The organism is Amycolatopsis sp. NPDC006125, from assembly GCF_040614195.1.
Classification (GTDB): Bacteria; Actinomycetota; Actinomycetes; order Mycobacteriales; family Pseudonocardiaceae; genus Amycolatopsis_E; species Amycolatopsis_E tucumanensis.
Map to the genome: position 1 here is coordinate 1 of NZ_JBEXTZ010000066.1, position 50,449 is coordinate 50,449.

49 protein-coding genes and 1 pseudogene are annotated in these 50,449 nt (G+C 72.7%); 32 read left to right on the forward strand and 18 right to left on the reverse strand.

The features are described from left to right. The 3 genes from ABZ193_RS28505 to ABZ193_RS28515 all read right to left on the reverse strand — a co-directional run. Window positions 1–858 (reverse strand): ATP-binding protein (locus ABZ193_RS28505; RefSeq protein ID WP_354712156.1); only part of this gene is annotated, 858 nt, incomplete at its 3' end. Window positions 859–1,061: 203 nt separating this feature from the next. After that, on the reverse strand, window positions 1,062–1,808 hold the full coding sequence (locus tag ABZ193_RS28510; protein ID WP_237337132.1) for a carboxypeptidase regulatory-like domain-containing protein: 747 nt from the start codon (window positions 1,806–1,808) through the stop codon (window positions 1,062–1,064). After that, window positions 1,805–4,339 carry an MFS transporter gene (locus tag ABZ193_RS28515; RefSeq protein WP_237337131.1) on the reverse strand — a complete coding sequence of 845 codons (2,535 nt, stop codon included), beginning with the start codon at window positions 4,337–4,339 and terminating at the stop codon, window positions 1,805–1,807. Before ABZ193_RS28515 ends, ABZ193_RS28510 begins: the two co-directional genes overlap by 4 nt. A 196-nt stretch (window positions 4,340–4,535) precedes the next feature. Between ABZ193_RS28515 and ABZ193_RS28520 the strand changes: the two genes are divergently transcribed. Further along, window positions 4,536–5,411, forward strand: coding sequence for an amidohydrolase family protein (locus ABZ193_RS28520; protein ID WP_237337130.1), 876 nt, complete (start codon window positions 4,536–4,538; stop codon window positions 5,409–5,411). Continuing rightward, complete coding sequence (locus ABZ193_RS28525; RefSeq protein ID WP_354712157.1) at window positions 5,408–6,934, forward strand: AMP-binding protein; 1,527 nt, start codon at window positions 5,408–5,410, stop codon at window positions 6,932–6,934. The genes ABZ193_RS28520 and ABZ193_RS28525 overlap by 4 nt, the downstream gene beginning before the upstream one ends. 4 nt (window positions 6,935–6,938) lie before the next feature. Here the strand turns inward: ABZ193_RS28525 and ABZ193_RS28530 are convergent, their stop codons facing one another. Continuing rightward, window positions 6,939–7,496, reverse strand: a complete 558-nt coding sequence (locus ABZ193_RS28530) for a carboxymuconolactone decarboxylase family protein (protein ID WP_354712158.1) — start codon at window positions 7,494–7,496, stop codon at window positions 6,939–6,941. A 75-nt stretch (window positions 7,497–7,571) separates the two neighbouring features. Between ABZ193_RS28530 and ABZ193_RS28535 the strand changes: the two genes are divergently transcribed. The 5 genes from ABZ193_RS28535 to ABZ193_RS28555 all read left to right on the forward strand — a co-directional run bounded on the left by ABZ193_RS28535 (window position 7,572) and on the right by ABZ193_RS28555 (window position 11,028). After that, a complete protein-coding gene (locus ABZ193_RS28535) occupies window positions 7,572–7,910 on the forward strand; it encodes a helix-turn-helix domain-containing protein (protein ID WP_354712159.1) in 339 nt (112 codons plus the stop codon). 87 nt (window positions 7,911–7,997) lie between these two features. Beyond that, complete coding sequence (locus ABZ193_RS28540; protein ID WP_354712160.1) at window positions 7,998–9,044, forward strand: aromatic ring-hydroxylating dioxygenase subunit alpha; 1,047 nt, start codon at window positions 7,998–8,000, stop codon at window positions 9,042–9,044. Continuing rightward, window positions 9,041–9,259, forward strand: coding sequence for a hypothetical protein (locus tag ABZ193_RS28545; protein ID WP_020422152.1), 219 nt, complete (start codon window positions 9,041–9,043; stop codon window positions 9,257–9,259). Before ABZ193_RS28540 ends, ABZ193_RS28545 begins: the two co-directional genes overlap by 4 nt. Further along, a complete protein-coding gene (locus ABZ193_RS28550; RefSeq protein ID WP_354712161.1) occupies window positions 9,256–10,218 on the forward strand; it encodes a PDR/VanB family oxidoreductase in 963 nt (320 codons plus the stop codon). Before ABZ193_RS28545 ends, ABZ193_RS28550 begins: the two co-directional genes overlap by 4 nt. A gap of 24 nt (window positions 10,219–10,242) precedes the next feature. Beyond that, window positions 10,243–11,028 (forward strand): IclR family transcriptional regulator, encoded by a 786-nt coding sequence (locus ABZ193_RS28555; protein ID WP_354712162.1) that lies wholly within the window; start codon window positions 10,243–10,245, stop codon window positions 11,026–11,028. A gap of 665 nt (window positions 11,029–11,693) precedes the next feature. On the opposite strand, the gene ABZ193_RS28560 is transcribed toward ABZ193_RS28555, so the two are convergent. Continuing rightward, window positions 11,694–12,317: a phospholipase gene (locus ABZ193_RS28560; protein ID WP_354712163.1), complete on the reverse strand. Its 624-nt coding sequence runs from the start codon at window positions 12,315–12,317 to the stop codon at window positions 11,694–11,696. Window positions 12,318–12,369: 52 nt separating this feature from the next. Between ABZ193_RS28560 and ABZ193_RS28565 the strand changes: the two genes are divergently transcribed. After that, entirely contained in the window at window positions 12,370–13,167 is a 798-nt protein-coding gene (locus tag ABZ193_RS28565) for an isocitrate lyase/phosphoenolpyruvate mutase family protein (RefSeq protein ID WP_354712164.1), read from the forward strand. On the opposite strand, the gene ABZ193_RS28570 is transcribed toward ABZ193_RS28565, so the two are convergent. After that, window positions 13,106–14,311: an MFS transporter gene (locus tag ABZ193_RS28570; RefSeq protein ID WP_354712165.1), complete on the reverse strand. Its 1,206-nt coding sequence runs from the start codon at window positions 14,309–14,311 to the stop codon at window positions 13,106–13,108. The two genes, ABZ193_RS28565 and ABZ193_RS28570, sit on opposite strands and share 62 nt — an antisense overlap. 70 nt (window positions 14,312–14,381) lie before the next feature. Between ABZ193_RS28570 and ABZ193_RS28575 the strand changes: the two genes are divergently transcribed. Then, on the forward strand, window positions 14,382–15,275 hold the full coding sequence (locus tag ABZ193_RS28575) for a LysR family transcriptional regulator (RefSeq protein ID WP_020422146.1): 894 nt from the start codon (window positions 14,382–14,384) through the stop codon (window positions 15,273–15,275). A gap of 163 nt (window positions 15,276–15,438) precedes the next feature. Here the strand turns inward: ABZ193_RS28575 and ABZ193_RS28580 are convergent, their stop codons facing one another. Beyond that, window positions 15,439–15,813, reverse strand: a complete 375-nt coding sequence (locus ABZ193_RS28580) for a hypothetical protein (protein WP_354712166.1) — start codon at window positions 15,811–15,813, stop codon at window positions 15,439–15,441. Between the two features lie 44 nt (window positions 15,814–15,857). Here ABZ193_RS28580 and ABZ193_RS28585 point away from each other — a divergent pair, with 44 nt between their 5' ends. Next, the gene (locus tag ABZ193_RS28585) at window positions 15,858–16,322 is read left to right on the forward strand and encodes a MarR family winged helix-turn-helix transcriptional regulator (protein ID WP_354712167.1); all 465 of its coding nucleotides are present in this window, start codon (window positions 15,858–15,860) and stop codon (window positions 16,320–16,322) included. A 9-nt stretch (window positions 16,323–16,331) separates the two neighbouring features. On the opposite strand, the gene ABZ193_RS28590 is transcribed toward ABZ193_RS28585, so the two are convergent. Genes ABZ193_RS28590 through ABZ193_RS28600 form a run of 3 tightly spaced genes read right to left on the reverse strand, consistent with a single transcriptional unit; the run spans window position 16,332 to window position 19,488 of the window. Continuing rightward, window positions 16,332–16,607, reverse strand: coding sequence for a hypothetical protein (locus ABZ193_RS28590; protein WP_237337119.1), 276 nt, complete (start codon window positions 16,605–16,607; stop codon window positions 16,332–16,334). A gap of 57 nt (window positions 16,608–16,664) precedes the next feature. Continuing rightward, entirely contained in the window at window positions 16,665–17,933 is a 1,269-nt protein-coding gene (locus tag ABZ193_RS28595) for an amidohydrolase (protein WP_354712168.1), read from the reverse strand. A 10-nt stretch (window positions 17,934–17,943) separates the two neighbouring features. Further along, on the reverse strand, window positions 17,944–19,488 hold the full coding sequence (locus ABZ193_RS28600) for an AbgT family transporter (protein WP_354712169.1): 1,545 nt from the start codon (window positions 19,486–19,488) through the stop codon (window positions 17,944–17,946). A 176-nt stretch (window positions 19,489–19,664) separates the two neighbouring features. Between ABZ193_RS28600 and ABZ193_RS28605 the strand changes: the two genes are divergently transcribed. After that, window positions 19,665–20,492, forward strand: a complete 828-nt coding sequence (locus tag ABZ193_RS28605; protein ID WP_354712170.1) for an NIPSNAP family protein — start codon at window positions 19,665–19,667, stop codon at window positions 20,490–20,492. Window positions 20,493–20,620: 128 nt separating this feature from the next. Here ABZ193_RS28605 and ABZ193_RS28610 read toward each other — a convergent pair whose 3' ends face one another. The 4 genes from ABZ193_RS28610 to ABZ193_RS28625 are packed head-to-tail and all read right to left on the reverse strand — an operon-like array spanning window position 20,621 to window position 24,664. Continuing rightward, window positions 20,621–22,555, reverse strand: a complete 1,935-nt coding sequence (locus ABZ193_RS28610) for an aconitate hydratase (protein WP_354712171.1) — start codon at window positions 22,553–22,555, stop codon at window positions 20,621–20,623. 2 nt (window positions 22,556–22,557) lie between these two features. Continuing rightward, a complete protein-coding gene (locus ABZ193_RS28615; protein WP_354712172.1) occupies window positions 22,558–23,862 on the reverse strand; it encodes an NAD(P)/FAD-dependent oxidoreductase in 1,305 nt (434 codons plus the stop codon). Beyond that, a complete protein-coding gene (locus ABZ193_RS28620; RefSeq protein WP_354712173.1) occupies window positions 23,855–24,085 on the reverse strand; it encodes a hypothetical protein in 231 nt (76 codons plus the stop codon). The genes ABZ193_RS28615 and ABZ193_RS28620 overlap by 8 nt, the downstream gene beginning before the upstream one ends. Window positions 24,086–24,103: 18 nt before the next feature. Further along, complete coding sequence (locus ABZ193_RS28625) at window positions 24,104–24,664, reverse strand: hypothetical protein (RefSeq protein WP_354712174.1); 561 nt, start codon at window positions 24,662–24,664, stop codon at window positions 24,104–24,106. Window positions 24,665–24,737: 73 nt separating this feature from the next. On the opposite strand from ABZ193_RS28625, the gene ABZ193_RS28630 reads away from it, so the two are divergent. Together ABZ193_RS28630 and ABZ193_RS28635 are read left to right on the forward strand one after the other, a co-directional pair. Next, window positions 24,738–24,953 (forward strand): hypothetical protein, encoded by a 216-nt coding sequence (locus ABZ193_RS28630; protein WP_354712175.1) that lies wholly within the window; start codon window positions 24,738–24,740, stop codon window positions 24,951–24,953. Window positions 24,954–25,054: 101 nt separating this feature from the next. Further along, the gene (locus ABZ193_RS28635) at window positions 25,055–25,546 is read left to right on the forward strand and encodes a glutathione peroxidase (RefSeq protein WP_237337112.1); all 492 of its coding nucleotides are present in this window, start codon (window positions 25,055–25,057) and stop codon (window positions 25,544–25,546) included. A 72-nt stretch (window positions 25,547–25,618) separates the two neighbouring features. On the opposite strand, the gene ABZ193_RS28640 is transcribed toward ABZ193_RS28635, so the two are convergent. Continuing rightward, window positions 25,619–26,158 (reverse strand): MarR family transcriptional regulator, encoded by a 540-nt coding sequence (locus tag ABZ193_RS28640; RefSeq protein WP_020422132.1) that lies wholly within the window; start codon window positions 26,156–26,158, stop codon window positions 25,619–25,621. 135 nt (window positions 26,159–26,293) lie between these two features. On the opposite strand from ABZ193_RS28640, the gene ABZ193_RS28645 reads away from it, so the two are divergent. The 5 genes from ABZ193_RS28645 to ABZ193_RS28665 all read left to right on the forward strand — a co-directional run bounded on the left by ABZ193_RS28645 (window position 26,294) and on the right by ABZ193_RS28665 (window position 31,966). Next, window positions 26,294–27,256, forward strand: a complete 963-nt coding sequence (locus ABZ193_RS28645) for an MBL fold metallo-hydrolase (protein WP_237337111.1) — start codon at window positions 26,294–26,296, stop codon at window positions 27,254–27,256. Window positions 27,257–27,259: 3 nt separating this feature from the next. Further along, on the forward strand, window positions 27,260–28,870 hold the full coding sequence (locus ABZ193_RS28650) for an FAD-dependent monooxygenase (protein ID WP_354712176.1): 1,611 nt from the start codon (window positions 27,260–27,262) through the stop codon (window positions 28,868–28,870). A gap of 11 nt (window positions 28,871–28,881) precedes the next feature. Continuing rightward, the gene (locus ABZ193_RS28655; protein ID WP_354712177.1) at window positions 28,882–29,733 is read left to right on the forward strand and encodes an SDR family oxidoreductase; all 852 of its coding nucleotides are present in this window, start codon (window positions 28,882–28,884) and stop codon (window positions 29,731–29,733) included. A gap of 110 nt (window positions 29,734–29,843) precedes the next feature. Next, entirely contained in the window at window positions 29,844–30,119 is a 276-nt protein-coding gene (locus ABZ193_RS28660; protein ID WP_020422129.1) for a helix-turn-helix domain-containing protein, read from the forward strand. Then, window positions 30,116–31,966 carry a Na+/H+ antiporter gene (locus tag ABZ193_RS28665; protein ID WP_354712178.1) on the forward strand — a complete coding sequence of 617 codons (1,851 nt, stop codon included), beginning with the start codon at window positions 30,116–30,118 and terminating at the stop codon, window positions 31,964–31,966. Before ABZ193_RS28660 ends, ABZ193_RS28665 begins: the two co-directional genes overlap by 4 nt. Window positions 31,967–31,997: 31 nt before the next feature. Here ABZ193_RS28665 and ABZ193_RS28670 read toward each other — a convergent pair whose 3' ends face one another. Further along, window positions 31,998–33,458: a benzaldehyde dehydrogenase gene (locus ABZ193_RS28670; RefSeq protein ID WP_020422127.1), complete on the reverse strand. Its 1,461-nt coding sequence runs from the start codon at window positions 33,456–33,458 to the stop codon at window positions 31,998–32,000. A gap of 120 nt (window positions 33,459–33,578) precedes the next feature. Here ABZ193_RS28670 and ABZ193_RS28675 point away from each other — a divergent pair, with 120 nt between their 5' ends. After that, a complete protein-coding gene (locus ABZ193_RS28675) occupies window positions 33,579–34,637 on the forward strand; it encodes a beta-eliminating lyase-related protein (protein ID WP_354712179.1) in 1,059 nt (352 codons plus the stop codon). A 137-nt stretch (window positions 34,638–34,774) separates the two neighbouring features. Here the strand turns inward: ABZ193_RS28675 and ABZ193_RS28680 are convergent, their stop codons facing one another. Together ABZ193_RS28680 and ABZ193_RS28685 are read right to left on the reverse strand one after the other, a co-directional pair. Then, window positions 34,775–34,957 (reverse strand): hypothetical protein, encoded by a 183-nt coding sequence (locus ABZ193_RS28680; RefSeq protein ID WP_354712180.1) that lies wholly within the window; start codon window positions 34,955–34,957, stop codon window positions 34,775–34,777. Further along, window positions 34,933–35,553, reverse strand: a complete 621-nt coding sequence (locus ABZ193_RS28685) for a helix-turn-helix domain-containing protein (protein WP_354712181.1) — start codon at window positions 35,551–35,553, stop codon at window positions 34,933–34,935. Before ABZ193_RS28685 ends, ABZ193_RS28680 begins: the two co-directional genes overlap by 25 nt. Window positions 35,554–35,610: 57 nt before the next feature. Here ABZ193_RS28685 and ABZ193_RS28690 point away from each other — a divergent pair, with 57 nt between their 5' ends. From ABZ193_RS28690 to ruvX, 13 genes and pseudogenes are all read left to right on the forward strand, one after another. Further along, on the forward strand, window positions 35,611–36,111 hold the full coding sequence (locus ABZ193_RS28690; RefSeq protein WP_354712182.1) for a pyridoxamine 5'-phosphate oxidase family protein: 501 nt from the start codon (window positions 35,611–35,613) through the stop codon (window positions 36,109–36,111). A 1-nt stretch (window position 36,112) separates the two neighbouring features. Then, a complete protein-coding gene (locus ABZ193_RS28695; protein WP_354712183.1) occupies window positions 36,113–36,760 on the forward strand; it encodes an alpha/beta hydrolase in 648 nt (215 codons plus the stop codon). A 31-nt stretch (window positions 36,761–36,791) separates the two neighbouring features. Then, window positions 36,792–38,237 carry an Rv2578c family radical SAM protein gene (locus tag ABZ193_RS28700; protein ID WP_354712184.1) on the forward strand — a complete coding sequence of 482 codons (1,446 nt, stop codon included), beginning with the start codon at window positions 36,792–36,794 and terminating at the stop codon, window positions 38,235–38,237. 105 nt (window positions 38,238–38,342) lie between these two features. Next, a complete protein-coding gene (gene aspS / locus ABZ193_RS28705; protein WP_020422119.1) occupies window positions 38,343–40,112 on the forward strand; it encodes an aspartate--tRNA ligase in 1,770 nt (589 codons plus the stop codon). 5 nt (window positions 40,113–40,117) lie between these two features. Then, the gene (locus ABZ193_RS28710) at window positions 40,118–41,071 is read left to right on the forward strand and encodes a DUF389 domain-containing protein (RefSeq protein ID WP_020422118.1); all 954 of its coding nucleotides are present in this window, start codon (window positions 40,118–40,120) and stop codon (window positions 41,069–41,071) included. Between the two features lie 32 nt (window positions 41,072–41,103). Further along, complete coding sequence (locus ABZ193_RS28715; RefSeq protein WP_354712185.1) at window positions 41,104–42,300, forward strand: phosphotransferase; 1,197 nt, start codon at window positions 41,104–41,106, stop codon at window positions 42,298–42,300. 988 nt (window positions 42,301–43,288) lie between these two features. After that, window positions 43,289–44,086, forward strand: a complete 798-nt coding sequence (locus tag ABZ193_RS28720) for an SGNH/GDSL hydrolase family protein (RefSeq protein WP_354712187.1) — start codon at window positions 43,289–43,291, stop codon at window positions 44,084–44,086. A 34-nt stretch (window positions 44,087–44,120) separates the two neighbouring features. Then, the gene (locus ABZ193_RS28725; RefSeq protein WP_020422115.1) at window positions 44,121–45,485 is read left to right on the forward strand and encodes a replication-associated recombination protein A; all 1,365 of its coding nucleotides are present in this window, start codon (window positions 44,121–44,123) and stop codon (window positions 45,483–45,485) included. A 26-nt stretch (window positions 45,486–45,511) separates the two neighbouring features. Then, window positions 45,512–46,384, forward strand: coding sequence for an NAD(P)-dependent oxidoreductase (locus ABZ193_RS28730; RefSeq protein ID WP_354712186.1), 873 nt, complete (start codon window positions 45,512–45,514; stop codon window positions 46,382–46,384). Window positions 46,385–46,440: 56 nt separating this feature from the next. Next, a complete protein-coding gene (locus ABZ193_RS28735) occupies window positions 46,441–46,839 on the forward strand; it encodes a DUF948 domain-containing protein (RefSeq protein WP_020422113.1) in 399 nt (132 codons plus the stop codon). Then, complete coding sequence (locus ABZ193_RS28740) at window positions 46,836–47,135, forward strand: hypothetical protein (protein ID WP_020422112.1); 300 nt, start codon at window positions 46,836–46,838, stop codon at window positions 47,133–47,135. The genes ABZ193_RS28735 and ABZ193_RS28740 overlap by 4 nt, the downstream gene beginning before the upstream one ends. A gap of 81 nt (window positions 47,136–47,216) precedes the next feature. Further along, window positions 47,217–49,877: an alanine--tRNA ligase gene (gene alaS, locus ABZ193_RS28745; RefSeq protein WP_020422111.1), complete on the forward strand. Its 2,661-nt coding sequence runs from the start codon at window positions 47,217–47,219 to the stop codon at window positions 49,875–49,877. After that, window positions 49,874–50,350: pseudogene (gene ruvX, locus ABZ193_RS28750) on the forward strand (Holliday junction resolvase RuvX); the annotation flags it as partial. The gene alaS and the pseudogene ruvX, both read left to right, overlap by 4 nt. Between the last annotated feature and the right edge of the window lie 99 nt (window positions 50,351–50,449).

Sequence of the window (50,449 nt, forward strand, 5' to 3'; positions counted from 1 at the left end):
CTGCGTGCCGGACCAGTTGGCCTCCGGCAGATCGGCGACCAGACCCGCGGGCAGCAGCACCGACGCGGTGGTGCCGTGCGGGACGCGGCGGTCGAGCCGGGTGCGCATGCCGTGGCGGGCGGACAGCCGCCGCACCACCGCCAGGCCCATGTGCCGCACCGAGGAGTCGTCCAGCACCGGCTCGCCGGAGAGCCGGTCGTTGAGTTCCTGCAGCCGGTCCGGCGGCAGCCCGATGCCCTCGTCCTCGATCCGCACCAGCACGCTGCCCGCCTCGGTCAGGTGGGCGCTGACCCGCACCGGGGTGTTCGGCGGCGAGGACTTCGTCGCGTTGTCCAGCAGTTCGGCGATCAGCCGGCTGAGGTCCTCGCTCGCGAAGCCGACCACGCCCAGCGACACGATCCGCCCGATGTTGACGCGGGCGTACTGGTCGATCGACGACATCGCGCCGCGCACGACGTCGACCAGCGAGGTCGTCTCGGTCGCGGTGTCGGTGGCGTCGCGGCCGGCCAGCACGCGCAGGTTCTCCGCGTTGCGGCGCAGCCGGGTCGCCAGGTGGTCCAGCCGGTACAGCTCGCCGAGCCGCTCGGTGTCCTCCTCCCTGGCCTCCATCTCCTCCAGCTGGGAGAGCAGGGAGTCGACCAGGTTGAGGTCGCGCAGCGCCACGTTCGCGCAGAGCGCGGCGAGCGCCTCTTCGTTGGCCCGCTCGCGCTCCGCCTGGGACGGGGACTGCACGATCACCGGCGGCCGCCGCGGTGGCGGCTGCGCGGGTGGGGGGCCGAAGAGCTGCGAGGCCGCTTCCCTCGAGCGGTCCAGCAGCGCGCGTGAGCGGTTGAGCAGTTCTCGAGCCCGCGTCGCCATGTCGTCCTAACTGCCTGGGTTCGTCACGTGCGGCGGCTCAACCGTCGCGGGGACCCCTTCCCCCGCGTGTGGCCGAACCCGCGCCGGTGAACGCTATGCAACCACTCCGACCCCGCCCGTGTCCACCACTCTCCGCGATCTTGACGCACCGTGCCCGGGTGGTCGACGGAAGGTGGTTCGCCTTGTCCCGCCGGGGGAAACGCTCAGGTGAGCCGCACGTCCAGCCGGGTGTCGCCGCCGCCGACGCGCGCCGCTTTCCTTACCGGTGCGTAACTCGTAGCGACGACGGTGTAGGTGCCGGGTTCGAGGTCGTGGAAGGCGTAGTGCCCGTCCTCGCCTGCGAACGTGCGCCGGGCGAGGACGCCCGATTCGTCCAGCAGGCTCACCGTGATCCGCGGCCACGGCCGCGGCAGGTCGCGCACGTTGACCGTGCCGTGGATGACCGCGGCCTCCGCCAGCTCCAGGTCCTGTCGCACGCTCGCGTCGGTCATGTGCACCGCCACCGCGGACGGCCGGTACCCCGGCGCGTTCACGGCGAGCGTGTAGGTCCCGGCGGGCAGGGCGCCGAAGGAGTATTCGCCGCCCTGGCCGGAGATGTAGGACCCGACGACCTCGCCGCGGGCGTCGGCCAGCGTCACGGTCGCGTCCGCGACCGGCGCCCCGGTGGCCGCGGAGCGGACCACGCCGCCGAGCCCGGTCGCGCTGTCCAGCACGAGGTCCAGGACGGCCGCGGTGTCGCCGACGGTCAGGGTGACCGCCTCCGGCCGGTACGCCGGCGCCGAGGCGATCAGGACGTGGACGCCGCGGCCGGGCGCGGGCAGGCGGTAGCCGCCGTCCGGCCCGGTGGCGCCGCGCGCGATCTGCTGCCCGCCGGAGTCGACGAGCGTGACCGCCGCGCCGGGCACGGGTGCGTCCCGGGTGTCGCGCACCCGTCCGGTCACCTCGGTCATGAGCGGGCCTGCTCGGGACGGCCGGCGTGCAGGTCGACGTCGACGGTCGCCGATTCGCCGCCGCTCAGGTCCACCTGCCGCACCACGGGCTCGAACAGGCTGGTCACCACGGTGTAGTCGCCGGGCGCGAGGTCGTCCACCGCGTAGCCGCCGTGCTCGTCCGTCACCGCGGCCGCGGCGAGTTCGCCCGCGGCGGTGCTGACGGTGACGCGCGCGCCGGGGACCGGGCGGCCGTCCGGCCCGGTGACGGTGCCACGCAGCGCCCCGGCGGCCTGGACCAGCAGGTCGGCCACGGCCGGTTCGGTGCCGGTCACCACGACGGTCGCCGCTGCCGGGCGGTGGCCGTCCAGGTGCGCGGTCACCGTCATCTCCCCGGCGGGCAGGCCGGCGAGCTGGAACGTGCCGTCGTCGAGGGTGCGCGTCTGCCCGACGACCTGGCCGCCGCCGTCGGTGGCGACCACCGCGGTGTCGCCGGCTCCTGCGCCGCCGGGGGCGCGGCGCACGATCCCGGTCACGGTCCCGCCGCCGGACACGACGAAGTCGCGCACGGCGCCGGACCCGTTGAGGGCGACCGCGGCCGCCTCCGGCTGGAACCCGGGCGCGGTGACGATCAGCGTGTAGGTGCCGGGGCGCAGGCCGGACACCGCGTAGCCGCCGTCCGCGCCGGCCCTGGTGCGGCCTGCCTGCCTGCCGTCGGCGCCGGTCACGGTCACCACGCCGCCGGCGAGCGCGTTGCCGCCCGCGGTGCGCAGACGGCCCGCGATGCGGCCGGGGCCCGTGGCGACGGTGTCCTGCTCGCTCACGTCGACCAGGTCGCCCACCGCGGCGGCGAGCTCGGAGCCGACGGTCTCGTGCGGCTGCCCCGGCGCGGGCTTGCGGGCCGGGCCGGTGAACCACGACGCGAGCGCGGCGACCACGGAGGCGATGATCGCGAACCAGAACGCCGCGGTCAATCCGTCCGCGAACGGCCCGGAGATCAGCTGCGGGAAGAAGCTGCGGCCGGTCAGGTAGGCGGCCTGGTCCGGCGGCAGGGTGTGCAGGACGCCGCCGAGGAGCTGCTCGATCGGGTTGTAGCCGAGGAACGCGGCGAACAGCACGCCGACCGGCGGCAGCGACGCGATCTGGTTCGCGTCGGCGGCGGGCACGCCGTTGGCGGTCAGGCCCTGCGCCATCGCCGACGGCAGGTGGTCGGCGAGCCCGGCGATCATCAGGCTGAAGAAGAAGCCGATGGACAGCACCATCGCCGAGTTCTGGAAGGTCGCGGTCATCCCGGCGCCCGCGCCGCGCGCGTTGTTCGGCAGGCTGTTCATCACCTCGGCCCGGTTGGGCGAGGTGAACAGGCCCATGCCGAGCCCGTTGAGGAGCAGGATCGCGGCGAAGGCCCAGTAGCCGAAGTCGACCGGCAGGACTTCCAGCAGGACGAAGCTGACGGCGGTGATCAGCATGCCGCCGGTGGACAGCAACCGCCCGCCGATGCGGTCGGAGATGATGCCGGACACCGGCGCGGAGACGAGGAAGCCGATCGTCAGCGGCAGCATGTAGATGCCGGCCCACAACGGGGTCTTCTCGAAGCTGTAGCCGTGCTGCGGCAGCCAGATGCCCTGCAGCCAGATGATCAGCACGAACTGCAGGCCGCCGCGGCCCAGCGAGGCGAGCAGGTTCGCCAGGTTGCCGAAGGTGAACGCGCGGATCCGGAACAGCCCGAGGTTGAACAGCGGGTTCGCGACCCTGGTCTCGATGACGCAGAAGACGACCAGGACCACGACGCCGCCGATGAGGCAGGACAACACGAACGGACTGGTCCACCCCATGGTGTGCCCGCCGTAGGGCTGGATGCCGTAGGTGATGCCGACGAGCACGGCGATGAGGCCGACCGCGAAGGTCAGGTTGCCCCACCAGTCCATCTTCGCGCGGTGGCGCTCACTGGTGTCCTTGAGCTTGAGGTAGGCCCAGATCGTGCCGAAGACGCCGAACGGGACGGAGACGAGGAAGACCAGCCGCCACTCGACCGGGCCGAGCAGGCCGCCGATCACCAACCCGAGGAAGGACCCGGCGATCGCGGCGACGCCGTTGATGCCCAGCGCCATGCCGCGCTGCCGCCTGGGGAAGGCGTCGGTGAGGATCGCGCTGGAGTTGGCCATCAGGAACGCGCCACCGATGCCCTGGACGATGCGCCAGGCGATCATCCAGATCGCCGCCGCGCCGCCGTTCATCCACGTGATCGCCAGGAAGATGGACGACACCGCGAAGACGGCGAACCCCAGGTTGTACATGCGGACGCGGCCGTACATGTCGCCCAGCCGGCCGAAACCGACCACCAGCACCGCGGTGACGACGAGGAAGCCCATCATCATCCACAGCAGGTAGCTGGTGTTCGACGGCTCCAGGGGGTTGATGTCGATGCCGCGGAAGATGTCCGGCAGCGCGATGAGCACGATCGAGGAGTTGATCGTGGCCATGAGCATGCCCAGTGTCGTGTTGGACAGCGCGATCCACTTGTAGCGGGGACCGAGCGCAGGCTGCACTTCCATCACTCCAACCAGCGAAAATTAGTTGACCTATGCTAACTGATTTCGCCGGATCGGATGACCAAGCTCTCACGGTGTGAGCGGTGATCCGGATCGCATTCGGCTGCGAAATTCCGGAGGATGTGCAACGAAGCGGACACTTCCGGCGAGCAGAAGCGGCATTGACAGCGCCGGATGCATATCAGTAGACCTGACAAGTATGGATCCCAGCCAGCTCGAGGCGATCGACGTGCACGTCCACGTCGAGACCGACGACCACGGGCACCTGTCCCTGCCCGACGACTTCGTCGAGGCGTCCTCGGCCTACTTCGGCGCCGACGCCCGGCGCCCCACCATCGACGAGATCGCGGACTACTACCGCGAGCGCCGCATCGGGGCGGTGCTGTTCACCGTCGACATCGAGGCGTTCACCGGGCACCCCGCGCTGTCCAACGAGGAGATCGCCGAGGCGGCGGCCAAGCACCCGGACGTGCTCATCCCGTTCGCCAGCATCGACCCTGCCAAGGGCAGAGCGGGCGCCCGGCAGCTGGAGCGGCTGATCGCCGACCACGGCGTGCGCGGCCTGAAGTTCCACCCGAGCCTGCAGGACTTCGCGCCCAACGACCGCAGCGCGTACCCGCTGCTGGAGATCGCGCAGGAGCACGGCCTGCCCGCGCTGTTCCACACCGGCCAGACCGGCATCGGCGCGAACATGCGCGGCGGCGGGGGAGTGCGGCTCGGCCTGTCCAACCCGATGCTGCTCGACGACGTGGCCATCGACTTCCCGGACCTGACGATCATCATGGCCCACCCGTCGTTCCCGTGGCAGGACGAGGCGCTCGCGGTGGCCACGCACAAGCCGAACGTGTACATCGACCTCTCCGGCTGGTCGCCCAAGTACTTCCCGCCGCAGCTGGTCCGCTACGCCAACACCCTGCTGCAGGACAAGGTGCTGTTCGGCTCGGACTACCCGCTCATCACGCCGGACCGGTGGCTGGCCGACTTCGCGCGGCTCGACATGAAGGACCACGTGCGCCCGAAGATCCTCAAGGACAACGCCGTCCGCGTGCTCGGCCTGGCGCAGGAGCGGGGATGATCCACCGCAGCCCGCTGCCGGACGTCGAGATCCCGGACGTCACGCTCACCGAGTTCGTGATCGGCGGCGCGGCCCGGTTCGGCGACGCGACCGCGCTCGTCGACGGCCGCACCGGCGAAAGCCTGACCTACGCCGAACTGCGCTCGGCGGTCACGGCCGGGGCGGCGGGCCTCGCGGCGCACGGCGTCGGGCCCGGGGACGTCATCGCGCTGATGAGCCACAACCAGCCGTCGTTCGTGGTCGCCCTGCACGCGGCGATCGCGGCCGGGGCCGCGGTCACCCCGATCAACCCGGCGCTGACGCCGGGGGAGATCGCCAAGCAGCTGCGGCTGGCCGGCGCGCGCCTGCTGATCGCCGCGGAGCCGGTGGTGGACAAGGCGCTGGAGGTCGCGGGCGAGGTGTTCGTGCTGGGTGAGCACCCGCGTGCCCGCTCGTTCACGTCGCTGTTCACGGACGGCCCCGCGCCGGAGCTGGACCTGGATCCGGCCACGACCGTCGCGGTCCTGCCGTTCTCCAGCGGCACCACCGGGATCCCGAAGGGGGTGCGGCTGACGCACCGCAACCTCGTGGCGAACCTGGCGCAGACGCGGGCGGGGTGGCGGATCGGCCCGGACGACGTGCAGGCCGCCGTGCTGCCGTTCTTCCACATCTACGGCTTCACGATCATCCTCAACTCCGGGCTGCTCGGCGGCGCGAAAGTGGTGACGCTGCCGCGGTTCGAGCTGGACGAGTACCTGCGGACACTGGCCGCGCACCGGGTGACGCGCGCCTACTTCGCGCCGCCGATGGTGCTGGCGCTGGCCACCGCCCCGCACGTGGAGGACCACGACCTGTCCAGCCTGCGGTTCGCGCTGTGCGGGGCCGCGCCGCTGGACGTGGAGGTGACCGAGCGCGCGGAACGGCGGCTGGGCTGCCTGATCCGGCAGGGCTACGGCATGACCGAGGCCGGCCCCGGCACGCACCAGGTGTTCGACGACGACTTCGCGGAGACCCCGCCGGGCAGCGTGGGACGGCTGTCGCCGAACACCGAGGCGCGGATCGTGGCGCCCGGCACGGACTCGGACGTCGCCCCCGGCGAGACCGGCGAGCTGCTGATCCGGGGCCCGCAGGTGATGGACGGCTACCTGGACGACCCGGCCGCCACCGCCGCGACCATCACCGGCGGCTGGCTGCACACCGGCGACCTGGTGCGCGTCGACGACGACGGCGTGTTCTGGGTCGTCGACCGGCTCAAGGAGCTGATCAAGTACAAGGGCTACCAGGTCGCGCCCGCCGAGCTGGAGGCCGTGCTGCTGACTCACCCGGCCGTGCTGGACGCCGCGGTGGTCGGCGTGCCGCACATCGAGGGCGGCGAGGCGCCGAAGGCGTTCGTGGTCACCGGGGACACCGTCGGCGCGGACGAGCTGATGGCGTTCGTCGCCGAGCGCGTCGCGCCGTACAAGAAGGTGCGCGAGGTCGAGTTCGTCGAGCGGATCCCGAAGTCCCCGACGGGCAAGATCCTCCGGCGGCTGCTCCGGACTTGACGGCTCAAGGCTTGATCTGATCCGGGAAGCGCGCCGCCCAGGGTTCGGGTGGCAGGGCGAGGGCGTTGGCGAGCCCGCTGATCGTCCGGTACCAGCCGGCCAGCACCAGGAACTCCAGTAGCTGGGTGTCGGGCAGGTGCGCGGCCAGCTCGGCCCACCTGGCCGGCGAAACCGTCGCGGTGTCGTGCAGGTCGTCCACCGTCCCCACGAGCGCCCGCTGCCGCGGTGACCAGACCGGGGCATCGGCGCCGTCGTGCACCGTCGCGGCCAGCTCGTCCGCCGTGAGCTCGGGGAACACCACCGCGTGCACGCCCCACTCGTACTCGCACCCGGAGCGCGCGCAGGCCCGGGCGATGACCAGCTCCCGGTCGGCGGCGGGGAGTTCCCCGTGGGCGAGCAGGCCGGCGCCGAGCGCCCGCATCCGCGATGCGAGCTCCGGGTGCCGGTGCAGCACGCGGAAGAGCACCAGCGGATCGTGCGCGACGTGCGGCGCCATCCAGCGCCGCAGCGCGTCCTCGATGTCCGGCGGATAGGGCGGGGTCAGTGGCGCGATCCGGGTCACGGGACCTCCTGCGAGTGCTGCTTCGATTTTCGAACCACTATGCTGCTTCGAGAATCGAAGCGCAAGGAGTGAGCCATGGCGGACCAGTCCGTTCCCCGGCCGGGATCCCCAGTCCGCGGCTCGTCCACCGGACGACCCGTGATGGCGGCGCTCGACCTGCTCGGGCGGCGCTGGACGCTGCGCGTGGTCTGGGAGCTCCACCGGGCGCCCGCCGGCTTCCGCGAGCTCCAGCGGCGCTGCGACCGGATGTCCTCCAGCGTCCTGACCACCCGGCTGGCCGAGCTGGCCGACGTCGCCCTCGTCGAGGAGGGCGCCGACGGCTACCGGCTGACCCGGCTCGGCCGCGAACTCGTCGAATCGCTCCTGCCGCTGGACACCTGGGCCCGCCGGTGGGAGAAATCGCTCCGCCGGTGAGCTTTCACCTGCTGAAAACACGGCTGGTCCCGGCCCGGTCCCGGCAGCGAAAGTGTGGTCATCGCATCTACACCGAAGGAGCTGCAGATGACTGCGTTCGTGCGCGACCAGTGGTACGTCGCCGCCTACGGGAGCGAGGTCGGGCGGGAGCTGCTGGCGAGGACGATCCTGGGCGAGCCCATCGTCTTCTACCGCACCGAAGCCGGGGAAGTCGTCGCGCTCGCCGACCGCTGCGTGCACCGCCGCTACCCGCTGTCGGAGAGCCGCCTGGACGGGGACCGCATCGTCTGCGGCTACCACGGCTTCACCTACGAACCCTCCGGCAGCTGCGTGTTCGTGCCCGGCCAGTCCCGGATCCCGCGCACCGCGCGCGTGCCGTCCTACCCGGTCGTCGAGCAGGATTCGTTCGTGTGGGTGTGGATCGGCGACCCCGCCCGCGCCGACACCACGCTCATCCCGCGCGCGCCGTGGCTCGCCGACCCCGCCTACACCACCGTGTGCGGCATGGAACCGCTCGCCGCGCGCTACGACCTGCTCGTGGACAACCTGATGGACCTGTCCCACGAGACCTACCTGCATGGCGGCTACATCGGCACGCCGGAGGTGGCGAACACCCCGATCACCACGGCGGTCGACGAGGACCGGCGGATCATCTACGTCAGCCGCCACATGGACGACGCGGCCTGCCCGCCGTTCTACGCGAAGTCGACCGGCATTCAGGGCCGCATCACGCGCTGGCAGGACATCGAGTACCACCCGCCGTGCCTGTACCTGCTGCACAGCCGCATCGCGCCGGTCGGCGTGCTGCCCAACGCCGACGGCACCGACCCGGAGGGGTTCCACGTCGAGGTCGTCTACGCGATCACCCCGGAGACCGAGCACTCGACCCACGACTTCTGGGCCGTGGCACGGGACTTCGCGCTCGGCGACCAGGAGGTGTCCGACTTCCTCGCGCAGAGCAACCGGACCGTGGTGCTGCAGGACGTGGAGGCGCTCGACATCCTGGAGCGGGTGATCCAGGCCGAGCCGCAGGGCTACCAGGAGCTGTCGGTCAACATCGACACCGGTGGCCTCGCCGCGCGGCGCATCCTGAAGAAGATGGCGGGCGAACCGGAGAAGGCCGCCACGCGATGACCGAGCGGACCGCGATGCTGCACGGCGACACCGTGTACCGCATCCACTGGAAACTGGGCACCGACGTCCTCGTCGGCGTCTGCCACTGCGGCGCCGAGCACGAGTCGGAGGACCCGGTCGAGCTGTGGGAGTGGCTGCTGGCCCATCCCGACGGCCACGACGACCCGGCGCCCGCCGGCGACCCGGTGCTCGCCGGAGCGGGGAGTGCGCGATGACGGCGGTGCTGACCGAAGTGGAACTCGACGTTCTCCTGCAGCGCAAGGAAGAACTCGCCGCGGGCGTGGTGCGGCTGACCCTGCGGCACCCCGCAGGCGAGCCCCTGCCGGAGTGGGAGCCGGGGGCGCACCTGGACCTCGTGCTCGGCGAGGGGCTGGTGCGGCAGTACTCGCTGTGCGGCGATCCGGCGGACCGGAGCGTGCTGCAGGTCGCGGTGCTGCGCGAGCCGGACGGGCGTGGCGGATCGGCCTGGGTGCACGACCGGCTGTCCACAGGGGACACCGTGCGGATCCGCGGGCCGCGCAACCACTTCCGGCTCGTGGACTCGCCGCGGTACCTGTTCGTCGCGGGCGGGATCGGGATCACGCCGATCGTGCCGATGATCGCGCGGGCCGAGGCGTCCGGCGCGGACTGGCGGCTGGTGTACGGCGGGCGGTCGCGGGCGTCGATGGCGTTCCGCGAGGAGCTGGTGGCGCGCTACGGCGACCGGGTGGAGATCCGGCCGCAGGACGAGACCGGGCTGCTGGACCTGGACGCGCTGCTGGGCTCGCCGCGCGACGACGTGGCGGTGTACTGCTGCGGGCCGGAGCCGTTGCTGGCGGCGGTCGAGCAGCGCTGCGCCGCGTGGCCGCCGGGCTCGCTGCACGTGGAGCGGTTCTCCCCGAAGGCGGGCGCGGACGCGGGGGAGCGGACCACGTTCGAGGTGGAGCTTGCCGCGTCCGGCCGGACGGTGACCGTGCCCCCGGACAAGTCGATCCTGGCGGCGGTCGAGGAGGCCGGGGTGAGCGTGCTGTCGTCGTGTCAGGAGGGCACCTGCGGGACGTGCGAGACGCCGGTGCTCGACGGGGTGCCGGACCACCGGGACTCGCTGCTCACGGAGTCCGAGCGCGCCGCGAACGACACGATGATGATTTGCGTGTCGCGTTCGTGCGGGCCGCGGCTCGTGCTGGATCTGTAGGCCGGCGCGGGGCAGGATGATCGGATGGACGGCGAAGTCCGGACGGTGACCGGCAAGGTGCTCGCGCTGCTCGGCGCGTTCACCCCGCAATGCCCCGAGCTGACGCTGTCGGAGCTGGCGCGCCGGGCCGGGCTGTCGCTGGCGACCGCGCACCGGCGGGTCGCGGAGCTGGTCGCGTGGGGCGCGCTGGAGCGCGGCGCGGACGGCCGGTACCGCGTCGGGCTGCGGCTGTGGGAGGTCGCTTCGCTGGCGCCGCGCGGGCTGGCCCTGCGCGAGGCGGCGATGCCGTTCCTGGAGGACCTGTACGAGGTGACGCACGAGAACGTGCAGCTCGCCGTGCGGGAGGGCCTGGAACTCGTGTTCGTGGAGCGGATTTCCGGCCGCAAGGCGGTTCCGGTGTGGACGCGGGTGGGCGGCCGGTTCGCCCTGCACGCGACGGGCGTCGGGCTGGCGCTGCTCGCGCACGCGCCGGTGGAGGTGCAGGAGGAGGTGCTGGCCGCGCCGTTGCAGGCGTATACGCCGAAGACGGTGACGAGCCCGGCCCGGTTGCGCGAGATGCTCGCCGCGGTGCGCCAGACCGGCTACGCCGTCAGCGACGGCCAGGTGACCACGGACGCGGTCTCGGTGGCGGCGCCCGTGCGGGACGGTTCCGGCGCGGTGATCGCGGCCGTGTCGCTGGTGGTGCACGCCGATGGTGCCCAGCCGGCGGCGCTGGCGCCACTGGTGCAGGCGGCGGCGCGGGGTATTGGCCGGGCGTGTGGTTCTCCGGGTGGGGCGCGGGTGTTTCCGCGGGAGCCGATTGCGCGGTGAGGCATCGCCGCCCGCGTGTCGCGCGGTGAGGTATCGCTGCGCGGTTTGGGATGGTTCGGGTGCGGTGACGGCGGCCGTGTCGTTGGTGGTGCACGCCGATGGTGCCCAGCCGGCGGCGCTGGCGCCACTGGTCCAGGCGGCGGCGCGGGGGATCGGCCGGGCGTGTGGTTCTCCGGGTGGGGCGCGGGTGTTTCCGCGGGAGCCGATTGCGCGGTGAGGTCTCGCCGCCCGTGTGTCGCCACCGAGCCGCCGTACCGGACCGATCTTGGCCTGGAACCGCGATCGTCCCTTGGGTGCCGCGGTGTGTCCCGCCCGCCTGGCTGGGATCGTTCCTTGGGTGCCGCGGTGTGTCCCGCCCGTCTGGCTGGGATCGTTCCTTGGGTGCCGCGGTGTGTCCCGCCCGTCTGGCTGGGATCGTTCCTTGGGTGCCGCGGTGTGTCCCGCCCGTCTGGCTGGGATCGTTCCTTGGGTGCCGCGGTGTCTCCCGCCCGTCTGGCTGCGGTCGTCCCCTGGGTGCCGCGGTCTGTCCCGCCCGTCTGGCTGGGATCGTCCCCGGGCGCCGTGGTCTGTCCCGCCCCCCTGGCTGCGGTCGTCCCCTGAGCGCCGCGGCCTGTCCCGGCCGCCTGGGCGCGAGTGACCCGAGAGATCACCGCGGCGGGCGGACCTCAGCTCGTCAGCAGCTTCCGCACCTCCGCGATCTCGTCGTCGTTCACCAGGTGCTCGCGGTCGTCGTACACGCGCAGCGTCACCGCGGCCCCCATCCGCTCCAGCAGTCTCGCCGTGGACTCCGCTCGCTCCAGCGGCACCCACTCGTCGTAGCGGCTCGTGCCCGCGAACACCGGCGTGCCCGCCAGCGACCCCGCCGGCGCGCGCTCCTCCGGCCCCAGGTACCCGCCGGTCAGCAGCGCCGCCCCGGCGTACCGCCGCGGCGAGCGCACCAGCAGTTCCGACAACAGGCACGCCCCCTGCGAGAACCCGACCAGGAACACGTCCTCCGCCCCGATCCCGGCCTCCGCGATGCGCGCCAAGAACGCCGCCATCGCGTCCAGCGCGTGGTCCGCCCACGGCTGGTTCACCGCGAGCGGCTGCATGAACCCCGCCGGGTACCACGTCTGCCCCGCCGCCCGTGGCAGCACGTATGCGATGTCCGGCACCGCGACCCGGTCGAGGATCGCGAGCATGTAGTCCGGCGTCTGACCCCGCCCGTGCACGACGAGCGCGGCGCGCCGGGCCCGGTCTAGGGGCGCGCCCGCGAAGACCGGGTCCGGTTCCAGGTGGGGGTTGCTCACAGCACGGATCGTATCGGCCACCACCGACAATTCCCGGCGTTAGCGTTCCGGCATGACCTTCGCCGAGCTGCACCGGACCGGGAAACCCCTGCTGCTGCCCAACGCCTGGGACTACGCGTCCGCGGCCGTCCTCGTCGCCGAAGGCTTCGCGGCCATCGGCACCACCAGCCTGGGCGTCGCCGCCGCGGCGGGCCTGCCCGACGGGACCGGGGCGACCAAGGACGAGACCGTCGCCCTCGCCCGCAGGCTGACCCGGCTGCCCTGCTACGTCACCGTCGACATCGAAGGCGGCTTCTCGGACGACCCCGGCGAGGTCGCCGCCCTCGGCGCGGAACTCGACGCGCTCGGCGTGGCCGGGGTGAACATCGAGGACGGCCGCGACGGCGGGCGCCTCGCCGAGCCGGCGCACCAGCAGCGGCTGATCGCCGCACTCAAGGACGCCGCGCCCGGCCTGTTCGTCAACGCCCGCACCGACACGCACTGGCTCGGCACCGGCGAGGACCCGGTCGCCCGTGTCCGCGCCTACCGGGACGCCGGGGCCGACGGGGTGTTCGTGCCCGGACTGACGGACGAGACGACGATCGCCGCGGTGGTCGCGGCGGTCGACGCCCCGGTGAACGTCCTGGCGGGCCCGCCCCTGCGGCGGCTCGCCGAGCTCGGTGTCCGGCGGGTCAGCTGCGGCTCGCTGCTGTTCCGGGCCGCGCTGGAGGCCGTCGTCCGCACGGTCGACGCGGTCGCGACGGACGGTGCCATCCCGCCGGTTCCGTCCTATGCGGACGTGCAGGCGCTCAGCTCGCCCGGAACAGCCGCCGCACCACGGTGGCCAGGATCGCCAGCAGCGCCACGGTGAACCCGGCCAGCGCGATCCGCGCGTCCACCACCTGCGTGGCCACCCCGAGCGCGAGCACCGGCACCGCGAGCCCGGCGTAGGCGGCCAGGAACAGCCCGGACAGCGCCTCGCCGCGGTTCTCCGCCGGGGCCAGGCCGAGCACGATCCCGACGCTGGCCTTGAAGCCGGCGCCCGCTCCGGCGCCCGCGAGCGCCGCGCCGAGCAGGAACAGCGCGAGGCTGGGCAGCCACACCGCGACCGTCACCAGCACCAGGCCCGTCGTGAGCAGGCCGAGCCCGGTGGCGAGCAACCGCCGCAGCGCCGTCCGCGCCAGCACGATCTGCGCGACCGCGGCGGCCCCGAACACCGCGAACACGCTCGCCCCGGCCAGCGCGTGCGAGTGCTGGTGCAGCGTGTTCGCCAGGAACCCCGGTGCGAGCGAGGTGAACATGCCGAACACGGCGAACTCCGCGAGCGCGGCCGCCCCGGCCGCCAGGTAGCGGGCGCGGGCGTGCGGCGGCACCGACACCCGCTGCGGGTGGTAGCGCACGCGCGTGGCGGTCACGGTCTCCGGCGCCAGCGTCACCGCGAGCGCGCCGATCAGCATCAGCACCTGGAACACCAGGTACGGCACGTGCAGCGGGTCGCCGGCGTACTCGGCCAGCAGCCCGGCGACGAGCGGGCCGAGGCCGATGCCGCCGAGGTTCGCCGCGGTCGCCACGACGTCCGCCCGGGTCCGCGAAGTGCCCGGCCGCGCCGCGAGGTGCAGTTCGGTCAGGTGCGCGGTGGCGGTCGCGGTGAGCAGGCCGATGCTGATGCCGGACAGGAACCGCGCCGCGAGCAGCGCGGGCACCGCCGACCAGGCCAGGAACACGACCCCGGCGAGCACGTTGACCAGGACCGCGGGCACCAGCACGCGCCGACGGCCCACCCAGTCGGACACGTGCCCGGCGACGAACAGGCTGGCGATCACGCCCAGCGCGTACGCGGCGAAGACGAGGGTGACGGTGAACGGGCCGAACCCGTCCTTGGCCTGGTAGAGCACGTAGAGCGGGGCCGGGGCGGCGGAGAACCCCATGGTCACCGCGAAGGTGTAGGCGACGAGCCAGAAGCCCGCGCCGTGACGGCGGGACGTGGTGCGCGGGGGAAGGGTCTCGATGATCACGACCCCAGAGTGCGCCCGTTTGCTCATCTCGTCCAACGAATGTTTTCGCTGGCAGCTATCTCGGTGTTAGATGGATGTCGTGGAACTGCGTCAGCTGTCGTACTTCGTGGCGGTCGCCGAGGAGCTGAGCTTCACGCGCGCGTCGCAGCGGTTGCGGGTCGTGCAGTCGGCGGTGTCGACGGCGATCCGGGCGCTGGAGCGGGAGGTCGGGGCCGAGCTGTTCGACCGGGACAGCCGGCGGGTCGCGCTGACCGCCGCCGGCGCCGCGATGCTGCCCGAGGCGCGGACCGCCCTGGCAGCGGCGCGCGCGGCGGCGCAGGCCGCGGCGGGAGCCAGCGGCGAAGTCCGGGGTGCGGTCACGATGGGCACCCTCCTGTCGACCGGGCGGGTCAACGTGCCGCGGCTGCTGGGCCGGTTCTCGCGACGGCACCCGCACGCGGCCGTGCGGTTGCAGTACTCGCCGTCGGGCTCGGCGGGACACGTGCGGGCGGTGCTCGACGGGCGGATGGACCTGGCACTGGCGTCACTGGCGGGCAAGGTGCCGGCGGGGCTGGCGCACGAGATCGTGACGGAGGAGGACCTGAGCCTGCTGGCCGGGCCGGACCACCCGCTGGCGAGCCGGAGCGGGGTGACGCTCGCCGAGCTGGCGGAGGAGTCCTTCGTGGACTTCCCGGTGGGGTGGGGGAACCGGACGCTGGTGGACCGCGCCTTCGCCGGGGCCGGGCTGAGCAGGCAGGTGCCGCTGGAGGTGTCGGACTACGGCACCGCGCGGGCCCTGATCTGCCAGGGACTCGGGATCGGCTTCCTGCCCTCGGGTGCCGCGGGGGACATGGCGGGCGTGGTGCAGGTGCCGCTGGCCGAGCCGCTGCGGTGGTCGGTGTCGCTGATCCACGCGACGGCGCGACCGCTGTCCCCCGCGGCGGCGGCTTTGCTGCGGGAGGTGCACGCGGAGTTGGAGACCTAACGCGCAGCGTCCGGATTGTGGGCCGCCGTCACTGGGTTTCGGCCATGGCAGGTGCCGCTGGCCGAGCCGCTGCGGTGGTCGGTGTCGCTGATTCACGCGACGGCGCGACCGCTGTCCCCGCGGCGGCGGCCCTGTTGCGGGAGGTGCACGCGGAGCTGGAGACCTAACGCGCACCCTCGAGATTGGCCGCCATAGTCGCCAGAACCCGCAGAGCATCCGCGTACTGGTCCTCCGTCAGCCCGGCGACGGACAGTTCGCGGAAGCGCCGCACCCGCTCGGCGATCTCGGTCCGCGCGGCGCGGCCCTCGTCGGTGAGCGTGCCGTCCGCGGTGATCCAGCCGCGGGCCACCAGATCGGCCCGTGCCTCCGCGGCGCCGTCGAACACCTCGAGCACCTCCTCGCCGTGGCGCGAGGTGTTCAGCGCCTGCCAGTGCCGCCGCGTCAGGGCGTGGTCGGCGAGCACCCGGGTGAGGCCGTCCTCCAGCAGGTTGTGCAGGTGCTTGAGCCAGAAACCGATCGGCTTGTCGAGCGGGTCCACGACAACTCCTATGTAAAATGACATGTAGTTGTCTTCGAGTATGGATGAGGACGGGGATGGACCGCAACGCCGATTCGATCGCCCGCGCGCTGGCCACCCTGCGCCGGGCGCAGTCGCGCCGCGCGCTGGGCCGCTTGTCGCGTGAGCGGGGGAGGACCAGCCCGGTTCCGGACGCCGTGTACGAGCTGCTGGACGTCGTCGCGGCGGCCGATCGGCCGCCGACGGTCACCGAGGCCGCCGCCGCGCTCGGGATCGATCAGCCCCGCGCGAGCCGCTTGACCGCGCAAGCTCTGGAAGCGGGACTGGTGCGCCGATGCGCCGATCAGGCCGACGGCCGCCGGTCACTGCTGGAACCCACGGCCGACGGCCGGCGGGCGATCGAGGAGATCCAGGCGTTCCGCGCCCGGGTCGTGGCCGAGGTGACGGAAGGGTGGGATCCGGACGACCGGGCCGCGCTCGCGAAGCTGCTGGCCCGGTTCACGGAGGACTTCAGCGCGCTGGTGCGCTGACCGCGATCTTCAGGCGGCGTGTGCCCGCTGCGCCCGCAGCGCGGCGAGGCCGGCCTCGGTGGGCACGACGGGCACGTCCTCGACTCCCGAGCCGGACGGTGCGGTGATCAGCTTGCGCCAGCGGAGCCGGTCGAGCGCTTCGCACTCCCATGGCGGGACGCGCCCTGCCGCGGCGCCGTCGGGGCCGGCCCACATGTAGCACGTGGGCGCTCCCCACAAGCCGTTGTGGAACAGGATGAGCCCGGCGGCCGTGTCGGCCAGGGCCTGCATGTCTTGCGCGGTCATACCACAAAGGGTGCCCCTCGGCGAGACGAGCACACATCAGCCGAACCACCGAGTCGGCTACGTATTGTCATCCGTACGTGTGACCTGGCGCACCAGAGCTTCCAGCACGTCGACCGCGACGGGCAACGCCGCCTCGTCCACGTCGAAGTACGGGTTGTGGTGCGGCGCGGGGTTGCCGCCACCGACCACCGTGTAGGTCGCGAGACCGCCCGCGCGCTGCACGGCCTCGGCGAACAGGCTGGCGTCGTCGCTGCCGCCCATCTCGTGCGTCCGCAGCGCCCGCTCGCCGTGCCCGGTCGCGCCGGCCGCCGCGAGCACCGCATCCAGCAGTTCGTCGTCGCAGTTCAGCGACGTCGAGCCGCCGGTCTCCTCGATCTCCACCGCCACGCCCTGCGCCTGCGCGGCTCCACACAGGACCTGCTTGATCCGCTCGGTGAGGTCCGCGTTCACCGCGCCGTCCTTCGACCGCGCCTCGCAGGTCAGCTCCGCCACCGCGGGCACGATGTTGACGTTGCCCCCGGCGTGCAGGGTGCCGACGTTGACCCGCGTGTCGGCGGCGGAAAACCGTGGCAGGCCGTGGATGCCGAGCACGGCGGTCGCGGCGGCGAGCAGTGCGTTGCGGCCGTCCTCGGGCGCCGCCGCCGCGTGCGAGGCGACCCCGGTGAACCGCGCGCGCATCTTCGTCGTCGCGAAGATGCCGGTGATCCCGGCCGCCACGGTCGTCGTGGGCAGGTCGAGGCCGAGGTGCACGGCCAGGAAGCGGTCGACCCCGGCGACGGCGTCCGCGGCGAGCATCGCGCGGGCGCCCCGGCCGCCCTCCTCGGCGGGCTGGAACAGGAACCGCACCGTGCCGGGGAAGTCGCGGTCGGCTAGCCGCCGCGCCAGCGCCAGCCCGATCGCCACGTGCCCGTCGTGCCCGCAGGCGTGCATGAACCCCTCGTACCGCGAGCGGAACCCGTTCACAGCGGGCGCGTGCGCGGGGTCGTCGGCCTCGGTGACCGGCAGCGCGTCCATGTCGAACCGCAGCGCCCAGACCGGGCCGGGGCGGCGGCCGGCGAGGTCGGCGACGATCGCGGTGCCCTCGGTGGCGAACCGCCGCACGTCCGCGGCGTCCGCGCCCGACGCGACCGCCCGGTCGGCGAAGTCCTGGAGCGTGGCCTCGTCCGGGTACGCGGGCACGCCCTCGCGCCGCATCGCCGCGACGCCGGTCCGCACCTCCACCGGGAGTTCCCGCAGGTGCGCGAGGACCGTCGCCGCCGTCCGCACCTCGCAGAAGGCGGGTTCGGGGTGCGCGTGCACGTCCCGGCGCAGGGCGACCAGATCCATCAGGCTCCTCTCAACGCGGCAGGTGCACGTGCACCCCCGGCCCGAACGGGATGTCCCCGAAGTAGAACACGGCCAGCAACGCCGCCCACACCACCCAGAACGGGATCACGAAGATCGAGGTCCTGGCGATCAGCGTGCCGAGGCGGAGGTCCGGTTCGTAGCGGCGCAGCACGGTCAGCAACACGAACAGGTACGGGCTGAGCGGGGTGATGATCTGCGTGGCGGAGTCGCCGATGCGGTAGGCGGCCTGCACGAACCCCGGGTCGTAACCCAGCAGCATGAACGCGGGCACGAACACCGGCGCGACGAGCGACCACAGCGCCGAGCCGGACGTGATGAACAGGTTCAGCACCGACACCAGCACCACGAACGCGAGGATCCCGGCGAACCCGGTCAGGTGCACCGACTGCAGGAACTCCGCGCTGCGCACGGCCAGCAGGGTGCCCAGGTTGCTCCACGTGAACACGGCGATGAACTGCGAGATCGCGAGGATCAGCACGATGTAGCCCGCCATGTCCTTGACGGCCTCGGCCATCATCGACGGGACGTCGCCGGGCTTGGTGATGGTGCCGGTCGTGATCCCGTAGGTGATGCCGGTGATCGCGAACGCCAGGAACAGCACCAGGACCAGCCCGGTGAGCAGCGGTGAGTTGATCAGCGAGCCGTTCTCGCCGCGCAGCGGGCTGCCCGGCAGCAGCCACGCCACGGCGACCACCGCCACGTAGACCGCGAGCACGATCGCGGCGCGCCGCAAACCCTTGCGCTGCACCGGTGTCAGCGCCGCGCTCGTCTCCTCCTCCGCGCCATCGGGCGGCGTGTAGGGGCCGAGCCGGGGCTCCAGCACGCGGGCGATGAGCCACGCGCCGAGGAACGGCAGGATCAGCCCGGCCGCGGCGGTGAAGAACCAGTTCATCGCCATCGTGACCTGCGGCTGCACCGCGACCGGGACGACGGTCACCGCCTTCTGGGTGAGCCCGGACAGCAGCGCGTCGTAGCTGCCGAGCAGCGTCCCGGCGCCGTAACCGCCGGTGACGCAGGCGAAACCGCCGATCGCACCGGCCACCGGATGCCGCCCGGCCGCGCGGAACACGAGCGCGGCCAGCGGCGGGATGACGATGATGCCCGCGTCCGCCATGACGTGCGCCTGGAACGACACCAGCGACACCGCGAACGGCAGCAGCCAGCGCGGGGCGCGCGAGAAGACGGCGCGCACGGCGGCTTCGAGCAAGCCGGCACGTTCGGCCAGGCCCACGGCCAGCAGCATCACCAGCACGTTGCCCAGCGGCGGGAAGGTGACGAAGTTGTCGACGAGCTTGCTCAGCAGGAATCGCACGCCCTCGCCGGTGAACAGGCCCTTGACCGCCACCGGTTGCGCCGTGCCCGGAACGGTGACGGTGACGTGGCAGGCCGCGACGACGGTGGTGATCACCGCGAGTGCGGCGAACAGGTAGACGAACAGGAAGAACGGGTCCGGCAGCCGGTTGCCGACCCGTTCGACGAAGGCGAGAACCCGTTCCGCGGGGGATCGCCGTGCCTGCGCTGGGGTGGTGCTCAACCGCTGCCTCCTCGATCGTTTCCGGGCTCAGGATGGCAGCCGACGGTGTCGGCGGGATGTCGGAGTTTTTCGGACAGGTGAAGTGAACCGGACGATGGCAACCCGTCGCGACCCGGAATTGTCGGTGGTGGTCGCTAACCTCGGCGTGCCGGTTGGATCACGACGAGGGGGACCCGATGACCGAGCTGTTCGAGCTCCGGCAGTACACGCTGCATCCGGGACGGCGCGACGAGTTGGTGGCGTTGTTCGACCGCGAGTTCGTGGAGTCGCAGGCCGAGGTGGACATGCGGGTGTACGGCCAGTTCCGCGACCTGGACGACCCGGACCGCTTCGTGTGGATCCGGGGCTTCCCGGACGCCTCCCGGAGAGCCGAATCGCTGGCCGCGTTCTATGAACGACATCCCGCGTGGCTGAAACACCGCGAAGCCGCCAACGCGACGATGGCGGATTCCGACGACGTGCTGCTGCTGACGCTGGTGAGCGGGGATCTTGGCGCGGCTGGGGGTTCGCCGCCGGTCTCGGTGAGCGGTGGCCTTGGCGTGGTTGGTGTTTCGCGGCCGGGTCCGGTGGGTGGTGGATCCGGCGTGGTTGGTGGTTCGCCGCCGGGTCCGGTGAGTGGTGGATCCGGCGTGGCTGGTGGTTCGCCGCCGGGCCCGGTGAGCGGTGAATCCGGCGTGGCTCGTGGATCGTCGGCCGCTGGTGCGGGTGGGGGCGGTGCGGCACCGTTCGAGATCGTGATCTGCCACCCGGACGATCCTGGCGCGTTTCCGGCGTTCTTCCAGCGCGAACTGGTGCCCGCGCTCACCGAAGCGGGCGCGACACCGCTGGCGTCCTTCCGGACTTCCGTGCAGCGCAACGACTATCCGCGCCTGCCGGTCCGCGAGGGCGAGCAGGTGTTCGTCTGGCTGAGCAGATCCCCGGCCCCAGCGGAGCTGCTCCCGGCCGTGCGGCGGCCACCCCAGCGGCTCCGCCTGGCGCCGACGCCACGTTCCTGGCTGCGATGAGCCGACTGTCCACAAGGGAGGTGCAGAACCTGGATTTTGACAACTGAAACCAAGCTCCAACCCAGGAGGCCTCGTCGCGAGAGGGGCTCACGCGGCTGCCGTGATTGGGCGGCCCGCGCAGGCCAGGTTCAGCCTCGGGCGAGGAGGGGGATTCGGCCGCCCTCCAGGACGGCCTCCACCTGCCTCGGGGAGAGCCGGTGCCGCAGCGGGATGCCCACCCCCGCGGTCGTGTCGGTCGCCGTGATCTCCTCGCCTTCGGGCAACTGCGCGCGCAACCCGCGCAGCGCCAGCACGTGTCCCTGCTCGATGCGGTCGTAGTCCGCCGGATCGGTGAACTCCAGCGCGAGGATCCCGAAGTTGGCGAGGTTCTGCCAGTGGATCCGCGCGAACGACTTGGCGATCACCGCGTGCAGCCCGAGGTGCCGTGGCGTGATGGCAGCGTGCTCCCGCGACGAGCCCTGCCCGTAGTTGTCCCCGCCGACGACGAAGTGCCCGCCCTCGGTCTCGCGCGCCCGCGACGGGTACGTCTCGTCGACGCGCGTGAACGTGAAGTCGGCCAGCTTCGGGATGTTCGAGCGGAACGGCAGGGCCGCCGCGCCGGCCGGGGAGATCTCGTCCGTCGAAATGTTGTCGCCCACCTTCAGCAGCACGATGGCCTCGATGTCGTCCGGCAGGGGCGGGAAGTCCGGCAGCGACGAGATGTTCGGCCCCTTGACCAGTTCCTCGCGCGCGGCCCGCTCCGGCGGGAGCGGCGGCACCAGCATCGCCGTGTTGACCGTCGCCCGCTCGGGCAGCACCACCGACGGGTAACCCATGCTCAGCTCACGCGGGTCGGTGATCACCCCGGTCAGCGCTGCCGCCGTCGCGGTCTCCGGCGAGCACAGCCACACCCGGTCCTCCCGCGTCCCGGACCGGCCTGGGAAGTTCCGCGGGAACGTGCGCAACGAATTGTGCCCGGCCGCCGGCGCCTGCCCCATCCCGATGCACCCCAGGCACCCCGCCTGGTGCAGCCGCGCGCCCGCGGACACCAGGTCGAGCGTCGCGCCCATCTTGGTCAGGTCGGCGAGGATCTCCCGCGACGTGGGGTTCACGTCGAAGCTCACCGCGTCGTGCGTCTGCCGCCCGCGCACCATCGCCGCCGCCACGGCGAAGTCCCGCAGCCCCGGGTTGGCCGACGAGCCGATCACCACCTGCCGCACCTCGGTGCCCGCCACCTCCCGCACGGGCACCACGTTGTCCGGCGACGACGGGCACGCGATCAGCGGCTCCAGCGCCGACAGGTCGATTTCCTCCGCGATGTCGTACACCGCGTCCGGATCGGCGACGAGCTCCTCGAAATCCGCAGCCCGGTCCTGCGCCCGCAGGAACTCGAACACCGCCTCGTCCGCCGGGAAGACCGTCGTCGTGGCGCCGAGTTCCGCACCCATGTTCGCGATGACGTGCCGGTCCATCGCCGACAACGACGCCAGCCCCGGACCGTGGTACTCCACGATCCGGTTCAGCCCGCCCTTGACGCCGTGCCGGCGCAGCATCTCCAGGATCACGTCCTTGGCCGACACCCACTCCGGCAGCTCGCCGGTCAGCCGCACGCCCCAGATCTCCGGCATCCGCAGGTACAGCGGCTCCCCGGCGATCGCCATCGCGACCTCCAGCCCGCCGACCCCGATCGCGAGCATGCCGAGCGACCCGGCGGCGCACGTGTGCGAGTCGGACCCGACCATCGTCCGGCCCGGCACCCCGAACCGCGCCATGTGCGTCGGGTGCGAAACCCCGTTGCCCGGCTTGGAAAACCACAACCCGAACCGCCGGCACGCCGACCGCAGGAACGCGTGGTCCTCGGCGTTCTTCTCGTCCGCCTGCAGCAGGTTGTGGTCCACGTACTGGACGCTCACCTCGGTGCGCGCGCGGTCCAGCCCCAGCGCCTCCAGCTCCTGCATCACCAGCGTGCCGGTGGCGTCCTGGGTGAGGGTCTGGTCGACCCGCAGACCGATCTCGCGCCCCGGCACCGGCTCACCCGACACCAGGTGGCTGTCGATCAGCTTGCGGGCGACCGGGAACCCCACAGCTACCTCTGGCTGGCTCGCACGAACTGCTCCCGCGGGTGGTGCTGCTCGCCGGTCGCGACGACCTGGCGCCGGAACGGCAGCGAGATCAGCCAGTCCGCGGCGATCCGCGTCTTGCGGTGCGCGGTCGGCATGGTCATCAGGTGGTACGCGCGGTGCAGCGCCCACGCCGGCCAGCCACGCAGCTTCACGCCGTAGATCTGCGCGACACCCTGGTACAGGCCCAGGCTCGCGACCGACCCCGCGTAGGAGTGCCGGTACCCCTCCAGCGGCCCGCCGCGCAGCGTCGCGACGATGTTCTTCGCCAGCACGACCGCCTGCCGCGACGCGTGCTGCGCCGACGGCGCGCACACCGCGCCCGGCTCCTTGCTGGTCACGTCCGGCACCGCGGCGGCGTCACCGGCCGAGAACACGCCCGGCGCGCCGTCCACCTCCAGCGTCGTCGCGCAGCACACCCGGCCGCGCGGGTTCAGCGGCAGGTCGGTGTCGGCGAGCATCGGGCTCGGCTTGACGCCCGCGGTCCAGACGATCGTGTCGGCGTCGAACTCGGTGTCGTCACCCAGCACGACGTGGCAGTCCTCGCACGACTTGAGCGTCGTGCCCAGGTGCACCTCGAAACCGCGCTTGGTCAGCACGTCGAGGGTGTAGCTCGCCAGCGACGAGCTGACCTCCGGCATGATCCGGTCGGCCGCCTCGACCAGCACCCACCGCAGCTCGGAGCGGTCGATGCCGTAGTCCTTCAGCGCGTGGCGGGTCATGTCCTCCAGCTCCGCCATCGCCTCGATGCCCGCGTAGCCGCCACCGACGAACACATACGTCAGCAGCTTGCGCCGCAACTCCCGGTCCATCGTGCTGGCCGCCAGGTCGAGCCGGGACAGCACGTGGTTGCGCAGGTAGACGGCCTCCTCCAGGGTTTTGAAGCCGATGCCGTGCTCGGCCAGGCCGGGAATCGGCAGCGTCTTGGACACCGAGCCGGGCGCCACCACGAGGACGTCGTAGCCGAGCTGCTCGACGTGCCCGTCGGCGACGCGCAGCGTGACCGACTTGGACGTGGTGTCCACGCCGGTCGCCTCCGCGGCCATCACCTTGCAGCCGGGCAGCACCTCGCGCAGCGGCACGACCACGTGCCGCGGCTCGACGGAACCGGCCGCGGCCTCGGCGAGGAACGGCTGGTACGTCATGTAGGACCGCGGGTCGATCACGGTCAGCTGGGCTTCCTCGGCGGTGAGCCGCTTGCGCAGCTGCCGGGCCGTGGTGGCGCCGACGTAGCCCCCGCCGATGATCACGATCCGGGCGGGGTCAGCCACGCAGCGCCTCCTCGTCCGTCTCGAACTCCACTTCGCGCTGCTGCTCGGCGACGTCGCCGGGGTCCGCCTCGGCCGGGAGCCCGGGCTCCAGGCCGGTCTGCCGCGGAGCGTGCACGTTCTGCCGTTGCGCCAGCGCGTCGGCCTCCGGCGCCTCGGGGTCGGGCGGCAGCGGCGATTCCCGCTCCAGCGCCTCGCGCACGGACTCCTCGTCGGGCTCGGTCACGCGGATTCCCTCCTCGTGTCAGTGGGTGTTCTCGAGTTCGGCGATCGCGCGTTCGACACCCGCGACCACGTCCGGGTGGCCCAGCGGCAGCGGCGCGGGGATCCGGTCCTCGGCGCCGCCGGTGCTGTGTGCGACGACCCGCACCGGCACACCGGACTTCGCGAGCGCGTCGATCCGCTCCCGGTGGTCGTCCTCCCAGTGCCGGTCGGCGATCTCGCCGTCGCCCGGCGGCACGAACTGGTCCGCGGCGGGGTCGACCAGCAGGAGCGAGCGCAGCGCGCCGCTGTGCTTTTCCGCCAGCCGCAACGCCCCGTCGGCGAACGGCCCGCTCGCCACCACGTGCACCGCCTCGGCGGGCGGGTCGGACAGGAGGTCGTCGGCCTGGGTCAGCCCGCCGTCGGAGGGCAGGCGGCACCACACGACCTGCCACTGGCTCGTCTTGTCCCGCCAGGTCGCCGGAAGTCCCTTGTGCTTGGCCAGGCCGGTCGGATCGAGCACCAGCACGGTCGGCCCGTCCGGGGTACCTTCGGTAACGGCGGCCGGGCCCTCGGCACGCACCGGGTCCGGGGAGTAGTTCATCAACCGCTCCTTTCTCCGGTCTCTTGGCTACCCGGGGCGCCGCCGCCCTACACGGATCACGTGCGGACAGGGGATGAACATGCGAGAGCACCTGCAGGAGGTCGCCGACTTCAACGTCCCGGTCACGTCGGCCGAGGACACCGAGATGATCGCGGCGCAGCGCCGGCGCGCGGTGCGCGCGGTCGCGTCCGCGGCGGCGAACGCCGAGGACTGCGCGTTGCTGCTGGACGCGCTCGGGCTGAAGCCGGCGGAGGGGATCGCGCCGGTTCCGGCGCAACGGCTCGGCTGATCGGGTGTAACGCTGGTCACGGTCGCCGCCGGGAGGGGAACGGCGCGGCCGGGCCGGCGTTGCCACAGGTGGTAGCTGCCGACCACCGCGGAGGATCTGTCATGGCCCTGGCTGACATCGAGCTGCGCACGCTCGCCGGTGAAACCGCGACGCTGGGCGGGCTGGGCCGCAAGGCCCTGCTCGTCGTGAACGTCGCCTCGAAGTGCGGCCTGACGCCGCAGTACGCCGCGCTGGAGCGGCTGCAGGAACGCTACGGGGACAAGGGTTTCTCCGTCGTCGGGTTCCCGTGCAACCAGTTCGCCGGCCAGGAGCCGGGCAGCGCCGAGGAGATCGCCACGTTCTGCTCGGCGACCTACGGCGTCACGTTCCCCATGTTCGAAAAGATCGAGGTCAACGGCCCCGGCAGGCACCCGGTGTACGCCGAGCTGGTGGAGACGCCGGACGCCGACGGCGTGAGCGGGGACGTGCAGTGGAACTTCGAGAAGTTCCTCGTCGACCCGGACGGCAAGGTCGTGGCGCGCTTCCGGCCGCGGACCGACCCGGAGGCCCCGGAGGTCGTCGAGGCCATCGAAGCGGTGCTCCCGGCCGCCTGAATCGGTCAAAGCTTTGACAAACGCGGCGGGACATCGTAGTGACCTGCGCCACGGGCGCCAAGGGGCCAGTTCCTAGAACCGGCGCTTGGCGTCCATCGCCGCGGGGCTCGTCGTGAGCTTCTCCAGTAGGCCGATCAGGATGGTCTGCTCCGGCTTGGTCAGCGCGTTGGCCCACGCCTGCTCGCGGGCGTTGTGGGCCTCGTAGGCGCTGGTGATCGCCTCGTGGCCGGCCTCGGTGAGGTTCAGCAGCACCGCGCGCCGGTCGTGCTCGGCCTGCTTGCGCGACACGAGCCCGTCCCGCTCCAGCGTGTTGACCAGGGCGGACACCGCAGCGCGGCTCATCCCGGACAGCTGCGCGACACGCTTCGCCTCCATCGGGCCGGCCAGCCACAGCGCGAACAGGACCCGGAACCCGCCCCAACTCCACCCGCGCGGCCGGTGCACGGTCGACTCCCAGTCGTACACGAGTGCGCTGGTCAGGCGGTGCAGCGTCAGACCGAGGCGCATCGCGGTGGCGTCGACCGCCGGCAGTTCGGCGGTCGTCCGCGCGATCGCGTAGTCCACGAACGTCAGGTAGTCCAGCTCGTCGGGGGCAGCCGGTTCTGCGGTCATGCGCCCCAGGCTAGGCGCTGCCCGCCCGCTCATCCGAACAGCGTCCTGATTCGGAAGTAGTCTTCCCTTGCGGAGTGGTCCGCGTTACCCTGACGTCCGTCAAATAGTCAAAGCTTTGATCAAAGGAGGTGCGGGGTGGCTCAGAAGTCGTTCGCCTCGTCCGGCGACCTGACGGAGAAGGAGCAGACCCTGGAGGTGCTCGAGGACGGGGTCTACGCGCTCACCGCGGAGGGCGACCCGAACGTCGGCGCCATCGAGGGGGAGGACTTCCTCGTCTGCTTCGAGGCGCTGGCCACCCCCGTCGCCGCCCGGGACTGGCTCGCGAAGCTGCGCGAGCACACCGACAAGCCCGTCCGGTACCTCGTGCTGTCGCACTATCACGCGGTGCGCGTGCTCGGCGCGTCCGCGTTCGACGCCGAGGTGATCGTCGCGCACGAGAACACCCGCGCCCTGGTCGCCGAGCGCGGCAAGGAGGACTGGGAGAGCGAGTTCGGCCGCATGCCGCGGCTGGCCAAGGGCGCCGAGTCGGTGCCCGGCCTGACCTGGCCCACGCTGACCTTCTCCGACCGGCTCACCATCGACCTCGGCGGCGACCGCGGCGACCTCGTGTTGCAGTACTGCGGCCGCGGGCACACCGAGGGCGACATCGTGGCGTGGCTGCCGCGCCAGAAGATCCTGTTCGCGGGCGACCTGGTGGAGGCCGAGGCGGCGCTCTACACCGGCGACGCCTTCCACCGCGACTGGGCCTCGGGCACGCTGGACCGGGTCAAGGCGTTCGGCGCGGAGGCGCTGGTCGGCGGCCGCGGCGCGGTCAGCCGCGGCCGGGACGCCGTGGACGCAGCGATCGAGCAGACCCGCGGCTTCCTCGACGTGATGATCCGCGAGGTCGGCGCCGTCCAGCGCGCCGGCGGCACGCTCAAGGAGGCCTTCGAGCGCACCCACGCCGCGCTCGCGCCGCAGTACGGCCACTGGCCGATCTTCGAGCACTGCCTGCCCTTCGACGTCTCCCGCCTGTGGGACGAGCTGTCCGGCATCGAACGCCCGGTCATCTGGACCGCGCAGCGGGACCGCGAGGTCTGGGACCAGCTGCAGGGCTGAGCGATGACGACGACGAGAGACCGCAAAGTCGCGGTGATCGGCAACGGCCCGGTCGGCCAGACGACCGCGCTGCTGCTGGCCAGGTGGGGCGTTCCGGTGGTGCTGCTGGACGGGCGGCCGGAACGCGACCTGGTCGGCTCCAAGGCGATCTGCCAGCAGCGTGACGTGCTCGACGTGTGGGAGGCCGTGGGCGCCGGGCGGCGGATCGCCGCCGAGGGCGTCACCTGGACGACCGCGCGCACCTTCCACCGGGACCGCGAGTTGTTCGCCTACTCCATGGCCGACCCCGGCCGCTCGGCGTTCCCGCCGTTCGTCAACATCTCCCAGGCGCGCACCGAGGAGATCCTGGACGAGCGGATCGCCGCGGAGCCGCTGATCGACGTGCGGTGGGGCCACCGGGTCACCGGCATCGCCCAGGACGACGACGGCGTCACGCTCACCGTCGAGGGCCGGGACGACGTGCGCGCCGACTACGCCGTGGCCTGCGCCGGGGCGCGTGGCGACGACATCCGCCGGATGCTCGGCGTCGGCTTCGGCGGGCACTCCTTCGACGACCGGTTCCTCATCTGCGACATCCGCGCGGACATGCCCGGCTGGGCGCAGGAGCGGCGGTTCTACTTCGACCCGGAGTGGAACCCCGGCCGCCAGGTGCTGATCCACCCGTGCCCCGGCTCGACGTTCCGCATCGACTGGCAGGTCCCCGGCGACTACGACCTCGCCGCCGAGGAGGCCAGTGGCGCGCTGGACGCCCGCATCCGCGCGATCATCGGCGACCAGCCCTACGAGATCGTGTGGAAGTCGGTGTACCGCTTCCACTCGCGGGTGGCCGACCGGATGTGCGTCGGCCGCGTCCTGCTCGCCGGGGACTGCGCGCACCTGGTGTCGCCGTTCGGCGCGCGCGGCCTCAACTCGGGGGTCGGCGACGCCGAGAACGCGGCCTGGAAGCTCGCGTTCGTCCTGCACGGCTGGGCGGGCGAGGAGCTGCTGGAGTCCTACCACGACGAGCGGCACGCGGCGGCGCTGGAGAACATCGCCGTCACCACCGCCACGATGGACTTCCTGGTGCCGCAGACCGACGAGCAGCACCACCGGCGCCGCTCCGTGCTGGAGGCGGCGGCCACCGATCCGGCGGCGCGGGCGGACGTGGACTCCGGGCGGCTGGCCGAGCCGTTCTGGTACGTGGACTCGCCACTGACCACACCGGCTTCGACTCGGCCGTTCGCCGGGCGCCCGCCGCGCGGCGAGGTGCCGCCGGCCGGCCCGGGGATCCTCGCGCCGGACGTGCCGGTGTCGGTGACCGGCTCCTCGTGCGGCCGGTTCCGCGAGCTGGCCCGCGACGGCGTCCTGCTGCTCACCACCGACGGGGTGGACCTGGACCCGCCCGGGGACACTGTGGACATCGGGGCGCCGGTGCGGATCCTGCGGCTGGCCGAGATCGACGTGACCGGCGTGCTCGCCGAAGCGCTGGACGCGCGGCCCGGCGAGGTGTGGGTGATCCGCCCGGACGCCTACGTGGCGGCCGTCCTCACCGACGTGGCGGAGGTGCCCGCGGCGGTGAACCGGGCCCTGGGGCAGCGTGCCGCCGAACGTATCCTGCCCGGTGCCGGCACGTGAGAGGGAGGACCATGGGCAGGATCGCCGTCACCGGGGCCACCGGGCAGCTGGGTTCGCGGGTCGCCGCGCTCCTTGCGGAACGGGGTGTGCCGCAGCGGTTGTGCGTGCGCGACCCGGCGCGGGCGCCCAGGACCGAGGGCGCCGAGGTCGTGGCGGCGGACTACGCCGACACCGCCGGGTTCCGCGACGCGCTGGCCGGGATCTCGACGCTGTTCCTGGTGTCCGGCCACGAAGGCCCGGAGCGGATGGACCTGCACCGCAGCGCGGTCCGGGCCGCCGCCGAGGCCGGGGTCGACCGCGTCGTCTACACCTCGTTCCTCGGCGCGGCCCCGCTGGCGACGTTCACCTTCGCCCGCGAGCACGCCGAAACCGAGCGGCTGATCCGCGAGTCCGGGCTGCGGCTGACGGCGCTGCGCAACACCCTCTACGCGGACGTCGCGCCGCACTTCGTCGGGTCCGACGGGGTGCTGCGCGGCCCGTCCGCCGACGGGCGGCTGGCGTGGGTGGCGCGGCAGGACGTGGCGCGGCTGGCCGTCGAGTGCCTGCTCGACGACGGGCACGCCGACCAGGTCTACGACGTGACCGGCCCGGAAGCCATCGACCTGCACGAGACCGCGGCGCTGCTGAGCGAGGTCAGCGGGCGGAAGATCACCTACCACGCCGAGACGCTGGACGAGGCGCGCGCGTCGCGGGCGGGCGCGCAGGACTGGGAGATCGACGGCTGGGTCGGCTCCTACGCGGCCATCGCGACCGGCGAGGTGGCGGTCACCAGCCACACCGTCGAACAAGTCACGGGACGGCGCCCGTGGACGTTCGCCGAGTTCCTCGCCGCCGAACCGGAGGCGTGGGCGCACCTGAAGTGACGCGAGGGGCCACCGGCGGGACGTTCAGCGTGCTGACGGTGGCCTTCACGCTCCCGGATCCCGGTGACTATCATCGAGATCCGAGAAGATCACCCCGAGAGGCACCCCGCATGGCGTCGGACAGACCGGCATCCCCCTCGGTCGACCGCACGCTGACCGTGCTGGAGACCCTCGTCGAGGCCGGTGAGGGCCTCACCCTCACCGCGCTCGCGCGGTCGACGGCCATCCCGCTGGCCACGTGCGCCTCGATCGTCTACACGCTGGAAAGCCGCGGCTACGCCCGCCGCCGGATCGTCGGCCGCAGCCACTTCTGGCGCGCCACCCCCCGTCTCTACGAGGTCGCCGCGCCGCTGGCAGGTGAGGCGACGGCGGCGCGATCCCGATGATCGTCGCCGTCGAGCTCGCCGTGCTGGTGGCCGTCGTCCTCGTCGTCACCGGCATCGCGCAGCGCCTCAACTGGTCGCCGCCGCTGTGCCTGGTGCTGATCGGCGTCGCGGCGTCGTTCGTCCCCGGCGTGCCGGACTACCACCTCGATCCCGAGGTCGTCCTGATCGGCCTGCTGCCGCCACTGCTGTACGCCACCGCGATCCGCACGCCGCTGTACGACTTCCGGGCCAACCGCGTGCCGATCGCGGCCCTGTCCGTCGGCCTGGTCGTGTTCACCACGCTCGTCGTCGGCTGGGTCGTGTGGCTCATCGTGCCCGGCATTCCGCTGGCCGCCGGGTTCGCGCTCGGCGCGGTCGTCGCGCCGCCGGACGCGGTCGCCGCCACCGCGGTCGCCCGCCGGGTCGGCATGCCGCGCCGCATCGTGCGGATCCTGGAGGGCGAAAGCCTGCTCAACGACGCGGCCGCGCTCGTGTCGCTGCGCACGGCCATCGCCGCGATCGCCGGCGCGGTCAGCATCTGGGAGGTCGGCGGCGACTTCCTGCTCGCCGCTGGCGGGGGCGTCGCGGTCGGCGCGCTGATCGGGTGGGCCGCGAGCCTGCTGCGCCGCCGCCTGACCGACCCGGTGATGGACACCGCGTGGTCGCTGGTCATCCCGTTCCTGGCCTACCTGCCCGCCGAGGCCATCCACGGCTCCGGGGTGGTCGCGGTCGTCGTGGCCGGGCTGATCATGGGGCACCAGACGCCGAAGCTGCTGTCCGGGCCGTCCCGGCTGGCCAGCAGGCTGAACTGGCGCACCGTCCAGTTCCTGCTGGAGAACGTGGTCTTCCTGCTGATCGGGCTGCAGGTGCGGCGCATCGTCGAGGAGGTCGGCGACTCCCGGCTCTCCGCGTGGGAGCTCACGCTGATCTGCGCCGGGGTGCTGGCCGCGACCATCCTGGCCCGGATCGTGTGGGTGTTCGCGTACGGGTTCGTGGCGCGGATGCGGCCGGGCGAACGCACGCCGTGGTCGTACTTCGCGGTGATCTCGTGGGCCGGGATGCGCGGCGTGGTCACGCTCGCCGCCGCGTTCGTGCTCCCGGACGACACGCCGCAGCGCGCGGTGCTGGTGCTGGCGGCGTTCGTCGTCGTGGCCGGAACGCTGCTGCTGCACGGCATGACCCTGCCCGGCCTGGTACGCCGCCTGCGCCTGCCGCCGCCCAACCCGGCGGAGGACGCGCTGCAGGAGGCCGCGCTGCTGCACGACATGACGTCCGCGGGCCTGGCCCGGCTGGAGGAAATCCGCCGCCCGGCCGACCCGCCCGAGGTCATCGACCGGTTGCGGGACAAGCAGTCCTACCGGTCGGACTCGGCGTGGGAGAACCTCGGCAGGCTCAGCGCGCTGGAGGAGACCCCCAGCGACGCGTACCGTCGGCTGCGCGCCGAGATGCTCGCGGCCGAGCGGGACGTCCTGCTCACCGCGCGGGACCGGGGCACCGCCGACGACGAGGTGCTCCGGCGGGTGATGGACGGACTGGACATCGAGGAGTCGCTGCTGGAGCGACCCGAGGAGGAGCCGGGCATGGAACGTGAGCTGGAGACCCCCGAGGCCACGGCGGGCACGTGCGAGCACCTGGAGAAGGCACGCGTGCCGGAGACCGACGCCGAGGGCTGCGTCGACTGCCTGCGCGAGGGCTCGTCGTGGGTGCACCTGCGGCTGTGCCTGGAGTGCGGGCACGTCGGCTGCTGCGACTCGTCGCCGCGCAAGCACGCCACGCAGCACTTCCACGACACGCGTCACCCGGTGATCCGCAGCTACGAGCCCGGCGAGAACTGGCGCTGGTGCTTCGTGGACGGGATCGTCGGCTGAGCGGGGGCGCCCTCGGCGCCCCCGCCGCGCGTCAGAACGGGTAGCCGGCGACGTCGCCGCGCATCGTGACCCAGCGGGTCTCGGTGAACGCCTCGATGTTCGCGGCCGGCCCGCCGAAGCGGGAGCCGGTGCCGGAGTCGAACACGCCGCCGAACGGGGCCAGCGCCTCGTCGTTGACCGTCTGGTCGTTGATGTGCGCGATGCCGGTCGGGATGCGGTCGGCCAGCGCCAGTCCCTTCGCCACGTCCGCGGTGATGATGCCCAGCGACAGCCCGTACTCGCTCTCCGACGCGAGCTTCGCGGCCTCGTCCAGGCTGGTGAACTTCGCGACCGGGGCGACCGGGCCGAACACCTCCTGGTCGTAGGCGGGCACCGAGGGGCCCGCGCCGGCGAGCACGGTGGCGCGGTAGAAGAGGTCCTCGTAGGTGCCGCCCGCGGCGACCTTCGCGCCGGCGTCCACACTGGACGTCACCAGGCCGTGGATCTTGTCGCGCTGCTTGGCGTCGATGATCGGGCCGAGCGCGACCTGCTCGGTGAACGGGTTGCCCACCGGCAGGTGGCTGGCCTTGTCCGCCAGGCGGTCCACGTACTCGTCGTAGAGCGAGGCGTGCACCAGGTGCCGCCCGGTGGTCATGCAGATCTGGCCCTGGTGGAAGAACGAGCCCCACGCCGCGGCGCTCATCGCCTGCTCCAGGTCGGCGTCGTCGAGCACGATCAGCGCCGAGTTGCCGCCCAGTTCCAGGTGGGCGCGCTTGAGGTGGCGGCCCGCGGACTCGCCGACCGCGCGGCCCGCGGCGGTCGATCCGGTGAACGAGATGACGCGGACGTGCTTGTCCTCGACCAGCGCGGCGCCGACGTCCGGGCCGCCCGGCAGCACGTGCAGGACCCCGGCGGGCAGCCCGGCCTCCTCGAAGACCCTGGCCAGCGCCACGCCACCGCAGACCGCGGTGCGGGGGTCCGGCTTGAGCACGACGCTGTTGCCCAGCGCCAGCGCCGGCGCGACCGAGCGGATCGACAGGATCAGCGGCGCGTTGAACGGCGCGATCACGCCGACCACGCCGGCGGGCACGCGGCGGGCCATGCTCAGCCGCGGCGCCTCGCTCGGCAGGACCTCACCCGTCGGGTGGGAGGGCAGCGCGGCGGCCTCGTAGCACTCCTGCGCGGCGACGTGCAGTTCGAAGTCGGCCTTGCCGGGGATGCTGCCCGACTCGCGGATCAGCCAGTCCTTCAGCTCGGCGGCGTGCTGCTGCCACAGGTCGCCCGCGCGGCGCAGGACCGCGGCACGTTCTTGGAAGGAGGTCGCCGCCCAGGCGCGCTGCGCCTCGGCCGCCTTGGCCGCGGAGGCCGCCAGGTCCTGGGGTGAGGCGATGCCGACGCGCCCCAGTTCGTCGCCGGTCGCGGGCTCGATGACGGCCGCGTCGCCGCCCGCCGCGCGCTCCCAGCTTCCGGTGAAGACGCGTCCGGTCCACTTCTCGTCGTCGAGAAAGCTCACTGTCACTCCTGATGCGCGAGGTTTTCCGCCATCCTCCTGGGCTGTTCGGGCCGCGCCAGTGGGTCTTTCACTGAGTGGAAGGCCGGAAAACTGTCGGTGGTGGCTGCGATGATCGCGCTCATGGACGACTCGAAGATCCGGCGGACGCTCGCCTCGCACGGCCCGGTGCGGCGGCGGCCACGGGCGGTGCTCGAACGGATGCTGGCGCTGGCGGGGGAGGACCTGTCGCCCGCGGAGCCGGTGGCGGCACTGGAGGCGCGGATCGCGTCGCTGCTGGGCAAGCCGGCGGCGTTGTTCTTCCCGAGCGGGACGATGGCGCAGCAGGCGGCGCTGCGGGTGCACGCGGACCGGTCCGGGCGGCGGACGTTCGCCGCGCACCCGCACACGCACCTGGACAACTGGGAGGACAAGGGTTACGCGGCGGTGCACGGGCTGCGGTTCCGGCCGGTGGGGGACCGCAACGAGCTGATGACGCCGGCGGACCTGGAGGCGGTGGGGGAGCCGCTCGCGGCCGTAGTGTGGGAGCTGCCGCAGCGGGACCTCGGCGGGTTGCTGCCGTCGTGGGACGAGCTGGTCGCGCAGACCGGGCTCGCGCGCTCCCGCGGCGCGGCGGCGCACCTGGACGGCGCTCGGCTGTGGGAGTCGCAACCGTTCTACGGCAAGGATTTCCCTGAGATCGCCGGCCTGTTCGACAGCGTGTACGTGTCGCTCTACAAAGGACTGCAAGGCGTGCGGGGAGCGGTGCTCGCCGGCGACGAGGCACTGGTGTCGGAGGTGGCGGTCTGGCGCCGCCGGCTCGGTGGCGCGATCGCCGACGCGTGGCCGCTGGCGCTCGCGGCGCTGGACGGGCTGGACTCGGTGCTGCCGCGGATGCCGGAGTTCCACGCCCACGCCCGGTCCCTGGCGGCGGCGATCAACCACGACGGCGTGGCGTACGCGCACCCGGACCCGCCGCAGGCCGGGATGTTCCACGTCCACCTCCCGGCGCCGAAGGCCGCGGTGGAGCGCGCGGCGGAGGAGCTGATCGCCGAGAAGGGCGTGCAGTTGTTCCTGCGGGTGCGCTCGGCGCCGGACCCCCGGCGGTGCTCCTTCGAGGTCAGCGTCGGGGAGACCACAATGGACTTCACGCCGCCGGAGGTGGTCGCCCTGCTGCACGAGCTGCTCGACCGCGCGCGCTGAGCCGCGCCACCGGCGGTGGTCAAGCGCCGTCGCCGGTCACCGCGGTGCCGTCCAGGCGGGCGCCGGGGAACACCAGCGAGCGCAACGTCTCCAACGTCGCATCGACCGCGCGCGCCGAGTCGCGCCACCGGCGGTCGTCAGGTGCTCGGGCGCGGGAAGCGCCGGAGGAACCGCTCGACCACCGCTCGATCGCCGGTCACCGCGGCCTCATCCAGACAAGCGTCGAGGAAAACCAGCGACCGCAAGGTCTCCAGCTTCGCATCGACCGCGTACTGACCCGCGCCACCGGCGGTCGTCAGGTGCTCGGGCGCGGGAAGCACCGGAGGAACCGCTCGACCACCGCTCGATCGCCGGTCATCGCGGCCTCGTCCAGACAAGCGCCGAGGAACACCAGCGACCGCAACGTGCTCGCGTCGGTCTCCAGCGTCGCATCCACCTCGCCCGAGCCTCGCTCGATCGAGAACTCGCCGGAATCGACCCTGGCCAGGAACGCGTCGTCGCCCAGGCGCAGCGCCACCCGGGCGGACAGGTCGCCCGCCCGGTCCGCCGAGAACGTCGTCCGCAGCGCCAGGACCAGCGCGTCCACGCTCAGCTCCCCGGCCGGCGGCACCGGGCGGCGGCTGCCCCACCGCGCCAGCGCCAGCACGACCGCCTCCAGCTCGGCGCCGTGCTCGGTGAGCTCGTACACGCTGGTGCTGGCGGGCGGCCCGAGCCGACGCCGCCGCACCACCCCGGCCGCTTCCAGCTCCCGCAGCCGCTGCGACAGCACGTTCTGGCTCATCCCCGGCAACGACCGGCTCAGGTCGCGGAACCGCTTCGGCCCCAGCAGGAGCTCGCGCACCACGAGCAGCGCCCACCGCTCGCCCACCGCGTCCAGCGCCCTGGCCACCCCGCAGGGGTCGTCGTAACTCCGCACGAGAAAAAGAGTAGCTCCTACTTGCGTAGTGACACCAGTCACTCCTAGATTAGGAGCATGACGACGACCACTCTCCCGCAGGGAGACCTCAGACTTCTCGACACCGACCTCGCCCAGCGGATGCTCGCCTCGACCGAGCTCGCCCGCCTCGCCTACGTCGCGCCGGACGGCACGCCCCGCGTGCTGCCGATGCTGTTCCACTGGACCGGCGACGAGCTGGTGATGGCGACGTTCGCCGGCACCGCCAAGCTGCCCGCGCTGCGAGCACATCCCGCGGTCGCGGTCACGATCGACCGGGCAGGCCCGCCGCCGGAGGTGCTGCTCCTGCGCGGCAACGCCGTGGTCACCGAGGTCGACGGCGTGCTCCCGGAATACGCCGCCGCCCAGCGCCGGTACTACGGGCCAGAGCAAGCCGCCGCCTCCGTCGCCGAGGTCGACCGGCCCGGCCTGCGGATGGCGCGCATCGCCGTCCGGCCGTCGTGGGCGGGCACCTTCGACTTCCAGGAGCGGTTCCCCGGCGGCCGGACCGCCGAGGACTTCGCGCGGCGGGGGCGGTGACATGGCGACCTTCGTGCTCGTCCCCGGCGCGGGCGGGGAAGCGTGGTACTGGCACCGGCTCGTGCCAGAGCTGACCCGGCGCGGCCACGAGGCGATCGCCGTCGACCTCCCGGCCGAGGACGACTCCGCCGGACTGGCCGAGTACACCGACCTGGTCGTCCAGGCCATCGGCGACCGCGAGGACGTCGTGCTGGTCGCCCAGTCGATGGGCGGCTTCACTGCCCCGCTCGTCTGCGCGCGCGTGCCGGTGTCGCTCCTGGTGCTGGTCAACGCGATGGTCCCGGCGCCGGGCGAGACCGGCGGCGAGTGGTGGTCCAACACCGGCTACCACGAAGCCCACCCGGCGGGCATGGACACCGAGCGGGACTTCCTGCACGACCTCCCGCCCGACGTGAAGGCCGAAGCCCTCCGGCGGGGCGAGCCGCAGCAGTCGGACAAGCCGTTCACCACGCCGTGGCCGCTGGAGAAGTGGCCGGACGTGCCGACCCGGTTCGTCCAGGGGCGCGACGACCGGTTCTTCCCGCTGGAGTTCCAGCGCCGCGTGGTGCGCGAGCGGCTGGGCCTGGAGCTGGACGAGGTCCCCGGCGGGCACCTGAACGCGCTCAGCCGCCCACGTGAGCTGGCCGACCTCCTCGCCTCGTGGTGTTGACAGCGCTTCGAACGCGTGTTCGACTGGCGGGGTGAGGTGGGAGAACCAACGCGCCGGCCGTGACCCGCAGCCGGCTCTGCTCGGCCTGGACGGCCTGGTCCGGACGGTCGCGCCGCCCGAGTTCCAGGGCGTCACGTTCCACGAGGTCCGCGCCCGCTCGGTGCTCAACAAGGTGCCGGGCGAGTCGATGGTCCCGTTCGGCTGGACCGTCAACCCCTACCGCGGCTGCAGCCACGCCTGCACCTACTGCCTCGGCGGGGACACGCCGATCCGGATGGCCGACGGGAGCGCGAAGCCCATGGCCGATCTCCGCGTCGGCGACCGGATCCTGGGCACGGCGCTCCACGGCACGGCCCGGCGCCTCGTGCCCACGACCGTGCTCGCGCACTGGACCACCGTGAAGCCGGCCCACCGGCTGACGCTGCGGAACGGGACGACCGTCGTCGCCAGCGGCGACCACCGCTTCCTCACCGAGAAGGGCTGGCAGCACGTCACCGGCGACGACCGGCCGCACCTGTCGCCGGGCGACACCCTGCTGGGCCCCGCCGGTGACCTCGTCGAACCGGACGCGGCGCTGGACGTCGTCGCGATCGAACCGCTCGGCCGCGACGAGACCCTGTTCGACATCACCACGGGCACCGGCGACTTCATCGCGGCCGGGGTCGTCAGCCACAACTGCTTCGCCCGCAACACGCACACCTACCTCGACTTCGACGCCGGCCGCGACTTCGACACCCAGGTCGTGGTGAAGGTGAACGCCCCCGAGGTCCTCGCCGCCCAGCTGCGCCGCCCCAGCTGGCAGCGCGAGCACGTCGCCATGGGCACCAACACCGACCCCTACCAGCGGGCCGAGGGCCGCTACCGGCTGATGCCCGGCATCATCCGCGCGCTCACCGGCTCCGGCACGCCGTTTTCGATCCTCACCAAGGGCACCGTCCTCACCCGGGACCTGCCCCTGCTCGCCGCCGCCTCGCGGGAGGTGGACGTGGGCATGGCGGTGTCGATCGCACTGCTCGACCGCGACCTGCAACGCAGCCTGGAACCCGGGACCCCCAGCCCGCGCGCCCGGCTGGACCTGGTCCGCCGCATCACCGACGCCGGCCTGCCATGCCAGGTGCTGGTCGCCCCGGTGCTGCCCGGCCTCACCGACAGGGAGGAGGCGCTGGACCCGCTGTTCGCCGAGATCGCCGCCGCCGGCGCCACCCGCGCCACGGTCCTCGCGCTGCACCTGCGGCCCGGCGCCCGGGAGTGGTTCGCCCGCTGGCTCGGCGCCCACCGGCCGGACCTGGTCGAGCGCTACCGCGAGATCTACGGCCGCGGCAGCTACGCGATGCCCGCGTACCGCCGGGCGCTGTCCGCGCGGGTCGCGCCGTTGCTGCGCCGCCACGGCCTGAACCGCCGCGACGAGTCCCACCGCCTGCCCGCGCAGCGCGAGCCGGAGCGCCCGGAGCGGGGCGAGCAGCTGAGCCTGCTGTAAGGAAAGCCTGGTGGACTCCTCCGCCGGGGCGTTCGTTAGCCTCATACGGGCAGCAAAACCCCTGCTGACGCACGAGCCGAACGCCTCGCAAGGAGAACAACCGCAGTGCTTCGCACCCACGACGCCGGCACCCTGCGTGCCGAGCACGCCGGCCAGATCGTCACGCTCACCGGGTGGGTCGCCCGGCGGCGCGATCACGGCGGGGTGATCTTCATCGATCTGCGGGACGCCAGTGGGGTCGCCCAGGTGGTGTTCCGCGAGGGCGAGATGGCCGAGCGCGCCCACCAGCTGCGCTCCGAGTTCTGCGTCAAGGTCACCGGCGAGGTCTCGCGGCGGCCGGCGGGCAACGAGAACGCGGAGATCCCGACCGGCGCCATCGAGGTGCTGGCCACGGAGCTGGAAGTGCTGTCCGAGGCCGCCGTGCTGCCGTTCCCGATCGACGACCGCGTCGACGTCGGCGAGGAGGTGCGGCTCAAGTACCGCTACCTCGACCTGCGCCGCAACGGCCCGGCCCGCGCCATCCGCCTGCGCAGCGAGGTCAGCCGCGCCGCGCGCGAGGTGCTGCACGGCCAGGGCTTCGTCGAGGTCGAGACCCCGACGATGACGCGCTCCACCCCGGAGGGCGCCCGCGACTTCCTGGTGCCGGCCCGCCTGCGCCCGGGCTCCTGGTACGCGCTGCCGCAGTCGCCGCAGCTGTTCAAGCAGCTGCTCATGGTCGGCGGCCTGGAGCGGTACTACCAGATCGCCCGCTGCTACCGGGACGAGGACTTCCGCGCCGACCGGCAGCCGGAATTCACCCAGCTCGACATCGAGATGAGCTTCGTCGACCAGGACGACGTGATCGCCGTCGGCGAGGCCGTCGTGTCGGCGCTGTGGAAGCTGATCGGCCACGAGATCCCGCGCCCGATCGCGCGGATGACCTACGCCGACGCGATGGCCAAGTACGGCACCGACAAGCCGGACCTGCGCTTCGGGCTCGAGCTGACCGACCTGACCGAGTACTTCGCCGACACCCCGTTCCGCGTCTTCCAGGCGCCCTACGTCGGCGCGGTCGTCATGCCCGGCGGTGGCGACCAGCCGCGCCGCCAACTCGACGCGTGGCAGGAGTGGGCCAAGCAGCGCGGCGCGAAGGGCCTGGCCTACGTGCTCATCGGCGAGGACGGCACGCTGTCCGGCCCGGTCGCCAAGAACATCTCCGAAAAGGAGCGCGAAGGCCTGGCCGAGGCGGTCGGCGCCAAGCCCGGCGACTGCGTCTTCTTCGCCGCCAACAAGCCGCGCGAGGCCCGTGCCCTGCTCGGCGCGGCCCGCGTGGAGATCGGGCACCGGCTCGGCCTGATCGACGAGGACGAGTGGTCCTTCGTGTGGGTGGTCGACGCCCCGCTGTTCGAGGCGGCCGACGAGACCGACGACGTCGCCGTCGGCTCGGGCAAGTGGACCGCGGTGCACCACGCCTTCACCTCGCCGACCCCGGAGTGGATCGACAAGTTCGAGTCCGACCCGGGCAACGCGCTGGCCTACGCCTACGACCTGGTCTGCAACGGCAACGAGATCGGCGGCGGCTCGATCCGTATCCACCGCGCCGACGTGCAGAAGCGCGTCTTCGAGGTGATGGGCCTGTCCGAGGCCGAGGCGCAGGAGAAGTTCGGCTTCCTGCTCGATGCGTTCTCCTTCGGCGCACCGCCGCACGGCGGCATCGCGTTCGGCTGGGACCGCATCGTGATGCTGCTGGCCAAGGCCGAGTCGCTGCGGGACGTCATCGCGTTCCCGAAGACCGGCGGCGGCTACGACCCGCTGACCGGCGCCCCGGCCCCGATCACGGCCCAGCAGCGTCGCGAGGCGGGCGTGGACGCGAAGCCCCCGGCGCCCAAGGGCTGACCGCGGTGCTGCACCTGCGGGTCGTCAGCCCGCCGGAGGACACCGAACGCGCGCTGGCGGTGCTGCGGGACAGGCCGGGCACGGCGCACCTGATCGTGCACACGGGGGCCGCCGTGTCCCCGGCCGGCGACCTCATCGAGGCCGACGTGGCCCGCGAGGCCGCCGACGAGGTGCTCGAAGCCCTGTGCGAGCTGGGGCTGGACCACAGCGGCGCGATCACGCTGGAAGCCCTCGACACGGCGCTGTCCGATTCGGCCGACCGGGCCGAGGAAAGCGCGCCGGGCGAGGGCGCGGACGCGGTCGTCTGGCAGGAGCTGCTGAACCGCACCGGTGAGGAGTCGCGGCTCAACGCCACGTTCCTCACGTTCCTGACGATCGCGTGCCTGCTGGCGTCGGTCGGCATCGTGACCGATTCACCCGTCACCATCGTCGGCGCGATGGTGGTGGGTCCGGAGTTCGGCCCGCTCGCCGCGATCGCGGTCGGGCTGGTGCTGCGGCGCTGGGACCTGGTCCGCCGCGCGACGATGGCGCTGGCGCTCGGGTTCCCGCTCGCGATGCTGGTGACCGCCGGGGTCACGGTGCTGACCTGGTTCGTGGGGCTGCTCGACGTCAGCGCGTTCCGCGAGTCCCACGAGGTGGACTTCGTGTACGAGGTCGGGTGGTACTCGCTGATCGTCGCGCTGCTCGCCGGCGCGGCCGGGATGCTGTCGATGACGTCGGCGAAATCGGCCGCGCTGGTCGGCGTGTTCATCTCGGTCACGACCGTTCCCGCGGCCGGATACGCGGTGGTCGCGGCGGTCGTGGGGGAGTGGTCGAAGGCGGCGTTGTCGTTCGGCCAGCTGGCCGTGAACCTCGTCGGGATCGTGGCGGCCGCGGCCGTGGTTTTGTTGCTGCGGCGGCGCAGAGGCGCTTCCGTCACCGTGCGGCCGTTGCCGGAAGTGGAAAAATCGTTGTGGTGAGCGACGTTCGCCCGCTAGTAGGGTCGAAGGCGATGACGGTGGACACTTCCCCAGGCACGGAGGACGACCAGGACCCGGCAGTCGCGGCCGTTCCGGCGAGCGGAACGGAGGCCGTGGACGCCGCCGTCCAAGCGGCCGAAACCGTGCTGACGCGGCGCTTCGGCAGCGCCATCGGGCTCGTGGAGCCGGAAGCCCTGCCCGGCAGCGGACCGGCGACGGTGGTCCGCGCCCGCATCGCCGCGTCCCCGTTCGGGCTGCCCCGCACGCTCGTGATCAAGCACTACCCGGACGCGCCGCCACGCGGCGCCGCCGACCCGTTCGCGCAGGAGGCGGTCAGCTACCAGCTGTTCACCGCGCTGCCGGCGGAGGACCGGATGTGCCCGGAGCTGCTCGCCCACGACGGCCCGCTGCGCGTCATCGTGATCGACGACCTGGGCCGCGCGCCCACCCTGTGGGACAAGCTGCGCGGGCAGGACGCGCGGCTGGCCGAGCGCGCGCTGCTGTCCTGGGCGCGTTCGCTGGGCCGCCTGCACGCGACGACCGCCGGCCGGGAGGCCGACTTCGAGGCGCTGCTGCGCCGGCTGGGCGGGTTCGTGCCGGACGAGGACACCACGCCCGCGGTGGCCTGCGCGCGCCTGCCGACGCTGCTGGCGGAAGCGGTCGGCGTCACGACGCCGGACGACGTGCGGGCGTATGCCGAGAACGTGTGCGAGGCGTCGGCGTCGTCGCCGTACCGCGCGTTCAGCCCGGTGGACCTGAGCCCGGACAACAACCTGGTGACCAGCGGCGGCGTGCACTTCCTGGACTTCGAGCGCGGCCTGGTCCGCAACGCGCTGGTGGACGCCGCGCACCTGCGTGTCCCGTTCGCCACGTGCGAGGACGCGCGGGCCCTGCCGAGCGGCATGAGCGAGGCGATGATCGCCGCGTGGAAGGCCGAGGTCTCGGGGGTGTGGCCGGCCCTCGGCGACAACGAGGTGCTGTCGGCGCACCTGCTGGACCACCAGATGCTGCTGGTGTGGGTCACGACGTGGGCCGACCTGGGCGGCGCGGGCGCCGAAGTGCGCCCCAACCGCGTCGCGGCGCTGGTGAGCTGGTGGAGGGACCTGGGAACGTACGCCGAGCGCGGCGGCAGGGACGAGGTCGCCGCGCATGCGCGGGAGGTCGCGAAGGCCCTCGACGCGCGGTTCGGGCCTGGGCTGGAGCTGCCGCTTTATCCGGCGTTCCGCTGAGTTTTTCGGGGCGCCGGGCCGCTGCTGGGTGTTCGAGGTTCGGTCGGTCGCGGGCGCTCGGGGGCCTGGGCGGTTGCGGGGCGTTCGGCGGCCTGGGCGGTTGCCGGGCGTTTGGGGCCTGGGCGGTTGCCGGGCGTTCGGAATGGCTGCTGGGTGTCCGGAGTGGCTGCTGGGTGTTCGGGGGTCCGGGCGGCCGGTGAGCGTTCGTGGTCCCGGGCGGCTGCGGGGCGCGGAGCGGCTTTGTGGTTCGCCGCGGTGCGCCTCGCGCGCGAGTGGTGGTTTTGTGTGCGGCCCCGGCTGGCCCTCTCGTGCACGCGACTGGCCTTCGCGCGGCCGTGACTGGTCCTCTCGTGTGGCCCCAGACTGGCTCTCTCGTGCGCGCGACTGGCGCTTTCGTGCGCTCGCGATTGGTCCACTCGTGCGGCCGCGACTGGCCGTTTCGTGTGGGCGTGGATGGGCCTCTGGTAGGACGACTACGACTGGCCGTGTCGTGCCAGCGCGAGTGGACTTCTGGTGCGGCGGCGACTGGTCCTCTCATGGTTGGGGGCGCGACTGGGCCACTCGTGCGGGCGCAACTGGCCGTTTCGTGTGCGCGCGAGTGGACCTCTCGTGCCGGCGCGACTGGTCCTTTCGTGCCAGCACGACTGGGCCCGTAGCACCGGAGTGACCGGCGCACTCGCATCCGTGCGACCGGCCCACCGGCCCTCGCGCATCCATGCGACCGGCCCACCGGCCCTCGCGCATCCATGCGACCGGCCCACCGGCCCACTCGCACCCAAGCGACCCGCCCACCCACGCCCGCACAAACCCACCCCGGCACCCACCCAACCCCGCGAAACCCAGACGTTCGCTGATCCGTCCGGACCGTGTTACCCGGCGCTCACGTGGTGGGCGGGTCCGTGCCTGATGGTCTTCAGACGTGACTGCGGTGCGTGAAGAATTCACCCAGACCCCCGATCCGCTTCCCCGCCGTGCCGTTCGCCTGGCCGTGCTCGGCGACTCGACCGCCGTGGGGCTCGGCGACCCCGTGCCCGGCGGCTCCTGGCGCGGCGTCGGCCCGTTCGTAGCCGAGGCGCTGGGCATCCCGCCCACCGGGTACCTGAACACCGCGTTCACCGGCGCCCGGATGCGCTGTGTGCGCACCGACCAGTTGCCGGCCGCGCTACGCCACCGGCCGGACGTCGCGGTCGTGATCGTCGGCATGAACGACACCCTCCGCTCGGACTTCGACTCCCTCGGCATGGCCCGCGACCTCGAACACGTCGTCACCGCCCTCCAAGCCGTCGGCGCCACGGTCGTCACCATGCTCTTCCACGACCACAGCCGCGTCTTCCGGCTGCCCGGCCCGCTCCGCCGCGCCCTCACCGCCCGCATCGCCGAGCTCAACGACGTCATCGAAACCATCGCCCGCCGGCACGGGGTCGCCTGCCTCGACCTCGGCTCGCTGCCCGGCGCCTACGACCTGGCCGCCTGGAGCGTCGACCGCCTGCACCCCTCCGAGCTGGGGCACCGCCTCCTCGCCCGCGGCGTGACCGAACTGGTCGCCGACGCCGGGATCGCCGTCCCCTCACCCGTGAGCCTCGTCTGCTCCGGCGGCGTCACACCACGCACCGTCGACCACGTCGGCTGGCTCGTCGTGAAGGGCATCCCGTGGCTGTGGCGCCGCGGCCGGGACCTGCTGCCCTACGCCGCCGCCATCGTCGCCCGGTCGGCGCTGGAATCGTGGCGCGCCCGCCGCGCCGAGCCACTTGAACCGGAGCTGGCGCCGCGGCCCGTGGAGCGCTGACGGTTCTGTCGGAGCCCCGCATTACGGTGGAGGCGTGCAGGACGAACTCTTCACGGTGAACCCGGACCTGGAGCCGCCGCCGGAGCGCGTGACGCAGCCCCAGACGGCCCCGGTCCCGCCGGGTTCGCCCCTCGCGGTCCGGATGCGGCCGCGCTCGCTCGACGAGGTGGTCGGCCAGCAGCACCTGCTCGGCGAGGGCGCCCCGCTGCGCCGCCTCGTCGAGGGCGCCGCCCCGGCCTCGGTGCTCCTCTACGGCCCGCCCGGCACCGGCAAGACCACCCTCGCCAACCTCGTCTCCACCGCCACCGGCCGCCGCTTCGTCGCCCTGTCCGCGCTCTCCGCCGGGGTCAAGGAAGTCCGTGGCGTCATCGAGGAAGCCCGTCGCCGCCGCCAGTACAACGCGGAAAACACGGTCCTGTTCATCGACGAGGTCCACCGCTTCTCCAAGACCCAGCAGGACGCGCTGCTCGGCGCGGTCGAGGACCGCACGGTCCTCCTCGTCGCCGCCACCACCGAGAACCCGTCCTTCTCCGTCGTCTCGCCGCTGCTGTCCCGCTCGCTCGTGCTGCAGCTCAAGCCCCTCACCGACGACGACGTGCGGCTGCTGATCCGCCGTGCGATGACCGACGAGCGCGGCCTGGACGGCGAACTGGAACTCACGCCCGAAGCCGAGGACCACCTCGTCCGCCTGGCCTCCGGCGACGCCCGCCGCGCACTCACCGCGCTCGAAGCCGCCGCGGACGCCGCGTCGGCCACCGAGCACAAGACCATCGACCTGCCGATCGTCGAGTCCACCGTGGACAAGGCGGCGGTGCGCTACGACCGCGACGGCGACCAGCACTACGACGTCATCAGCGCGTTCATCAAGTCCATCCGGGGCTCCGACGTGGACGCCGCGCTGCACTACCTGGCCCGCATGATCGAGGCGGGGGAGGACCCGCGGTTCCTCGCCCGCCGCCTGGTCGTGCACGCCAGCGAGGACATCGGCATGGCCGACCCGACGGCGTTGCAGACCGCCGTCGCCGCCGCGCACGCCGTCCAGTTCATCGGCATGCCCGAGGGCAGGCTGGCCCTGGCCCAGGCCACCATCCACCTCGCCACCGCGCCCAAGTCCAACGCGGTCGTCACGGGCATCGACGCCGCGCTGGCCGACGTGCGCGCCGGCCGCCTGGGCACCGTGCCGCCGCACCTGCGCGACGGGCACTACGCGGGCGCGGCCAAGCTCGGCAACGCCCAGGGCTACCGCTACCCGCACGACGTGCCCGAAGGGGTGGTCGCGCAGCAGTACCCGCCGGACGAGGTGGTGGGCGTCGACTACTACCACCCGACCCAGCGCGGCGCCGAGCGCACGCTGTCCGAGCGCGTCCCCCGGCTGCGGCGGTCGGTGCGCGGCGGCTGACCGCTCGCGGTGCCATGATCGGTGCCATGCCCGAAACGACTGTCGCCGTGCTCGGCACCGGGATCATGGGCCTGCCGATGGCCGCCAACCTCGCCGCCGCGGGCTTCGGCGTCCGCGCCTGGAACCGCACCCGCGCCAAGGCCGCGCCGCTGGCCGACCGCGGCTGCACCGTCACGGACACGCCGCAGGAGGCCGTCGACGGCGCGGACTTCGTCCTCACCATGCTCAGCGACGGCGCCACCGTGCACGAGGTCGTCGAGAGCATCGAGCCGGCCGGGGCGGTCTGGCTGCAGATGAGCACCGTCGGCCTCGACTGGACCGAGCGGCTCGCCGCGCTCGCCCGCGAGAAGGCCGTCCCGTTCGTCGACGCCCCCGTCCTCGGCACCCGCAAACCCGCCGAGGACGGCAAGCTCGTCGTGCTCGCCTCCGGCCCCGGCGAACTCCGCGACCGGTGCGCGCCGGTGTTCGACGCCGTCGGCGGCCGCACGCTGTGGGTCGGCGAGACCGGCGCGGCCAGCAGGCTCAAGCTCGCCGCGAACGCGTGGGTGCTGGCGCTGACCAACGGCACCGCCGAGAGCATCCGGCTCGCCCAGGCCCTCGGGGTCGACCCGCGGCTGTTCCTGGAGGCCATCACCGGCGGCGCGCTGGACGTCCCCTACGCCCACCTCAAAGGCGGCGCGATGATCGATGGCGAGTACCCGCTGGCGTTCGCCGCCCGGCACGCGGCCAAGGACGCGCGCCTGGTCCTGGAGGCCGCGGGCGGGGAAGTCGATCTCGCCGGAACCCGCGCCGCGCTGGCGCATCTGGACGCCGCGATCGAGGCCGGGCACGGCGACGAGGACATGGCGACGCTCTACTTCGGCGTGGCGAAGGGCCCGGAGGGGCCGTCCGGCCACTGACGGCGACGCACGGTAACCTGACCGGCATTCACGCCGCTAGAACCCGAGGAGGGCCCGTGTCGGCAGGGCAGATCGCCGCGTTGATCGCCGCAGGAGCGTTCGTCCTGCTGGTGCTGCTGCTGGCGATCCCGTTGATCAAGCTCGGTCGCACGCTCGACGAGGCGACGATCGCCATCCGCAAGGCGCACGAGAACTCGGACCCGATCCTGCTCGGCGCCAACGAGACGATCACGCACGTCAACACCCAGCTCGAGCGCGTCGACGGGATCACCGCGAACGCCCAGGCCGTGAGCGGCAACGTGTCCGCGCTGTCGTCGGTGTTCACCGCGACCCTCGGCGGCCCGCTGGTGAAGACCGCCGCGCTGTCCTACGGCCTGAGCAAGGCGATCCGGTCCCGGCGCAAGGCCAAGGAGCTCCCCGAGGGCAAGCACAGCCGGAAGCGGGGCCGCAAGTGAAGCGCCTGTTCTGGCTCGGCGTCGGTGTGGTGACCGGCGTCGCACTGACCCGCAAGGCAGGTCAAACCGCTCGTCAAGCGTCGCCGGCGGGGTTAGCCTCGAACCTGGGTGACGCCGTGTCCGAGCTGGCCGGCGCCATCGGATCGTTCGGCGCGGACGTGCGCGCCGGGATGAGCGAGCGGGAACAGGAGCTGCGCGACATGGTGGAGGACCGGTCCGGGGTGAGCGCCCCGCGTCCCCCCGCGGGCCGTCACGCGGCCCGGCGCCCGGCGCGAGCTCGCCGGGCGGAGGGCTGACGCGGCCCTGCCGCCGCGCTCTCCGCCGACGCCGCCCCCGACACCACGCGGCGCCCGCCGCTTTCCCACGAGGACTGACCAGTGGAAACACACGAGATCAACAAGCGGTTCCTGGCGCACTTCCAGGCCAAGGACCACACCCCGGTGCCCAGCGCGTCGCTGATCCTGGACGACCCGACGCTGCTGTTCGTCAACGCCGGCATGGTCCAGTTCAAGCCGTACTTCCTGGGCGAGGTGCCGCCGCCGTACCCGCGCGCGACCAGCATCCAGAAGTGCGTGCGCACCGGCGACATCGACGAGGTCGGCAAGACCACGCGGCACAACACGTTCTTCCAGATGGCCGGGAACTTCTCCTTCGGCGACTACTTCAAGGAAGGCGCCATCGCCAACGCCTGGGAGCTGATCACCAAGTCCCAGGACGACGGCGGCTTCGGCTTCGACCCGGACCGCATCTGGGTGACCGTCTACGAGAACGACTCGGAGGCGGCCGGCCTGTGGCAGAAGGTCGCCGGCATCCCGTCCGACCGCATCCAGGCGCGCGACGGCCGCGACAACTACTGGGACATGGGCGTGCCCGGTCCCGGCGGCCCGTGCTCGGAGATCTACTACGACCGCGGCCCGGAGTTCGGCCGCGACGGCGGCCCCGTCGTCGACGAGGACCGGTACCTGGAGATCTGGAACCTCGTGTTCATGCAGGACATCCGGGGTGAGCAGAGCCCGAAGTACGGCCACCCGCCGATCGGCGAGCTGCCGAAGAAGAACATCGACACCGGCATGGGCGTCGAGCGCGTCGCCTACCTGCTGCAGGGCGTGGAGAACGTCTACGAGACCGACCTCGTGCGCCCGGTGATCGCGCGCGCCGAGGAGTTCTCCGGCCGCCGCTACGGCGCCGACCACGCCGACGACGTCCGCTTCCGCGTCATCGCCGACCACGCCCGCTCCGGCGTGATGCTGATCGGCGACGGCGTCACCCCGGGCAACGAGGCGCGCGGTTACGTGCTGCGCCGCCTGCTGCGCCGCATCGTGCGCTCGGTGCGCCTGCTCGGCGTGCACGAGCCGGTGCTGCCCGAGTTCGCCGCGGTGGTGCGCGACGCGATGGCGCCGTCCTACCCGGAGATCGCGCGCGACTTCGACCGGATCAGCGAGGTCATGCGGGTCGAGGAGGAGGCGTTCCTGCAGACCCTGACCAGCGGGTCGCGGATCTTCGACCTCGCCGCGGAGGAGACGAAGAAGGCCGGCGGCAACGTGCTGGCCGGCGACCGCGCCTTCCAGCTGCACGACACCTACGGCTTCCCGATCGACCTCACCCTCGAAATGGCCTCCGAGCAGGGGCTGTCGGTGGACGAGGACGGCTTCCGGACGCTGATGGAGGAGCAGCGCCAGCGCGCGAAGGCCGACGCCGCGGCCCGCAAGAAGGGCCACGGCGACCTGTCGGTCTACCGCGAGCTGCTGGAGCGGCACGGCGAGACCGACTTCCTCGGTTACACCGACCTGCAGGCCACGGCCAAGGTCATCGGCCTGCTCAAGGACGGCCAGGGCGTGCCGGTCGTGCGCGAGGGCGACAAGGCCGAGCTGATCCTCGACCGCACCCCGTTCTACGCCGAAAGCGGTGGCCAGGTCGCCGACACCGGCGTCCTGCTGGGCTCCGGCGGCGAGGCCAAGGTCGTCGACGTGCAGAAGATCGTGCCCGGCCTGTGGGTGCACCGCGTCGAGGTGATCGCGGGCGAGATCGGCCTGGACACCGAGGTGACCGGCTCGGTCGACCAGACCCGCCGCGGTTCGATCGCGCGCTCGCACTCGGCCACCCACCTGGTGCACGCGGCGGTCCGCGGCGCCTACGGCCGCCGCGCCGCGCAGGCCGGTTCGCTGAACTCGCCCGGCCGCATGCGCTTCGACTTCACCACCCCCGGCCCGGTCTCCACCGACGTGCTGACCGAGGTCGAGGAGGAGGTCAACGACTACCTCCAGAACGACGTCGAGGTGCAGGCCTACACCACAACCAAGGACAAGGCGCTGGAGCTGGGCGCGGTCGCGTTGTTCGGCGAGAAGTACGGTGACAACGTCCGCGTCGTGGACATGGGCGAGTACTCGCGTGAGCTGTGCGGTGGCACGCACGTGGGCCGCATCGGCGAGCTGGGCCTGGTCAAGCTGGTCTCGGATTCCTCGATCGGGTCCGGCGTGCACCGCGTGGAGGCGCTGGTCGGCACCGACGCGCTCAAGCACGTGCGCAAGGAGCAGCTGCTGGTCTCGCAGCTGGCGAACACCTTCAAGGTGCCCAGCGACCAGCTGCCCTCCCGCATCGAGGACGTGCTGACCCGCCTGCGCAACGCGGAGAAGGAGATCGCCCAGCTGCGCACCCAGCAGGTGCTCGGCTCGGCAGGCTCGCTCGCGGACAAGGCCACCGACGTCCAGGGCGTGTCCGTGGTCGCGGAGAAGGTCGACGGCGACATCGACGCGGGCGCGCTGCGCTCGCTGGCCCAGGAGGTCCGCAACCGGCTCGGCTCGCGGCCCGGCGTGGTCGCGTTGTTCGCGCCGCAGGGCGAGAAGCTCAGCTTCGTGGTCGCGACCACGGCCGCGGCCCGCGACAAGGGCTTCGCCGCCGGCAAGCTGGTGCCCTCGTTCGCCGAGGCCGTCGGCGGCCGCGGCGGCGGCAAGCCGGACCTCGCGCAGGGCGGCGGCAGCAACCCGGCGGGCATCGAGCAGGCCATCACGGCGCTGCGTGGCGCGGTCGCGGCAGGGTGACGGCGCGGAAACCGGACCGCCCCGGGGAGCACGATCCCGGGGCAGGCCGGCGCCTGGCGGTCGATGTCGGATCGGTCCGGGTCGGTGTGGCGCTGAGCGATCCGGCCCCCATCCTCGCCAGCCCTCTGGTTACCCTGTCGCGTGATGCGAACAGCGACAGCGATCTCGAACAGCTTGCCGCACTGGTGGCCGAACACGAGGTGGTGGAGGTGATCGTGGGTCTGCCGCGCACGCTCGCCGACCGGCACGGACCGGCCGCGGAGATCGCCGCCGGCTATGCCGACGCCCTCGCCGGCCGCATCGCGCCGGTGCCGGTGCGGCTCGCCGACGAGCGCCTCACCACGGTCACCGCGTCCCGCATGCTGTCCCAGCGCGGCGTGAAGGGCCGCAAGCAGCGGGCGGTGGTCGACCAGGCCGCCGCCGTGGAGATCCTGCAGGCCTGGCTCGACGCCAGGGCCGCTCACCGCGCGCGGGCGGGCCGGCGTGTTGACCAAGGTGTGAAGCTGTCCGTGCTCGACCGGTCCCGCACCCGCGAAGGCGGCACCCACGCCCAGGCGCTGCGGGAGACCGTC

What these genes read in the sequence shown, in the direction of transcription:
- ABZ193_RS28510 (WP_237337132.1), bottom strand. Translation starts at nt 1,808, where the DNA reads ATGACCGAGGTGACCGGACGGGTGCGCGACACCCGGGACGCACCCGTG.
- ABZ193_RS28515 (WP_237337131.1), bottom strand. Translation starts at nt 4,339, where the DNA reads ATGGAAGTGCAGCCTGCGCTCGGTCCCCGCTACAAGTGGATCGCGCTG.
- ABZ193_RS28520 (WP_237337130.1), top strand. Translation starts at nt 4,536, where the DNA reads ATGGATCCCAGCCAGCTCGAGGCGATCGACGTGCACGTCCACGTCGAG.
- ABZ193_RS28525 (WP_354712157.1), top strand. Translation starts at nt 5,408, where the DNA reads ATGATCCACCGCAGCCCGCTGCCGGACGTCGAGATCCCGGACGTCACG.
- ABZ193_RS28535 (WP_354712159.1), top strand. Translation starts at nt 7,572, where the DNA reads ATGGCGGACCAGTCCGTTCCCCGGCCGGGATCCCCAGTCCGCGGCTCG.
- ABZ193_RS28540 (WP_354712160.1), top strand. Translation starts at nt 7,998, where the DNA reads ATGACTGCGTTCGTGCGCGACCAGTGGTACGTCGCCGCCTACGGGAGC.
- ABZ193_RS28545 (WP_020422152.1), top strand. Translation starts at nt 9,041, where the DNA reads ATGACCGAGCGGACCGCGATGCTGCACGGCGACACCGTGTACCGCATC.
- ABZ193_RS28550 (WP_354712161.1), top strand. Translation starts at nt 9,256, where the DNA reads ATGACGGCGGTGCTGACCGAAGTGGAACTCGACGTTCTCCTGCAGCGC.
- ABZ193_RS28555 (WP_354712162.1), top strand. Translation starts at nt 10,243, where the DNA reads ATGGACGGCGAAGTCCGGACGGTGACCGGCAAGGTGCTCGCGCTGCTC.
- ABZ193_RS28565 (WP_354712164.1), top strand. Translation starts at nt 12,370, where the DNA reads ATGACCTTCGCCGAGCTGCACCGGACCGGGAAACCCCTGCTGCTGCCC.
- ABZ193_RS28575 (WP_020422146.1), top strand. Translation starts at nt 14,382, where the DNA reads ATGGATGTCGTGGAACTGCGTCAGCTGTCGTACTTCGTGGCGGTCGCC.
- ABZ193_RS28585 (WP_354712167.1), top strand. Translation starts at nt 15,858, where the DNA reads ATGAGGACGGGGATGGACCGCAACGCCGATTCGATCGCCCGCGCGCTG.
- ABZ193_RS28590 (WP_237337119.1), bottom strand. Translation starts at nt 16,607, where the DNA reads ATGACCGCGCAAGACATGCAGGCCCTGGCCGACACGGCCGCCGGGCTC.
- ABZ193_RS28595 (WP_354712168.1), bottom strand. Translation starts at nt 17,933, where the DNA reads ATGGATCTGGTCGCCCTGCGCCGGGACGTGCACGCGCACCCCGAACCC.
- ABZ193_RS28605 (WP_354712170.1), top strand. Translation starts at nt 19,665, where the DNA reads ATGACCGAGCTGTTCGAGCTCCGGCAGTACACGCTGCATCCGGGACGG.
- ABZ193_RS28625 (WP_354712174.1), bottom strand. Translation starts at nt 24,664, where the DNA reads ATGAACTACTCCCCGGACCCGGTGCGTGCCGAGGGCCCGGCCGCCGTT.
- ABZ193_RS28630 (WP_354712175.1), top strand. Translation starts at nt 24,738, where the DNA reads ATGAACATGCGAGAGCACCTGCAGGAGGTCGCCGACTTCAACGTCCCG.
- ABZ193_RS28635 (WP_237337112.1), top strand. Translation starts at nt 25,055, where the DNA reads ATGGCCCTGGCTGACATCGAGCTGCGCACGCTCGCCGGTGAAACCGCG.
- ABZ193_RS28640 (WP_020422132.1), bottom strand. Translation starts at nt 26,158, where the DNA reads ATGACCGCAGAACCGGCTGCCCCCGACGAGCTGGACTACCTGACGTTC.
- ABZ193_RS28650 (WP_354712176.1), top strand. Translation starts at nt 27,260, where the DNA reads ATGACGACGACGAGAGACCGCAAAGTCGCGGTGATCGGCAACGGCCCG.
- ABZ193_RS28655 (WP_354712177.1), top strand. Translation starts at nt 28,882, where the DNA reads ATGGGCAGGATCGCCGTCACCGGGGCCACCGGGCAGCTGGGTTCGCGG.
- ABZ193_RS28660 (WP_020422129.1), top strand. Translation starts at nt 29,844, where the DNA reads ATGGCGTCGGACAGACCGGCATCCCCCTCGGTCGACCGCACGCTGACC.
- ABZ193_RS28665 (WP_354712178.1), top strand. Translation starts at nt 30,116, where the DNA reads ATGATCGTCGCCGTCGAGCTCGCCGTGCTGGTGGCCGTCGTCCTCGTC.
- ABZ193_RS28675 (WP_354712179.1), top strand. Translation starts at nt 33,579, where the DNA reads ATGGACGACTCGAAGATCCGGCGGACGCTCGCCTCGCACGGCCCGGTG.
- ABZ193_RS28690 (WP_354712182.1), top strand. Translation starts at nt 35,611, where the DNA reads ATGACGACGACCACTCTCCCGCAGGGAGACCTCAGACTTCTCGACACC.
- ABZ193_RS28695 (WP_354712183.1), top strand. Translation starts at nt 36,113, where the DNA reads ATGGCGACCTTCGTGCTCGTCCCCGGCGCGGGCGGGGAAGCGTGGTAC.
- ABZ193_RS28715 (WP_354712185.1), top strand. Translation starts at nt 41,104, where the DNA reads ATGACGGTGGACACTTCCCCAGGCACGGAGGACGACCAGGACCCGGCA.
- ABZ193_RS28730 (WP_354712186.1), top strand. Translation starts at nt 45,512, where the DNA reads ATGCCCGAAACGACTGTCGCCGTGCTCGGCACCGGGATCATGGGCCTG.